Here is a 57,088-nt window from a genome sequence, read left to right as displayed (position 1 = left end):
CCTCGAGGAGCCCGGAACCTGCTGCACCATCGACTCCATCCGCGGCATCGGCTACCGCCTGGAGTGCAGCCCACCGGCAGCCGGCGACCCGGCCATCCCCCGCCGGACGACCCCCGGCCTCTGAGCCGCCGCCGGTCGCACGCTGCGGTGGCAGCGCGGTCAGACGAGTGCCGACTGCTCCAGCAACTCCCGCAGCAGACGGTCAACGCGTGCCCTCAGCGCGTCGCGCACCGATCGGGCACTGTCGATGTCCAGCCCGCCCAACTCCGGCAGGTCCCAGTCCAGGTACCGCCGCCCCGGCAGAACCGGGCACGCATCGCCGCAGCCGAGCGTCACCACCACGTCGGCGGCCGTGATCACGTCTGTGGTCAGGGGCTTGGGGAACTCGTCATCCGCCCGGAGCCCGAGTTCCGCCAGCAGACGACGTACCACGGGCGCGATCTCCGCGGCGGGCGCGGAGCCCGCGGTGAGCACGTGCACCGCGCCCGCCGCGCTGCTGCGCAGCAGCGCGGCCGCAAGCTGCGAACGGCCGGCGTTCTCCGTGCAGACGAACAGCACCTCCGGCACAGCCCGGGGGGACAGGCCCAACCCGCGTGCCAGCGCGCCCAGCCGCTGGTCCGCGAACCGCTCGACCAGCACCGGCAGATACGTCGCCACCCGCGCGCGGACCGCGAGGAGACAGGCGCACTCCCACACGTACCGGGCAACCGTGCCACGGGAGAACGCGGCCCGGTGCCGCGCGGCCAGCCTGTCCGTGATCCGCTCCAGCACTGCGCCCATGTCCCGCAGGGACGGTGTGGCAGGTCCCACGGGAGGCGGCTGCTCGTCCACCGTGACCTCCTCTGCCCGCCTGTTGACCGGGGCGGCTTACGACAGCCAAATAATAGATGCCCATCTATCTATTGGGCAATTCTCCGAGTAATCTTGCGCAAAGAATGAACGCTCGGTGAACAATCCGGGCGCTGGGGCCTGGATCACACCGGCCGCATCGATCAATATCTATGGTGATGGGATGGCCATCACGGAACTCGGCGCGGCGCCGGAGGCAGGCCCGCCTGCGGCGAAGACCTGTACACCGCGCTTGGCGTGCCTGCTCATGGACCGTGACGAGGCCGAGCGCACAGCCAAGATCCTCAAGGCGATCGCCGACCCCACCCGACTTCAGATCCTGCGCCTGATCGAGCGCGCCCCCGACGGCGAAGTCTGCGTGTGCGATCTGACCGAGTGCCTGGGTCTGCGGCAGCCGACCGTGAGCCATCACCTGAAGCTGATGACCGAGGCGGGGCTGCTGAGCCGTGAGCGCCGCAGCACGTGGAGCTGGTTCTCTCTCAACCAGGAGGGCCTGCAGAGGGTTCGCGAGATCCTCGCCCCGCCCTCCGAGGGCTGACTCCGCCGCTGCTCCCGGCACCGCACGGCGCCTTGGCCCGGCTCACCCTCCCTGCTTACGAAGCCGCCTCACGTGCCCTCCTGCGGGGTGATGTCGGCGATGAGGGCCTCGATGCGGGTGCGGATCTCGTCGCGGATGGGGCGTACGGCTGCGACGTCCTGTCCGGCCGGGTCGTCGAGATCCCAGTCGAGGTAGGTCTTGCCGGGGAAGACGGGGCAGGTGTCGCCGCAGCCCATGGTGATGACGACATCGGATGCCTGCACGGCGTCGACGGTGAGGACTTTGGGCTGCTCGTGGGCGATGTCGATGCCGACCTCCCGCATCGCCTCGACGGCCGCGGGGTTGACGGCGTCGGCAGGGACGGAGCCGGCGGAGCGGACCTCGACCCGGTCGCCGGCGAGGTGGGTCAGCCAGGCGGCGGCCATCTGGGAGCGGCCGGCGTTGTGGACGCAGACGAACAGGACAGAAGGCTTGTGGGGCATCGCGGTCTCGTCTCTCTTGTCTCGCTACGGCGGAGCGGGGTGGCATCAGCTCTGCCTGATGTGACACTATCAGCCCATGCTGACGTCAGTCGATACTGAAGTGATCCGGGCGCTGGCCGATCCCCTCCGGCTCCGGATCGTCGAACTCTTGGCCGTGGAGACGCTGTGCACCACGCACCTGGTGGAGGAGACGGGCGCGCGGCAGACGAATCTCTCCAACCACCTGCGGGTGCTGCGCGAGGCCGGGGTGGTGGAGACGGAGCCGTGCGGACGCTTCACGTACTACAGGCTGCGCCCGGAGGTCATCGAAGGCGTGGCCAGCGCGTTCACCCAGCTCGCCGCTACTGCGCGCACCACCGCTGACACCAATCGGAAGAGGGCCTGCCCGTGACCGCCGCCGGAACCGCCGACCCCGCCGCCGCGCCGTCCCAGGGGGACGGCGCGAGTGTCGTCGCCCGGCTGTCCACGCTGGACCGTTTCCTGGCTGTGTGGATCCTGCTGGCCATGGCCGCCGGCCTCGGCCTGGGCCGGGCGGTCCCCGGGCTGGACGACGCGCTGGCGAAGGTGGAGACCGGCGGCATCTCGCTGCCCATCGCCCTCGGCCTGCTGATCATGATGTACCCGGTGCTGGCCAAGGTCCGCTACGACCGCCTCGACGCCGTCACCGGCGACCGGAAACTCATGGCCTCCTCGCTGGTCATCAACTGGCTGATCGGTCCTGCGGTGATGTTCGCCCTGGCCTGGATCTTCCTGCCCGNCCTGCCCGAGTACCGCACCGGCCTGATCATCGTCGGGCTCGCCCGCTGCATCGCGATGGTCATCATCTGGAACGACCTGGCCTGCGGCGACCGCGAAGCCGCCGCCGTCCTGGTGGCGCTCAACTCCGTCTTCCAGGTCCTGGCCTTCGGCGTCCTCGGCTGGTTCTACCTCGACCTGCTCCCCGGCTGGCTCGGGCTCGGTGACGGCGAGAACCTCGACATCTCGATGTGGAAGATCGCGCTCAACGTCGTCATCTTCCTCGGCATCCCCCTGCTCGCGGGCTTCCTCACCCGCCGCATCGGCGAAAAGAAGCTGGGCCGCCAGCGCTACGAGGGCTCCTTTCTGCCGCGTATCGGCCCGTGGGCGCTGTACGGGCTGCTCTTCACGATCGTGCTCCTCTTCGCCCTCCAGGGCGAGACCATCACCTCGCAACCGCTGGATGTCGCGCGGATCGCCCTGCCACTGCTGGTGTACTTCGCACTGATGTGGTTCGGCACCTTCGCTCTCGGCAAGGCCATCGGCCTGGCCTACGACCGCACCACCACCCTCGCCTTCACCGCAGCCGGCAACAACTTCGAACTCGCCATCGCCGTCGCCATCGCCACCTTCGGCGTCACCTCCGGCCAGGCCCTCTCCGGCGTCGTGGGACCCCTCATCGAAGTCCCGGTGCTGGTCGCGCTCGTGTACGTCTCCCTGGCGTGGCGCCGCAAGTTCACTGCCGAGGCGACTTCTGCGGAGCCCGTGCCGCAGGGCAAGGTGTCGTGACCGGCGGGCACACGGCCGACGTGGTGGTGATCGGCGGCGGCCAGGCCGGTCTCGCTGCCGGCTACCACCTGCGCCGCCTCGGACTGGACTTCGTCATCCTCGACGCCCAGACCCGTCCCGGCGGCGCCTGGCGACACGCCTGGGACTCACTGCGGCTGTTCTCCCCCGCGGGTTACTCGTCGCTGCCCGGCCGTCTGATGCCCGTCCAGCCGGGCCGGACGTATCCGGATGCCGCGCACGTCGTCGCGTACCTCACCGACTACGAACAGCGCTACAACCTGCCCGTCGTCCGCCCCGCACGGGTACACGGCGTGCACCGCGAGGGCGCGTGGCTGCGCGTGGACAGCGACGCCGGTCAGTGGCGGGCGCGGGCGGTGGTCAGCGCAACCGGGACCTGGTGGCGCCCCTTCGTGCCCGCCGTGCCCGGACGGGAACACTTCGCCGGACGGCAGTTGCACACCGTCGACTACCGCAGCCCGGCGGACTTCGCAGGACAGCACGTGATCGTGGTCGGCGGCGGCAACTCCGGCGCCCAGACAGCGGCCGACCTGGCCGGCACCGTGCGGCTGACCTGGGTCACCCGGCGCCCGCCGCGTTTCCTCGCCGACGACATCGACGGCCGCGCCCTGTTCGACACCGCCACCGCGCGGCGCCGCGCCCTGGAGCGTGGTGAGCCTGACACCGGCGGGGTGGCCTCGCTCGGCGACATCGTCGCCGTGCCGCCGGTGCGCGAAGCCCGCGACCGCGGGCTCCTCAAAGCCGAGGCCATGTTCAGCCGCCTCACCGAAAGCGGCGTCGCCTGGCAGGACGGGACCACCGCACCGGCCGACGCGGTCATCTGGTGCACCGGCTTCCGGCCTGCTCTTGCCCACCTCGCCCCACTGGGCCTGCGCGATGCGGCCGGCCGCATCGCCGCCGTCGGCACCCAGGCTGCGGGCGAACCCCGTGTGCACCTGCTCGGCTACGGCGACTGGACCGGCCCGGCATCCGCGACCCTCATCGGCGCCGGCCGCCCAGCCCGCGACGCGGCCCGCCAACTCGCGACGCTGCTGCACCGCTGAACCCCGGCCCCCAGACCGCGGTGCTCATGGCCCGCTGATGCCGACGCGGGCGACCCGGTACGTATCAGGCAACGGAGTAGGCCACAGCGTCTGGCCTATGGCGGTGAGGACCGATGGCTCGACGCGGTAGAAGACCCACCTGCCGCGCCGCTCGGAGGTGAGCAGGCCGGCCTCCTTGAGCCTCTTCAGGTGGTGGCTCACGGTGGGCTGCGAGACGCCGACGTCCGAGATGTCGCACACGCACGCCTCGCCCCCGTCGTCCGAGGCGACCAGGGAGAACAGCCGCAGCCGCACCGGATCGGACAGCGCCTTGAACATGACGGCGGTCCTCACCGCCTCGTCGGCCGTCAAAGGCCGCTCGGTCAGCGGCGGACAGCAGCGGGCCACCGCCTCAGGAGGCTCGGGCTCCAGCACCGGAATCACCCTCTCCTTATTCGATGTGTGTCTATGTTTGCATGGATCGAATCAACTGAGCCCGACCGCGGCAGGGGCTCCGCCGGCGTAGGCGGCCAGCGGTCCTGTGACGTAGGCGGCGTCCCGGCCGACGCCGCGCAGGGTGTTGGAGGCGAAGGAGCGCTGGAACTCCAGCCCCAGGTACACCAGCCCCGGGTGGGTGAGGGACAGCCCGCCTGAGTGGAGCGGCAGACCCCGCTCATCCAGGGCACCCAGACCGGCGAGGAAGCCGACGTTCGGCTGATAGCCGGTCGCCAGCAGCACCGCGTCCACGGACTCGCGGCTGCCGTCCGACCAGACGACGTCCCCGCCGTCCAGCGCGGTGAACATCGGCCGGCGCACCAGTCGGCCGGCGTCCAGAGCCTGCCGGTAGTCGCCGGCGTCGTTGACCAGCCTGCCGGGCACGATCGCGGCCAGCCACTGCGGGGGGAGCAGGTCGAAGCCGCTGGTCACCGACCAGTGGTGGACGTCCCGGCCGCGGGAGCGCTGTGGCAGGAACGCCACCGGCGCGCGCGAGGCGAGGGTGACCGCGGAGGCGACGTCGGCCAGCTCGTAGCCGATCTGCACCGCGGAGTTCCCGGCGCCGACGACGACCACGCGCTTGTCCGCGTACGGCTTGGGGTTGCGGTAGTCCGCCACGTGCAGCAACTCGCCGGTGAAGCCGCCCGCGCCGGGCAGGTCGGGAAGCGTCGGGCGGGAGCCGCCGGCCACCACCACCCCGAGTGCGCCGTACTCCGCACCTTCCTCGGTGCGCACGACGAAGCCGGGCCCGTCGGACACCACGGCCGCCGCCCGGGCGCGGGTGCGGACGTCGGCGTCCAGGCCGGCGGCGTAGCGCTCAAGGTAGGCGACGACCTCGTCACGGTGCGGGTAGTGCTCCGGGTCCCCGGGGAAGTCCATCCCCGGCAGCGCGCTGTACCGGGCGGGGGAGAAGAGCGTGAGGCTGTCGTAGTAGCGGGGCCAGGAGCCGACCGGGCGGTCGGAGGCTTCCAGCACCACAGGCGCGAGGCCGTGCCGGCGCAGTTCGTAGGCGGCGGCCAGTCCCGACTGGCCCGCTCCGATCACCGCGACGTCGAACTTCTCCACGACGGATCCTCCCTATTCGATGAATGTCTATGTTGACGCTCATCGAATCAGATGCCATGCTGAGGACGCAAGCATCGACAAATATCGATCAAGGGGGTCTACGTGGTCGTACGCATCAAGGCGGCGCTCACCCGCGCCGCCTCCCGACGCCTCGCCGGCGTCCACTTCTGCGACGGCTGCGCACAGGTGTGCGACACCACCTGCCGGGTCGACGCACACCGCCGACGTCTGCACCAGTCACTCGCCACCCACGCACCCACCCGCTGAACCGTCACGTCGTACAGGAACTGAGGACGCACCCGTCATGAACAACACACCCGATCTGCCCGTCGCCGTCATCGGCGCCGGCCCCGTCGGACTGGCCGCCGCCTCCCACCTCCTCGACCGCGGCATCGAACCGCTCGTGCTGGAAGCCGGGCCGCACGCGGCCACCGCGGTACGTGCATGGGGGCACGTGCGACTCTTCTCCACCTGGGCCGAGCTGACCGATCCCGCCGCGGAGAAGCTCCTCGCCCCCACCGGCTGGACCAAGCCCGACGAGACCGCATACCCGACCGGCGGCGAATGGGCCCAGCAGTACCTCCAGCCCCTCGCTGACGCCCTCGGCGACCGCGTCCGCTACGGCACCACCGTCACCGGCGTCGCCCGCGCCGGCCGCGACCGCGTCGTCGACACCGACCGCGACGCCCAGCCGTTCACCACCCACGTCGCACGAGCCGACGGCACCGAGGAACGCATCCTCGTACGCGCCGTCATCGACGCCTCCGGTACCTGGTCAACTCCCAGCCCGCTGGGCGCCAACGGCCTTCCCGCGCTCGGCGAGCGCGCCGCCGCCGACCGCATCACCTACCGCATTCCCGAGCTGACCGACCCGGCCGTAAGCGCCCGCTACGCGGGCAGGACCACCGCCGTCGTCGGCTCCGGCGCCTCCGCCTTCACCGCCCTGGCCGCACTCGCCGACCTCGCCCGCGCCACCCCCGGCACCCACACCCGGTGGATCCTGCGCCGCGGCATCGGCACGAACACCTACGGCGGCGGCGAAGCCGACCAGCTCCCCGCCCGCGGCGCCCTCGGCCTCGCCGCCAAGGCCGCCGTCGACAACGGCCACGCCACCCCGGAGACCGGCTTCCGCACCGCAGCCGTCGAACGCGACGGCCACCGCCTCGTCCTCGTCGCCGAAGACGGCCGCCGCAGCGAACCCGTAGACGAGATCATCGCGCTGACCGGACTGCGCCCCGACCTGTCGTTCCTCGACGAGCTGCGCCTCGCACTCGACGAACGCCTCCAGGCCCCGGTCGCGCTTGCCCCGCTCATCGACCCCAACGTCCACTCCTGCGGCACCGTCTACCCCCACGGCGCCACCGAGTTGGCCCACCCCGAGAGCGGCGTCTACCTCGCCGGCATGAAGTCCTACGGCCGCGCCCCCACCTTCCTGGCGATGACCGGCTTCGAACAGGTCCGCTCCATCGCCGCCGCCCTCGCCGGCGACCACGAAGCCGCCGCCCGCGTCGAGCTGACCCTCCCCGAAACCGGCGTCTGCAGCGGCACCGGCCTCACCGCCGAAGAAGACTCCGCCGCGGCCGACACCGCACAAACCGACGGCTGCTGCGCCACGCCCGCCGCCGAACTCATCCAGATCGGCACCACCACCCGAGGCTGCTGACCTCCCTGCCATATCGACCGAGGAACTCGACGCGCAGGAACGCCGTCCCGCGATACGAGATGGCGGGTGGCCATTCGTGTACTGCCTGTGAGTGCCGCTCAAGTCCACGCGCTATTCGGGCATTTGTGGCACGCGAACGGCGCGCGGCTCTCAACTGGTCCAGACAACGAATAGTCCCCAGGTCTCCGACCTGGGGACTCGTTACGGAGCGGGCGACGGGAATCGAACCCGCGCTCTGAGCTTGGGAAGCTCATGTTCTACCATTAAACTACGCCCGCGCAGAACGCCCCTGCGGGCGCTTCGCTGCCACTCTACCGTATGTGCGCCCCCCGGCGAGGTCGTCGGGGGGCTGCTTGGTGCTGGCGGCCGGATGTGGGGGGTGGGGGCGGGAGTTGGGGTTACGGTGGGGTGGCGTTGGGGTGGGGGTGTTGTTGGGGTGGGGTGGTTGGTCCCCTAGTGTGGCTTTTGTTGCGTTACGGGGAAGGAGCCTGATGGAGACCACCGTCGTCCGATGTGCCGAAGGGCACGTCTTCAGCACCACCTCGCTCCCGATGCAGAACGTCGCCGCCGCCCGGCGGCTCGGGTCCGGCGGGCTCGTGCGGTGTCCGCGGTGTGCGCGGCTGCGGAACGTCGTGCCGGTGGGCAAGGGCGAGGCGCGGTAGCGCGGGGGGCAGCCGGTAGGGTCGGGGCGTGCTGCTCTCCGACAAGGACATCCGGACCGAAGTCGACGCCGGGCGGGTACGGATCGAGCCCTTCGACGACGGGATGATCCAGCCGTCCAGCGTCGACGTACGCCTCGACCGCTACTTCCGGGTCTTCGAGAACCATCGCTATCCCCACATTGACCCCGCCGTCGAGCAGAGCGACCTCACGCGGCTCGTGGAGCCCGAGGGCGACGAGTGCTTCATCCTGCACCCCGGGGAGTTCGTGCTGGCCTCCACGTACGAGGTCATCTCCCTGCCCGACGACATCGCCTCCCGGCTCGAGGGCAAGTCCAGCCTCGGCCGGCTCGGGCTGCTCACGCACTCCACCGCCGGGTTCATCGACCCCGGGTTCAGCGGGCATGTGACGCTGGAGCTCTCCAACGTCGCCACGCTGCCCATCAAGCTCTGGCCGGGCATGAAGATCGGGCAGCTCTGCATGTTCCGGCTCAGCTCGCCCGCCGAACACCCCTACGGCTCCGCCAAGTACGGCTCCCGCTACCAGGGGCAGCGCGGGCCCACGCCCTCCCGGTCGTACCAGAACTTCCACCGCACGGTCATCTGACGCCCGTACGGTACGGGCTCAGAGCGTGCCCAGCTTGAACATCGCCAGCAGCGCCAGCAACTGGATCGAGCACGCCCCCAGCGCCCGCGGCCACGGCAGATCGTGCGACTTGCTCACCATCGACGTCAGCAGCGCCCCCGCCGCCAGCCACGTCAGCAGGCCCACGCCCTGCGCGAACGGCTCCTCGCCGCCGACGAACATTGCCACCAGCAGCCGCGGCGCGTCCGTGACCGCCACGATCAGCATCGCCAGCCCCACCGTCGGCGCCAGCGCGCCCGCGCCGCCCATCTGGCGGGCGAGGGTGTGCGTCACCGTGCCCATCACCAGGCCGCTGAGCGTGACCGCGATGCCCGTGGCGACGATCCACGGGATGCTCGCGGAGATCGTGGAGTCGAGCACCTCGTCGCGGGCCTCCTCCAGGCCGAAGACCGCGAGCAGGCCGTAGAGGAAGGTGACCGTCAGCGCGGAGCCCCACATGGCGTGGTCCCGCATCTGCCAGAAAGTGCGGTTCGGATGGAAGACGAGTCCGCTGAGCAGGTCCCTCCAGTGCAGCCGCGGGCCCACGGGCGGGGCCGCCGACTGGCCGGCGCGGTAGACCTGGCCGTCGTCGTACCGGCGGTCGTCGTAGCGGCCGTCGTCGTACGGGCCGTAGGCGTCGGGCGCTCCGGCTATGCCGTACGGCTGGGTGCTGCCGGGGCGGTCCGCGGCGTACGGGTCGTGGCCGCCGGCGTAGTACTCGGGGCCCGGGCCCCGGCCGCCGTGGGGCTGCTGCCACTGGCCGCCGCCGTGCTGGGGCTGTCCCGGTCCGTGTCCGTACGGGGGCGGGGGACCGCCGTACTGCGGGCCACCCTGCTGCCGACCGCCGTGGGACTCGCGTCCCCGGCCCATTCTGAAACCTGCCACGCAATCGAACGTACCCGGTCCCGCCCGCCCAGGTCACCGGTGCCCGGGAATACGGGGGACCTTTGTGGCCAAGACAGCACGTTCCGTAGGGGTTCTCTAGGGGATTCGCCCTACGGGCCCGGGGCGGGCGGGGGCAGGCAGGGGGCGGAGGGTGCGGGCGCGTACGCGGGTGTGAGCGGGGGGCGTACGTGCCCCGGTGTGAGCCAGGGCCCGGCCGGGGGAGGTCCGGGCCCCGGCCGTCTCTGCGGCGCTACGGCGCCGTCCCCCGCGGCGCTCCTCCTCAGCCCGCGGACTCCGAGCCGTACCCCGGGTCCCCCGTCGTCGGCATCCCCACCGTCGACGGGTGGATCGCCACCGCCCCGTCCGCCATGAGGCATGCGGGGGCTCCCGGGCACGCGGTCGGAGTCCGCGATCAGAAGACCCCGTACCGCGGCCAAAGGTTGCAGGAATACGGCTAGTTGGTTCGTACAGTGAGAGAAGGTGTCATTCCCCCTGCGGGGACGGTGGTGGGGAGCTACTCCGCGATCGTCTCCGGGAACCTCGCGTTCGCCCCGTCCGCGCCCACCGACGCCCCGTCGAACGTCCACGACCCGTCCGCCGTCAGCCCGCCGCTACGGGCCTGCAGCACCCACGCGTACCCATGTCCCGCGTTCTCGCCCGGCGCGCCCGCGATCAGGCCCGACCTGCCGTCGCGGTTCGCGTCGTGCAGCCGGACGTCGGAGCCGAAGAGGTCGCCGGCCTCGGCGGCGCCCGGGACGCCGGCGGTGTCCTGGTTGAAGTGCTGCACCCCGCTCGTGGTCAGCCCGCCGGCCGACCCGCGCAGCAGCCAGACCGCGCCCGCGTCGTCGGCGGCGCCGATCGCCTCGCCCTCGGCGCCCACCGCCAGGTCGGGGTACCCGTCGCCGTTCACGTCGCCCAGCGAGACGTCGCCGCCGAAGCGGTCCTCCAGCTCGTACGCACCGGGGACGCCCCCGCTGCCCTGCTTCCACACCTCGGGCTGCCCCACGCCGGGCCCGCCGCCGGCCCCGTACCAGACCTCGACCTCGCCGCCCGACAGGTCCCACTCGCCGTGCTCCAGCACCGTGGGATCGCCGATCGCGAGGTCGTCGGCGCCGTCCTTGTCGATGTCGCCCGCGACGCCCACGGGCCCGCCCGCGAACTCCGTGCGCGTGTAGCCCTCCGGGCCGCCGCCCTTCAGATACAGGGAGTAGCCCTCCAGGTACTCCAGGGACCACTTCTTGCCGGTGACCACCAGGTCGTCGGCGCCGTCGCCCTCGAAGTCGCCGCCGACCAGGCCGGTGGGCGTGAACTCCTCCGGGAAGTCGGCGAAGGGGTGGCCCGACTGCGCGCGCGCAGGGCTGCGGGCCGCGCCCCAGCCCCCGTACAGCTCCAGGTGGTCCTTGGAGAGGATCGCCAGCGCCGTCGACCCGTCGTGGAACCAGTCGCCCGCGGCCAGGCCCGTCGCGTAGGCGTTGCCCTCGGTCAGCGAGGCGGGGCGCAGGTCCTGCGCGCCGCTGCCGGACAGGCCGCCGGAGGAGCCGTAGAGGATGACCGTGCGGCCGGTGTCCGCGACGCCGCCGAGGTCTTCGCCGGTGACGCCCACGGCGAGGTCGGCGTACCCGTCGCGGTCGAAGTCGGCGGCGGCGAGGGTGGCGCCGAAGGCGTCGCCGGCCTCGGAGGTGCCGGGGACGCCGGCGGTGGTCTGGCTGAGGACCTTGCGCTCGGCGGTGTCGAGGCCGCCCGCGGAGCCGTAGAGCACGGCGACGTACCCGGCGCGCCGCACGCCGCTCACGGTGCCGGAGGGGGCGGCGACGACGAGGTCGCGGTAGCCGTCGCCGTTGAAGTCGTCGTGGAACTTCGCGGGCGCGGCTGCGGGCGACGCCGCGGGTGCGGCGGCGGCCCCGGCGGGCGCCGCCGCGGCGGGCGCGGCGCCGCCCGTGAGGACGGCGCCGGCGACGACGGCCAGAGAGGCCGCCAAGGCGGTGGCGGTCGTGGGCGTACGGCGGCTGCGCGGCATGTCGGGCTCCTGAACGTAGATGCAACAGGGGTACGGCTACTCAGTGGGCCTCTCACCCTGTGAGACACCTGGCGTTCACCCGGGGTTGTACGAACAACCGCCCTTCGTGTGGCTCATCCGGCCTTCCATGAACTTGTTGGTTAATGAACATAGTTCGTGGGATTCAGTGGGTCACTCGGCACCCGTCAGGTAGTGACCCGCGTCCTCACCCGCGAAGCCCGCGCCGAACCGCGCCCCCGCGTCCGTACCGCCCGGGCCCTCGAAGTTGTCCGGGCTGAACGCCACGGACCCCGTCGCCGTCAGCCCGCCCGCGGCGCCGCGCAGCGACCAGATCGCGCCCGTCCCGTTCTCGTCCGGCGCGCCCACCGACAGCTCCGCCCGGCCGTCGCCCGTGACGTCCCCGAACGCCAGCGCCGCGCCGAACCGGTCCCCGGCCTCCGCCACGCCCTTCACGCCGGCCGTGTCCTGGTGGAACGCCTGCGCCCCCGCCGCCCGCAGACCACCGTCGCCGCCCGGCAGCAGCACCACGGAACCGGCCGCCCGCTTGCTGCCGACGGCCTCGTACGGCACGCCCACGGCGAGGTCGTCGTAGCCGTCGCCGTTCGCGTCGCCCGCCGCGAGCCGGGCGCCGAACTGGTCGCCGGCCTCGCCGGTGCCCGGCACGCCCGCGGTGTCCTGCGTGAAGGCCGAACTCCGGGTGGCGCTGGGGCCGTTCTCCGTGCCGTGGACGACCCTCACCTTGCCCTTTCCGTACGGGAGGTCCTCGACGCTCGCGCCGACCTTGCGGTACGCGAGGTCGGCGTAGCCGTCGCCGTCGAAGTCGCCGAGCGTCGGCGAGGCGCCGCTGGGCAGCGCGGCGTCGCTGCGCGTCAGCCCGTCGGGGCCGCCCGTCCAGAACCAGCCGCCCTCGGCGTTGCCCTGGTAGCTGAAGAACGCCACGAGGTCGTCCGCGCCGTCGCCGGTCACGTCGCCGACGGCGACGCCGTCGAGGCTGTCCTCGGGCTTCATCTCGACCAGCCCGCTCTCGCGCGCGGGGGCGCCGGCGCGGGTGAACGGGCCGTACAGGACGGTGTACGCCTCGCCGCTCTCGCCGCGGCTGCTGGGCACCAGCAGGTCGCCCTCGCCGTCGCCGTCGAAGTCGCCGGCATGCAGGTCGCGGGCGAGGCCGCCGCCGCTCGGCACCTGGGCGCGGGCGGCGCCGTCGCCGGTCAGGCCGCCCTCGCGGCCCCACAGGACGGTGACGGAGCCGGCCGCGTCGCCGTCGTCGGTGCGGGCGGTGACGGCGAGGTCGGTCAGGCCGTCGCCGTCGAGGTCGCGGGCGACGAGCCGGTCGCCGAAGCGGTCGTCGGCGGCGGGGTCGCCGGGGACGCCGGCGGTGCCCTGGGTGAGGACGACGGACGCGGGGGCGGCGACGCCGTCGGGTGAGCCGTAGCTGACGAGCACGTAGCCCGCCCCGGAGTGGCCGGCGACGGTGCCGCCGGGGGCGGCGGTGGCGAGGTCGGCGTGGCCGTCGCCGTCGAAGTCGGCCCGTACGGTACGGGCGTCAGCGGCGCCGGAGGCGGCGGGCGAGGAGGCGGGTGAGGAGGCGGGTGAGGCGGCGGCCGGCGCCGCGGGGTCCGGGTCCTCCGCGCCCGTCGCCTGGGCGGTGACGGCCGCCGTGCCGGCGGTGGCGAGGCAGGCGGTTAAGGCGGCGAGGGTGCGGAGGCGCATGGGGGGTTCCTTCCGGTGACGGTGTGACGGGAGGGTTGCGTTCACCCTCGCGTCATACGACACACCTCACCCGGCGATGGTTGTACCAACCAATGCGCCAACAACGGGGGGTTGACACCCCACGGCCGGCCCCGTGTGGCTTACGGGGCCGGCCGCCGTGGGGGGTTGCTCGTGGTACCCCCGCCTTGCGTCCTGTCCTACGCCGCCGGCTGCGGCTCCGGCTCGCTCTCCGCCGTCGCGGCGCCGTCGCCCGGCGGCTCCTCCGCCGGCGTCTTCACCGAGTCCAGCAGGAGCTGCGCCACGTCCACGACGGCCAGCGACTCCTTCGCCACCCCCGCGTTCTTCTTGCCGTTTACGGAGTCCGTAAGCATCACGAGGCAGAAAGGACACGCGGTGGACAGAATGTCCGGGTTCAGCGACAGCGCCTCGTCCACGCGCTCGTCGTTGATCCGCTTGCCGATGCGCTCCTCCATCCACATGCGCGCGCCGCCGGCGCCGCAGCAGAAGCCGCGCTCCTTGTGCCGGTGCATCTCCTCGTTCCGTACGCCCGGGACCTTGGCGATGATCTCGCGCGGCGGCGTGTAGACCTTGTTGTGCCGGCCCAGGTAGCAGGGGTCGTGGTACGTGATGATCCCCTCGACCGGCGTCACCGGGACCAGCCGGCCCTCGTCCACGAGGTGCTGGAGCAACTGCGTGTGGTGGATGACCTCGTAGTCGCCGCCGAGCTGCGGATACTCGTTGGCGATGGTGTTGAAGCAGTGCGGGCAGGTGGCGACGATCTTCTTCTTCGCCTTCTCGACCGTCACCCCCTCGTCCTCGTCCTCACCGAAGGCCATGTTGAGCATCGCGACGTTCTCCTCGCCCAACTGCTGGAAGAGGAACTCGTTGCCCAGCCGCCGCGGCGAGTCGCCGGTGCACTTCTCGTCGCCGCCCATGATCGCGAACTTCACGCCGGCGATGTGCAGCAGCTCCGCGAACGCCTTGGTGGTCTTCTTCGCCCGGTCCTCCAGCGCGCCCGCGCAGCCGACCCAGTACAGGTAGTCGACCTCGGAGAGGTCCTCGACGTCCTTGCCGACGACCGGGATCTCGATGCCCGTCTCCGCCGCCAGCTCCTTGGTCCACGCCAGCCGCTGCTTCTTGGCGAGCCCCCAGGGGTTGCCCTTCTTCTCCAGGTTCTTCAGCATCGTGCCCGCCTCGGACGGGAACGAGCTCTCGATCATCACCTGGTAGCGGCGCATGTCGACGATGTGGTCGACGTGCTCGATGTCCACGGGGCACTGCTCGACGCAGGCGCCGCAGGTGGTGCAGGACCACAGCACGTCGGGGTCGATGACGCCCTGCTCCGCCGCGGTGCCGATCAGCGCGCGCTCGGCCTCGGCCAGCGCGTCGGCGGGGACGTCCGCAAGCTGCTCCGCGGTGGCCTTCTCCTCGCCCTCGGCCGACTTGCCGCCGCCGGCGAGCAGGTACGGGGCCTTGGCGGCGGCGTGCTCGCGCAGCGACATGACGAGCAGCTTGGGCGACAGCGGCTTGCCGGTGTTCCAGGCCGGGCACTGCGACTGGCAGCGCCCGCACTCCGTACAGGTGGAGAAGTCGAGGATGCCCTTCCAGGAGAAGTGCTCGACCTGGCTGACGCCGAAGACGGTCTCCTCGCCGCCCTCGTCGTCGAAGACGGTCTCGAAGTCGATGGGCTTGCCGCCGGAGACCATCGGCTGGAGCGCGCCGAGGGCGACGGCGCCGTCGGCGTTGCGCTTGAACCAGATGTTGGGGAAGGCGAGGAAGCGGTGCCAGGCCACGCCCATCGTGTAGTTGAGGCCGAGGACGATCGCCCAGGTGAACGAGACCGAGATCTTGATCATCGCGACGAGGTAGACGAGGTTCTGCACGGTGCCCGTGCTCAGCGCGTCGACCGCGGCGGTGACCGGGTACGACACGAAGTACGCGGCCTCGTAGTTGTCGACGTGGTGCAGCGCGCCCTCCAGCCCGCGCAGCACCAGGATGCAGATGCCGATGACGAGGATGACGTACTCGACGAAGTACGCCTGCCACAGCGTCGAGCCCGCGAAGCGCGACTTGCGGCCGGCCTTCGACGGCAGGCTCAGCAGCCGGATCGTGATGAGCGTGAGGATGCCGACCGTGGTCATCAGCGCCAGGAACTCGACGTACAGCTCGTACACGATCCAGTCGCCGATCACCGGCAGCAGCCAGTCGGCGGCGAACAACTGCCCGAAGGCGTTGACGAGCGTCAGCACCAGGGTGAGGAAGCCGATGGCGACGAACCAGTGGGCGAAACCGATGACGCCCCACCGGTTCATCCGGGTGTGGCCGAGGAACTCTCTGGTCAGGGTGGTGCTGCGGGCGAGCGGGTCGTTCGTGCGGCTGCCCGCGGGGATGGGCTTGCCGAGCTTGACGAAGCTGATGATCTGCCCGATGGCGCGCGAGAAGAGCGCGGTGCCGACCGCGGTGATCACCAGCGATACGACGATGGCGGCGAGCTGCATGGAGGGCTCCTCGGCCAGTCTGCTCTGCGTGTCCTACTAAGCGGTAACTTACCGCTTCTCCGCCTGAGCGTACCCGCCTTTCCCCGGCCCTCTGAAGCCGCCCGGCCGGTGATGTGCGTCGCGCTCCCGGCGGCGCCGCGGCGCCCGGCCCCCGGTGCGGCCCCCAGTCCGGTCCGCAGCCTGAAAACCCGTCCTCACCTGCATTGACGCACAAAACTTGAGTCATGCTGACTCAGGTGAATTGCGCCGGGACTGGTCGGCATGGCACTCTTGAGCCTGACCAGCTCAAGGCAGAGCATCTGAGTCCGGAGGATAGACAACATGGCACGTGCGGTCGGCATCGACCTGGGCACGACGAACTCTGTCGTCAGTGTTCTCGAGGGCGGTGAACCCAGCGTCATCACCAACGCCGAGGGCGCCAGGACCACGCCGTCCGTCGTCGCCTTCGCCAAGAACGGCGAGGTGCTCGTCGGCGAGGTCGCCAAGCGCCAGGCGGTCACCAACGTCGAGCGGACCATCCGGTCGGTCAAGCGCCACATGGGCACCGACTGGAAGCAGCCGATCGACGAGAAGGAGTTCACCCCCCAGCAGATCTCCGCGTTCATCCTGCAGAAGCTGAAGCGGGACGCCGAGGCGTACCTGGGCGAGAAGGTGACCGACGCGGTCATCACCGTCCCCGCGTACTTCAACGACTCCGAGCGCCAGGCGACCAAGGAGGCCGGCGAGATCGCCGGCCTGAACGTCCTGCGCATCGTCAACGAGCCGACCGCCGCCGCCCTCGCCTACGGCATGGAGAAGGAAGACCAGACCATCCTGGTCTTCGACCTCGGCGGCGGCACCTTCGACGTCTCGCTGCTGGAGATCGGCGAGGGCGTCGTGGAGGTCCGGGCCACCAACGGCGACAACCACCTCGGTGGTGACGACTGGGACCAGCGCGTCGTCGACTACCTGGTCAAGCAGTTCCAGAACGGCCACGGCGTCGACCTGTCCAAGGACAAGATGGCGCTCCAGCGGCTCCGCGAGGCCGCCGAGAAGGCGAAGATCGAGCTGTCCTCGTCCTCCGAGACGACGATCAACCTGCCGTACATCACCGCGTCCGCCGAGGGCCCGCTGCACCTGGACGAGAAGCTGACCCGGGCGCAGTTCCAGCAGCTCACCCAGGACCTGCTGGAGCGCTGCAAGACGCCGTTCCACAACGTCATCAAGGACGCCCGCATCGAGCTGGGCGAGATCGACCACGTCGTCCTCGTCGGCGGCTCCACCCGCATGCCCGCGGTCGCCGAGCTGGTCAAGGAGCTGACCAGCGGCAAGGAGGCCAACAAGGGCGTCAACCCGGACGAGGTCGTCGCCGTCGGCGCCGCCCTCCAGGCCGGCGTGCTCAAGGGCGAGGTCAAGGACGTCCTGCTGCTCGACGTCACCCCGCTGTCCCTCGGCATCGAGACCAAGGGCGGCATCATGACCAAGCTCATCGAGCGCAACACCACGATCCCGACGAAGCGCTCCGAGACCTTCACCACCGCCGAGGACAACCAGCCGTCGGTGCAGATCCAGGTCTTCCAGGGCGAGCGCGAGATCGCCGCGTACAACAAGAAGCTCGGCATGTTCGAGCTGACCGGCCTGCCGCCGGCCCCGCGGAACGTGCCGCAGATCGAGGTCACCTTCGACATCGACGCCAACGGCATCATGCACGTCGCCGCGAAGGACCTCGGCACGGGCAAGGAGCAGAAGATGACCGTCACCGGCGGCTCCGCGCTGCCGAAGGACGACATCGAGCGCATGATGCGCGACGCCGAGCAGTACGCGGAGGAGGACCACAAGCGCCGCGAGGCGGCCGAGACCCGCAACCAGGGCGAGCAGGTCGTCTACACCACCGAGAAGTTCCTCCAGGACAACGAGGACAAGGTGCCCGGCGACGTGAAGTCCGAGGTCGAGGCCGCGGTCGCCGACCTCAAGGAGGCGCTGAAGGGCGAGGACGCCGCGGCGATCCGCGAGGCGACCGAGAAGGCCGCCGCCACCAGCCAGAAGCTCGGCCAGGCGCTCTACGCCGACGCCCAGCCGTCCGGCGGCGCGGCACCCGGCGGCGAAGGCGCGCAGCAGGCGCAGCAGGGCGCGCCCGCCGGCGCCGACGACGACGTCGTCGACGCCGAGATCGTGGACGACGACAAGCCCAAGGACGGTGCGGCGTGACGGAGGAGACCCCGGGCTTCGAGGAGAAGCCCGACGTCCCCACCGACGCGAAGACAGCGGAGGCACAGCAGGGCGGCCCGGACGGACCCGCCGGCGCACGGCGCGCCGGGGGAGCCGGGCCGGGTGCCCCCGCCGGGAGTGGGGACGCGAGCCCCCTTTCGGGCCGTCTGGACGAGGCCCGCAGGGCGCTCGACGAGCGGACGAAGGACCTGCAGCGGCTGCAGGCGGAGTACCAGAACTACCGCCGGCGGGTGGAGCGGGACCGGGTCACGGTCAAGGAGATCGCGAACGCGAACCTGCTCACCGAGCTGCTGCCGGTGCTCGACGACATCGGCCGGGCCCGGGACCACGACGAGCTGGTCGGCGGCTTCAAGTCGGTCGCCGAGTCGCTGGAGAACGTCGTGGCCAAGATGGGCCTGATGCAGTTCGGCAAGGAGGGCGAGCCCTTCGACCCGCTGATCCACGAGGCGCTGATGCACAGCTACTCGCCGGATGTGACCGAGACGACGTGCGTGCAGATTCTCCAGCCTGGGTATCGGATCGGCGAGCGTACGATCCGCCCCGCGCGGGTCGCCGTGGCGGAACCGCAGCCGGGAGCCTCGGCGTCGCAGGGCGCGGAGGGCGAGAAGGCGGACGGCAAGCAGGCCGATGCGGAGGACGGCGGACCGGAGTCCGCCGGTGCCGCGGACGCCGCGGGGCCGGACGCTGCCGGACCCGCCCAGGGCGAGTCCGGCAGGGGGGAGACGGACAGCGGTGGCCCGGACGAGGGGTGACGCCGTAGCAGCCGCCGAGGGACGAGAGGAGGGACGCCGGGAATGAGCACCAAGGACTTCATCGAGAAGGACTACTACAAGGTTCTCGGCGTCCCGAAGGACGCCACCGAGGCCGAGATCAAGAAGGCGTACCGCAAGCTGGCCCGGCAGTACCACCCGGATGCCAACAAGGGCGACGCCGCGGCCGAGGAGCGCTTCAAGGAGGTCTCCGAGGCCAACGACGTGCTCGGCGACCCCCAGCGGCGCAAGGAGTACGACGAGGCGCGCACCCTCTTCGGCAACGGCGGCTTCCGCCCGGGCCCCGGCGCGGGCGGCGGCGGCTCGTTCAACTTCGACCTCGGCGACCTCTTCGGGGGCTCGGGCCCGGGCGGCGCCGGCGGCGGCGGCGGGCAGACCACCACCTCCGGCGGCTTCGGCGGCGGCCTCGGCGACGTCTTCGGCGGGCTGTTCAACCGCGGCGGCGGGCGTACGCAGCCGCGCCGCGGCCAGGACATCGAGTCGGAGGTCACGCTCAGCTTCACGGAGGCCATCGAGGGCGCCACGGTCCCGCTGCGGATGTCCTCGTCGGCCCCCTGCAAGACGTGCGCCGGCACGGGCGACAAGAACGGCTCCCCGCGGGTCTGCCCGACCTGCGTGGGCACCGGCCAGGTCTCCCGCGGCGGCGGTGGCGGCTTCTCGCTGACCGACCCGTGCGTGGACTGCAAGGGCCGCGGGCTCATCGCCCAGGACCCCTGCGACGTCTGCAAGGGCAGCGGCCGGGCCAAGTCGTCCCGCACGATGCAGGTCCGCATCCCCGCGGGGGTGCAGGACGGGCAGCGGATACGGTTGCGCGGCAAGGGCGGCCCGGGCGAACGCGGCGGCCCCGGCGGCGACCTGTACGTCGTCGTGCACGTGGACGGCCACCCCGTCTTCGGCCGCAAGGGCGACAACCTGCTGGTGACCGTCCCCGTCTCGTTCCCGGAGGCGGCCCTCGGCGCGGACATCACGGTGCCCACGCTCGGCGGCCCGCCGGTCACCCTGAAGCTGCCCCCGGGCACGCCCAACGGACGTACGATGCGCGCCCGCGGCAAGGGCGCCGTCCGCAAGGACGGCACGCGCGGGGACCTGCTCGTCACCGTCGAGGTGGCGGTGCCGAAGGAGACGGACGGCACCGCGCGCGAGTCGCTGGAGTCGTACCGGGAGGCGACCGCGGGCGAGAACCCGCGCGCGGAGCTGTTCAAGGCCGCGAAGGGAGCTTGACGACGATGAACGGCACAAACGGCGGACGCGGCGCCCGCGGGCGCAATCCGTACGAGCTGACCGAGGAGACGCCGGTCTACGTCATCTCCGTAGCCGCCGAACTCTCGGGCCTGCACCCGCAGACCCTCCGCCAGTACGACCGCCTCGGCCTGGTCTCCCCGGACCGCGCGGCCGGGCGCGGCCGGCGGTACTCGGCGCGGGACATCGCGCTGCTGCGGCAGGTGCAGGCGCTGAGCCAGGACGAGGGCATCAACCTGGCCGGTATCAAGCGGATCATCGAGCTGGAGACGCAGGTCGCGGCGCTGCAGGCGAAGGTGGCGGAGCTGACGGACGCGGTGGACGGCGCGGCGTCGGCGATGGCGCAGCGGGAGGCGCAGGTGCATGCGTCGTACCGGCGGGATCTGGTGCCGTATCAGCAGGTGCAGCAGACGAGTGCGCTGGTGGTGTGGAAGCCGAAGAAGAAGCGGGGCTGAGGGGCTGGGCTGGGCCTGCGGCTCAGTCGGCGAGGTACGTGACCTCCACGTGGGGCGGGAGCCCGGCGTGGAGGTTTCGCATGTTCGGCCGCAGGGAGACCTGCTCCAGTAGGTCGAGTCCGGCGAGCGGGGAGAGGTCGAGCGGGCTGTCCGAGGGCAGGTCGAGTACGAGGCGGTCGAGCCGGGGGAAGAGCTGCGGGAGCCGGGCCAGGTCGTATTCGCCGGCCGGCCGGTCGTCGATCAGGCCGAGGAACCCGACGCCCGGCAGCGCGGCGTCGGCGGGCGCGACGGCCAGCAGGTCGGGCCGGGACCGCAGCGCGTCGAGCCTGGGCAGCGCGGCCAGCGCCGGCCAGTCGTCCGCGGCGGCGTCGTGCCGCCAACCGAGATAGAGGTTGGCTAGCTGGGGGTGCCTGGCCAGGGGGCGCAGCCCGGAGGTGCGGGCGGTCAGCAGGTTGAGAACCTCCAGCTCCAGCAGCGGGGGCAGCGCGTCGAGATCGAGCAGGCGGGTCCGGTCCGGCGACAGGGAAAGGACTTCCAGCCGCGGCAGTGCGTGGAGAAGCCCGGGGGCGCCGTCCGCGAGCCCCGGTACCCCGTCCAGGATGAGAGTGCGTAGCGGCAGGCCGGCGAGGGCCGAGGCGTACTGCAGGCCGAGGCACTCGGTGAGCCGCAGGTCACGCAGCTCATGCTGGTCGCGCAGGAAGTCCAGGTCTCCCAGGGCGTGCTGGTTGCGGATAATCAGCTTGGTGAGCCGGAACGTGGCGAGCACTTCGCGCAGCTCGAAGGGGTCGAGTGGGCCGCCGCGTACGTCGACCATCGGGCGGCCTCCGAGTCTGCGCAGGGCCTCTAGCTCGGCGTCGGAGGTGACGGTGAAGTACAGCCCCTCCGGATCGAGCCGGGCGATGACCTCGTCGGCGTACTCCTCGGTGTCGAAACGCTGCCAGGCCCAGGCGAGTTGCCGGCGCACTGAGAGCGAAGGGTGGGTGGCGTAGCGGGCGAGGAACGCGGTGGCACGGTCCGAGTCCACATGGCTCGCGGCGACGGCGACGAGATCCGGTACGTCTGTCTCCTCGGGGCCGGGCAGCAGGTCCAGCACCAGCGGCCCCGCCGCGCCCAGCGCCCGCGCCTCCATGGACGTCCTCGGTGGTATCAGCGCCCGCGTCTCCCGCTCCACCGCCTCCCGTACCGCCGGCGCCAACTCCGCCGCGTGTTCCAGGCACGCCGCGGCCAGCAGGCGGATGCGTACCCCCTCCACCCCCTCCCGCGTCTGGGCCGCCGTCAGCAGCTCCCGCAGGATCTCCTCGCGCTCCCGCGGGCGGGCCTGCGCCACCGCCATGCGGATGACGTCCTCCCACTGGTCGTCCGCCGCGTGTGTAGCCAGCACGCCGATGTCGCCCTCCTCCACCGCCGCGCGGGCGCCCAGGTAGTCCTGGAACGTGCGGTGGACGAAGTCGACGGCGCCCGGGCCCGGTTCGCGGAGCAGGCCGCTGCGGTCGCGGAAGTGCTCCAGTACGGCCGCCGCGTCGCCGAGGGCGGCTACCTCCGGGACTGCGGGCAGGGCGGCGGCGACGATGCTTTCGGCGCGGGTGCGGTCCAGCTCCGTGCGGCCGTTGCGGATCAGCCAGTACGCGAGCCGTTGCAGCACCTGGAGCTGGGGCTCCTCACGCAGGTCGGGGACGGCCATGTCGCGTTCGCGGTCGCGGCGGGTGAGCAGCATCGACAGGGCGGCCTCGTACAGCTCCTTGCGCCCGCGCGGGAGGTAGCCGCGGCGGGCGCGGTTCAGGGCGCACATCAGGCCGCACATGAGCGGGTTGGTGGCCAGCCGGCTGAGGTCTGAGGTGTGCCGTACGGCGGCGGTGAGCTGCTCTTCGTACGCCGTGAGCTGCGCCTCGTCCGCCGCGGGGGCGCCGGTGCGTACGGCGGCGTGCCAGCGGGCGATGAAGCGGGCGAGGTCGGCGGGGCGCATGGGGGCCAGCGCCAGCTCGGTGAAGCCCTCGGCGGCGAGCCAGTCCGCGCCGACGGCGGAGGGGCGGGAGGTGACGAGCCAGCGGTTGCCGGGGAAGGCGTCGATGAGGTCGGCGAGCCAGCGGCGGGCGCGGTCGCGCTCGTCGCGGGGGACCTCGTCGATGCCGTCGACGAGGAGCAGGCCGCGGCCGGCGGTGAGCACGCGGTGCTCCCAGCCGTTGGGCTGGGCGCCGGCGAGGGGGCTGCCGGTGGCGGAGAGGAAGTCGCGGGGGGCGGGGAGGCGTTGGCCGTGCCGGGTGAGGGTGCGCAGCGGCAGGACGAAGGGGACGCGGCCGGCGAGGTAGTCCATGGTGTGCTCAGCGCCGGTGTCGGCTCGGGTGGCGGAGAGAGCGAGCCACTGCACGAGGGTGGTCTTGCCGGAGCCGGCGGCGCCGCGCAGCAGGACGCGCTCGTGGGTGGCGAGGGCCTGGTCGGCGGGGATGGCGGGGTCGGGGAGGGGGCCGCCCTCGGTGACGACACCGAAGTCGCCTCCGATGTCGGCGTAGGGGAGCGGCTCGTACGACGACCCGGACGCTTCCAGACGCAGATAGGCGACGTCCAGCGGCCACTTCGCGGGCGAGTCGGCGAGGTCCATGCCGTAGATGGTGAGCCTGCCGTGCTTCTTGGCGACGTACGCGAAGTACACGCGCTCGAAGGCCGCGTCCCGGGCCTCGGGGAGGGGCGTGCGGGCGATGAGGGCGTCGAGGCGGGCGATCTGGTCGGCCTGGCGGCGGGACTGCTCGACGAGGGTGCGGGCGACAAAGGTGGAGCGCTGGCTGAAGAAGTGCAGGATGTGCAGGCAGGCGGTGCCGAGGAGGGCGTCGTGGAAGTAGGCGGCGTCGGCGGACAGTTCGCGTACGGGATCGCCGCCCCCGCTGCGGGCCGCGGCGTGCCGCAGTCGGCGGGCGAGGGCTTCGGGGCCGAGCTGGACGGCCTGTACGTCGTCGAGGTCGAGGTCGCCGAGTGCGGCGAGGCTGCGGGCGAGGGCGCCGGCGACGGCGGGTGCCTCGTCGGCGGGGACGGGCGGTTCACCGGCTGCACGTCCGCCGCCGGGAAGGGCGCGCCGTACGAGGGCGTCGGCGAGCTTGCGCAGGCCCGCCTCGTCCAACTCCCGCTGCTCGCCGCGGAACGACACCAGCGCCGCCATCCGCACCGGCCGGCCCGCCAGCCCGGCGCCGGGGCCCTCGCTGCGGAACAGCCGCCGGACGAGGGGCGCGACGACGGCGGACGCGAGCCTGATGCCGACGGCTGCGGGTTCCATGCGGCTGACGATATAGCGGGTGGCGGTACGTCACCCGCGGTGTTCGCCGAAGGCCCGGTTGATGCCGGTATGCGCACCCTCATCATGAGGAATTTCCGGAAGATGAGGCTGAGTTCGGGTGGAGTCGGTACGGACGGTAGGCCAATGTTCTCTTACGGACGGGGGAGAGGTCGCCGCACGTAGTCACGTACGGCCCAGGTGGTCCGGGAGTTCGTAGAGTGAGGTCTCACGGTTCGGGCAACACGGCGCGGCAGGCTCACTCTGCGGGTCTCGCGCTGCTCTCCGATCGGGAACGCCAGGTGCTCCTGCTGCTCGCCGACGGTCCGTCCAACCGGCAACTGGCGTCGCAGCTAGGGGTGGCGGAACGTACGGTCCGCGCCCATCTGACGAGCATCAGCCGCAAGCTGGGCGTGGAGTCGCGCGTCCAGGCCGCCCTGGTCGGCGACCGCAACCGGCGGGCGCTGCGGCCGGCTGCGGCGGGCACGGACCGGGATGCCGCAAGAGGCAATAGCCGGGGTCACCACGTTCGTGAATGATGTGAGGGCCAGTTCCCTCCGGGGTGTCGTGGCTGCGATCTGCCGCCGTCGTACGCGGGCGGCGCGGACGGCACCCCCCCGGGACGGAGCGCTGGTGCGTTCGCTTCCCGGCCTCATACGCACCAGCGTCTCCGTCCCCCTCGGGCCCCGCTCGTGGCCGCGCCGCCGCCCGTCAGCCCTCGTCGAGCATGCCGGACCGCGCGAGCAGGTAGCCGAGCTGGGTGCGGCTGTCGCTGCCGAGGGCTGTGGAGAGTTTGGCGACGTGGGCGCGGCAGGTGCGGACGTTCATGCCGAGGCGGCGGGCGATGGCCTCGTCGAGGTGGCCTTCGACGAGAAGCCGGGCGATCTTCAGCTGGACACCCGTGATCCCCTCCGCCGTTCGCTGGCACTCGATGTCCTCGCCCCAGGGGGTGGCGATGCGCCATAAGTGGTCGAAGGTGGCGGCGAGATACCAGGCCACGCCGCGGTGACGGACTTCGATGGCCACCGTGCGGTCGGCCTGCGCGGGTATGAAGGCGACTTCCCGGTCGATGATGATCGCCCTCTCGACGTTCTCTTCGAGAGTGCGTATTTCCAGGCCCGTGTGCTGCACCTGTGCCAGGTATTGCACCGCTTCCGGGGTGTGCCGGGCGGTGTGGCTGTACAGGCTGCGGATGCGGACTCTCCGTTCAGCCAGCGGAAGCACGCGTTCGACAGCCGCTTTGTAGACCCACGCCGCGCGGCGCCCCATGGGCTGGGCGGTGAGCAACTCGTCGGTGCACTCCTCCAGGGCGCGTACCAACTCGGCGTCGATCCGCTCCTTTCCCTCCCAGATCGTGATCGCGGGTTCCGCCGCCGCACCCGCGCGGGACGGCGCGGGCCGGCCGAGGGTGCCGGCGATGCTGAGGGCGAGGTCGCGGTAGCCGCTCACTTCCGACTCCACGAGGGCGAAGAGGTGCTCCATGGCCTCCGTCGGCGGCACCGGAACCAGCCAGTCACCGTCGTCGCCGTGGCGGAGGAGGCCGGATTCAACAAGGCAGGGTGCCGCCTCACTCACCGATGCCGCGAGGCGACCGGAGTGCAGGGCCTTGGCGTAGAGCTTCCGGCCCGTCTCACAGATGTGCGAGGCGGAATGGGTGAGGTGACCCACGGTTCACACCCCCTCAAGCATGCCGGAGCGGGCGATGAGGTAGCCGAGTTGGGTGCGGCTGTCGCTGCCGAGGGCTGTGGAGAGTTTGGCGACGTGGGCGCGGCAGGTGCGGACGTTCATGCCGAGGCGGCGGGCGATGGCCTCGTCGAGGTGGCCTTCGACGAGAAGCTGCGCGATCTTCTGCTGGACCCCCGTGATGCCCGTCGGGGTGTCCCGGTGCGGGATTTGGCTTTCCCAGGGAACAGCGAGCTGCCAGAACTGCTCGAAGACGCTGACCAGATACCAGACCATGCCGGGGTGCCGGATCTCCAGCGCCGTCTCGCGGTCGGGCTGCGTGGGTACGAACGCGACTGCGCGGTCGACGATGAGGAGTCTCTCCGCGGTCTCCTCCATGGTGCGCACTTCGAGGCCGGTGTCCTTGAGGACGTCGAGGTACGCGAGCGTGGCGGGATGGTGCCGATAGGTGTGCTGGTACAGCGTCCGCTGGGCGATGCCGCGTTCGTGCAGCTCCCGGACCCGCTGGGCGGTCGCGCGGATCTTCTCCGGGGTCCTGTTGGTCCGGCCGCTGGCGGGCTGGATCGCGAGGAACTCCTCGGTGCCGTCGTCGAGAGCGCGCAGCAACGCGGCTTCGATCTGCTCCTTGCCCTCCCAGAGGGTGAACAGGGACGGAGCCGTCTCTTCCGGGGTGAGCGTGGTGAGCTGCTCGACGGTGCCCGCGAGAGCAGCGGCGAACCGCCGGTACTCGGACAGCTCCCGCTCCAGCGGGCGGACGAGGCCGGCGACGGCCTCGGACGGCGGTGCGGGCACGAGCCAGCGCGAGTTGCCCGCGTCGCGACGCAGGAGGCCGGTGTCGATCAGGCACGGTGCGGCGCCGGTGGCCTCGCGGGAGAGCATGCCGGTGCGTAACGCGGCGGTGTAGAGCTTTCTGCCCACGTCACAGAGGGCGGTTTCCGGGTGGGGGTGCTCCATGGTGCCGGGTCTCCTTGAGTGACTGGAGCGGTTGCCGGGGCTATGAGTTCTTGGAACCAGGACACCGATTCGGCGGCACTTGTGCCGCTCCCAGGCTCCGTATGAGGCGCGCGCCATCCCGTCACGACTCTTCAAGGAGGCCCGAGCGGGCAATGTGGTAGCCCAGTTGGGCGCGGCTGTTACTGCCGAGCAGGGCGGCCAGTCGGGCGGTGTGTGCGCGGCAGGTACGGACACTGATGCCGAGGCGGCGGGCGATGGCCTCGTCGAGATGGCCCTCGACGAGGAGCCGGGCGATGCTTCGCTGCACACCGCTGATGCCTTCCGGGGGCGGCGCGGCGTAGGCCGCTTGCTCGATGGGGGTAGCGAGCTGCCAGAACTGGTCGAAAGTATCGGCAAGGTAGCCGACCAACCCGGGATGCCGTACCTCCAGGGCGACTTGCCGGTCCGGACGGGCGGGGATGTAGGCGATCTTCCGGTCGATGATGATCAACCGTTCGATGATCTCTTCGAGGGTCCGAACCCTCACCCGGTGTGGCCCGACGAACCGCAGGTACGCCTGCGTGAGCGGAGCCTCCCTGGCCGTGTGCTGGTAGAGCGTGCGCATGATGACGCCCCGGTCGATGAGAGGGCGCACGCGGCGCAGCGCCTCGCCCAGGGCGCGTGAGCCGCGAGCAGCTTCCGGCTGTACCGTCAGCAGTTCTTCGGCGCAGTCGGTCACCGCCCGGTCCAGTGCCACGTTGATCGTGCCGATGCCCTCCAGCACGGTGACCGGGGCGTCATGGGACGGCTCGGCGCTGATGTCGGTGAACCGGGTGAAGGCCCGTGCGAGGTGCACCGCCTGGCGCTGTCGGTCGCGGATTTCCTGTTCGAGTTTCTGGAGCAGGGCGGCCAGGGCGTGCTGCGCGGGTACGGGGAGCAGCCGCTCGTCGTCGTCGTGATCGGGTATCAGCAGAGCCAGGTCGATCAGACACGGGGCGTCGGCCACGGCCGCTCGGGAGATGCCGCCGTCTCGTACCGCCGTGGCGTACAGATCCCGGCTGGCGGGGCACGGCTCGGCTGGCCCGTGCGGGTGTCCGTTGTTGGCCATGGAGGGTCAGTCCCGGTCGAGGATGTCCGAGCGGGCGATGAGGTAGCCGAGTTGGGCGCGGCCGTTGCTGCCGAGGATGGTGGCGAGCTTGGCGATGTGGGCGCGGCACGTGCGGACGTTCATGCCGAGCCGGTCGGCGATGACCTCGTCTACGTGCCCCTCGACGAGGAGCTTGGCGATGCTTCGCTGCACGCCGGTGATTCCGTCCTGCTCCGGCGGAGTGTAGTGCACCTCCTCGTCGAGTGGGGTGGCGCTCTGCCAGAGGTGGTCGAAGACGCCCGCGAGATACTCGACCAGGCCGGGGATGCGGATCTCCAGAGCAACGTGCCGGTTGTACATCACGGGGCGCTCCCGCTGCGCGGGAATGAACGCCACCTTCCGGTCGATGATGATCAGCCGGTCGACGAGTTCTTCGAGGGTGCGCAACTCCATGTGTTCCTCGCCGATGCGTTCCTGGTACGCGAGGAGGCCATAGCTGTGCCGAGCCGTGTGCTGGTACAGGCTGCGCACCCGTACCCCGCGCTCCACCAGCGGACGGACCCGGGCTATCGCGGTGCTCAGCACCTCCGGAGTGCGACCGCCTCCGGGCTGTACCGTGAGCAGCTCCTTCTCGCAGCCGGCCGTCGCCTGGACGATGGTGGCGTCGATGTTGCTCACCCCGTGCAGTTCGGTCATCGCACCGGTGGTTGAGGGGCGTTGCTCGCTTATCGCAAGGAACGGGGCGAACGCGTCCGAAAGGGCCAGGGTCTGCTCCCGGCGCTCGAGGATCTCCCGCTCCAGGGGGTGTTCGAGCTGCGCCAGCACGGTGGAGGGGGGGACGGGGCGCAGCCACCGGGGGTCGTCCAGGTCAGGGTGGAGAAGCGTCAAGTCGATCAGGCACGGTGCGCCGTCAGCCTCTTCCCGGGAGACGCGCCCAGTACGCAGGGCTCGGGAGTACAGCTCCGCGCCTGCTTCGCACAGGTCTGCGTATCCGTGCGAATGCCCGGGTTGGTCACTCTTTCTCACCATTTTTCCGTCCCACAGGAAGATGTGATTCAGGAACATGATGCAGTGCGGAGGTGGTGTCTGACCTGTTGGTAGGGCACCTTCTTCAGAGGGAAGCAGAGAAGAGGCCGGGACTCCCCATGGGAAAGAAGCTCGTTACATGGGCTGTTGCCCTGGTCGCAGCGGTTGCGATCGGTGGTGCGGCCGGATTGCAGCAGGGCGTCGAAGACAACGACCCCCATTGGGACGGTGTATCTGCTGAGGCGGCAACAGTCCTTGTTCAGCAGGACCCTGTTTGGACGTAGATGACTTAGACACAAGGTGAAGGGATGACTTCAGACGACCGCCGAAAGATGGAGAACCAGTGGCTCTCCATCGATCTCGCTACGGCGGTTCCCCACCCCGGGGACAGGATGACGGTAGCCCTGCTGGGTGAGCCGATCACCATCCTCCGTGACCGGGGTGGGAGCGTCCGGGCCTTCCGCCGGAGGTCAGGGTGCTATGTACGCTGCGTGGTGCGCTGCGGCGTGATCTTCGTCAATCTTGGCGAGGAGGATCACGTTCCCGTGGCAGCCGACGGTGTACCAAATAGCGAGAGCATCACCCCCCACTGTGCCTGATCGGGCGGTATCCCCCGTGTCCAGATCGCCCGAGGGCACACCAGCGGTGCCATCGCGGACGCAACCCCGCGATGGCACCGCTTTTGCGTGTGCGGACGCGCATGCTGAGGGGTGACGGCCGCGTCGCGGTCGTCGGTGGTCGGTGCTGAGTTGAGGTTGAGTGGAGTAGACTCAACTTAGCTTACGGAGCCTCAGGCACGCCGAGTGCGGGCCGGGGCTCGCCCCACGACCGGCACCCCGGCAAGGAGGAGCACACAGCAGTGGACGCGGAGCTGACCAACAAGAGCCAGGAAGCGATCGCCGGTGCCAACGGCCGTGCGGTGTCCGGCGGGAACCCGGACATCACCCCCGTGCACCTGCTGCTCGCCCTGCTCGAAGTGGAGGACAACGAGAACCTCCAGGACCTGCTGGTTGCCGTCGACGCCGACCAGGCCGCCGTACGGTCCGGGGCCGAGGCGCTGCTCGGCGGGTTGCCCAGCGTGCAGGGGGCCACCGTGTCGCCGCCGCAGGCCGACCGGGACCTGCTGGCCGTCCTGCGTGACGCCGCCGGGCGGGCGAAGAAGCTCGGCGATCAGTACGTGTCGACCGAGCATCTGCTCATCGGGGTCGCCGCCGAGGGCGGGCCGGCCAAGGAGCTGCTGAAGAAGCAGGGCGCCAACGCCAGGGCGCTTGTGCAGGCGTTCGAGAAGATCCGCGGCGACCGGCGCGTGACCACCAAGAACCCCGAGAGCACGTACCAGGCCCTCGGCAAGTTCGGCACCGATCTCACCGCCGCCGCCCGCGACGGCAAGCTCGACCCCGTCATCGGGCGCGACCAGGAGATCCGCCGCGTCGTGCAGGTGCTCTCCCGGCGGACGAAGAACAACCCCGTCCTCATCGGCGAGCCCGGCGTCGGCAAGACCGCCGTCGTCGAGGGGCTCGCGCAGCGGATCGTGAAGGGTGACGTACCGGAGAGCCTGAAGAACAAGCGGCTCGTCGCGCTCGATCTCGGTGCCATGGTCGCCGGGGCTAAGTACCGGGGCGAGTTCGAGGAGCGGCTGAAGACCGTGCTCGCCGAGATCCGGGAGAGCGAGGGCCAGGTCATCACGTTCATCGACGAGCTGCACACCGTCGTCGGCGCCGGCGCGGGCGGCGAGTCCGCCATGGACGCCGGCAACATGCTCAAGCCCATGCTCGCCCGCGGCGAGCTGCGCATGGTCGGCGCGACGACCCTCGACGAGTACCGCGAGCGGATCGAGAAGGACGCCGCCCTGGAGCGCCGGTTCCAGCAGGTACTTGTCGCCGAGCCCACCGTCGAGGACACCATCGCCATCCTCCGCGGCCTCAAGGGGCGCTACGAGGCACACCACAAGGTCGCCATCGCCGACTCCGCGCTCGTCGGCGCCGCCACCCTCTCCGACCGGTACATCACCTCCCGCTTCCTCCCCGACAAGGCCATCGACCTCGTCGACGAGGCCGCCTCCCGGCTCCGCATGGAGATCGACTCCTCGCCCACCGAGATCGACGAACTCCAGCGCGCCGTCGACCGGCTCCGCATGGAGGAGCTGGCGCTGAAGAACGAGTCCGACGTCGCCTCCCGCGAGCGCCTGGAGCGGCTGCAGCGCGACCTCGCCGACAAGGAGGAGGAGCTGCGCGGCCTCACCGCCCGCTGGGCGAAGGAGAAGCAGGGCCTCAACCGGGTCGGCGAGCTGAAGGAGCGGCTGGACGAACTGCGCGGCGCCTTCGAGCGCGCCCGGCTGGACAACGACCTCGCCACGGCCTCCAAGCTCCGCCACGGCGAACTGCCCGCCCTCGAACGCGAGCTGGAGGAGGCGTCCGCCGCCGAGGAGGAGGTCAAGCGGGACACGATGGTCAAGGAGGAGGTCGGCTCCGACGACATCGCCGACGTCATCTCCTCCTGGACCGGCATCCCCGCGGGCCGGCTGCTGGAGGGCGAGACGCAGAAGCTGCTGCGCATGGAGGAGGAGCTGGGCAGGCGCCTCATCGGCCAGGACGAGGCGGTACGGGCCGTCTCCGACGCCGTGCGCCGCAGCCGTGCCGGCATCGCCGACCCCAACCGGCCGACGGGTTCCTTCCTCTTCCTCGGCCCCACCGGCGTCGGCAAGACCGAGCTGGCCAAGGCGCTGGCCGACTTCCTCTTCGACGACGAGCGGGCCATGGTCCGCATCGACATGAGCGAGTACGGCGAGAAGCACTCCGTCTCCCGCCTCGTCGGCGCGCCCCCGGGGTACGTCGGGTACGAGGAGGGCGGTCAGCTCACGGAGGCCGTACGGCGGCGCCCGTACTCGGTGATCCTGCTGGACGAGATGGAGAAGGCGCACAACGAGGTCTTCGACATCCTGCTGCAGGTGCTGGACGACGGGCGGCTGACGGACGGCCAGGGCCGTACCGTCGACTTCCGCAACACCATCCTCATCCTCACCTCCAACCTCGGCTCCACCTTCCTCGTCGACCCGATGATCAAGGACGAGCAGAAGCGGGAAGGGGTGCTGGAGACGGTGCGGAAGGTCTTCCGGCCCGAGTTCCTCAACCGGCTCGACGACCTCGTCGTCTTCAACGCCCTCGGCGGCGACCAGCTCAGGCGCATCGCCGCCCTCCAGATCGCCCATCTGCAGGAACGGCTCACCGAACGGCGGCTCACCCTGGAGGTCAGCGACGCGGCCCTGGACTGGCTCGCGCGCCTCGGCATCCCGGAGGACGAGCCGGAGCCCGACCTCAGCTACGGGGCGCGGCCACTGCGGCGGCTGGTGCAGACGGCGATCGGCGACCAGCTCGCGAAGGAGATCCTGGCGGGCGAGGTGCGCGACGGGGACACGGTGCGGGTGGACGTGTTCGGGAACCAGTTGCTGGTCGGCGCGGCGCAGTAGGGCGGCCGGCGGGGCCGGCGCCTGCGGCCGGCCCGCGGGCGCCGCCGTGCCTGTGCCCGGGTCCGTGCTGGTGCCCGCGCCGGGCGGAGACGTTCGGCCGTAGCGGGTTATCCACAGGGTGTCGTCGCCGGGTTGCGGGCACGGGCCCCCGGTGGGGGAGGATGGGCGGGAACCGTTCGAAGGGAACCCCACGTGAGCATCGACCCGTCCTCGATTCCGAACTTCGGGGGCCAGCAGCCCGAATCCCGCGGCAGCGGCGGCCCGCAGGGGCCCATCGTGCCTGACCAGGATCTGGTCAAACAGCTTCTGGAGCAGATGGAGCTGAAGTACGTCGTCGACGAGGAGGGGGACCTCGCGGCGCCGTGGGAGCACTTCCGTACGTACTTCATGTTCCGCGGCGAGGGAGAGCAGCAGCTCTACTCCGTGCGGACCTTCTACGACCGGCAGCACTCGCTGGACGACAAGCCGGAGCTGCTGGAGGCCATCGACGACTGGAACCGCCGCACCCTGTGGCCGAAGGTCTACACGCACACGCATGACGACGGCTCCGTCCGGCTGATCGGCGAGGCGCAGATGCTGATCGGCACGGGCGTGGCGCTGGAGCACTTCGTGTCGAGCACCGTGAGCTGGGTGCGGGCGTCGATCGAGTTCGACAAGTGGCTCGTGGAGACGCTGGGGCTTCAGCAGGAGCTGGACAGCGACGGCCCGGATGAGGGCGGGGACGCGGGCGGGCCGGAGGACCTGGACGGGCCGGACGGCGCGGGGCCGAAGGAGAGCTGAGCGCAGGGCCGGACGGCTGTCCGGGGGCTGGCGGTCCGAGGGCCTGCGGTTCCGGGGGCCGGTGGTTCCGGGGGCCGGTGGTTCAGGGCCGGTGGTTCAGGGCCGGTGGTCCGGGGCGGCGTTCCGGGGCGGCGTTCCGGGGCGGCGGTCCGGGGCGGCGGCCCCGGGTGGCCGTGCCGTGCCCCGCCGTGCGCTGCCGGGCTCTGCCGTGCGGCCGGTCAGGTGTCCGTCAGTGCGGCGCGCAGCGCCTCGTACGCCCGGGTGCCCGGGGTGACGGGCGCGTAGTGGCCGGTGCCGGGCAGCTCCCGTAGCTGCGCCCCCACGGCGTGGGCGTAGCGGCGGGACAGCTCCACCGGTACGTCGGCGTCGGCCTCGCCGTGGAGCAGTACGACCGGGGCCGCCGGTGCCGGCATCCGCATCGGGTCCGTCTCGTCGAGCCGCTCCGCCACGCGCCCGGCGCCGCCGAGGAGTTCGGCGACGGCGCCGTCGCTGAGGCCCAGGTCGTGGGCGCGGGCCAGGTCCGCGACGGCGGCGACGCCGACGACGCGGGAGACGGCCGTGGGGCACCGCGAGGCGGCCCAGAGCGCGAGGTGGCCGCCCGCGGAGTGCCCGACGAGTACCACGGGCCCGGCGCCGGGCAGCGCGGCGAGCGCCGGCGGCAGGTCGTCGAACGTCGCGGGGAAGCCACCGCCGCCGTCCGCGCCCGCGGTTGCCCCGCTGACAGCGGCGCCCGCGGTTGCCCCGCCGGCCGTGGCGCCCGTGGCTGGGCCGCCATCCCCGGCGCCCGCGGTTGTGCGGCCGTCCGCGGCGCCCGCGGTTGCCCCGCCGTCCGCGGCACCCGCCGGCTCCCCCTGCGCGCCCGGCCCGGCACCGCCGGGGGCCCGTGAGCCCACCCGGCGGTACTCGACCAGCGCCACGCACCGGTCCAGGTCCGCCGCCAGCGCCGCCGCCAGCGGGGACAGGTAGGTGCGGTCGTAGCGTTCCCGCCAGAAGCCGCCGTGGAGCAGGGCCACGACCGGGCGGGCCGACTCGTCCCCGTACAGGTCGACGATCTGCGACGGGTGGTCCCCGTACGCCAGCGTGCGCGTCGGCGCGACGTGCTTCAGGGCGAACAGCGTGCGGGCCTCGTCGTCCCGTTCGTCAACGGCGGTCATCCAGCACCTCTCCCAGCACTCCGGCAGCGCGGTATATGTCCGAGAACGAGGTATACAGCGGTGTCACGCCGAAACGGAGCACATCCGGCGGCCGGAAGTCGCCGACCACGCCGCGTGCGATCAGCTCGCCCATCACCTCCTCCGCCCCGGCGCAGCGCAGCGAGACCTGGCTGCCGCGCTCGGCGTGCGGCAGCGGGGTCAGCGGGGTGAGCGACGGCCCGGCAGGGAGGGCCGCGACGCACTCCAGGAAGAAGTCCGACAGCGCCAGGCTCTTCTCCCGCACCGCCTCGATCGCCACGCCGTCCCAGACCCCGAGCGCCGCCTCCAGCGCCAGCATCGACAGGATGTCCGGCGTCCCGACGCGCCCGCGCACGGCGCCGTCCGCCGGGTGGTAGCCGGCGGCCATGGCGAAGGGGTCGGCGTGCGAGTTCCAGCCGGGCAGCGGGGAGTCGAAGCGGGGCTGGAGCCCGCGGCGTACGTAGAGGTACGCGGGCGCGCCCGGGCCGCCGTTGAGGAACTTGTACGTGCACCCCACCGCCAGATCCACCCCGTGCACGTCGAGCCCGACCGGCAGGGCGCCGGCGCTGTGGCACAGGTCCCACACGGCGAGCGCGCCCACGGCGTGCAGGGCGGCGGTGGTGCCGGGCAGGTCGTGGAGCCGGCCGGTGCGGTAGTCGACGTGGTTGACCAGCGCGAGCGCGGTCCGCGGGCCGGCGGTGGCGGCGATCTCGTGCGGCTCCACGGCCCGTAGCGCACAGCCGGTCAGCCGGGCGGCGGACTCGGCGACGTAGCCGTCGGTGGGGAACGTCGTCGCGTCGACCAGCACCTCGTCGCGGGCCGCCCCCGCGCCGGACTGCGCGATGCGCACCCCGGCGACGACGGCCTTGAGGACGTTGACGCTGGTGGAGTCGCCGACGACCACCTGCCCCGGGGCGGCGCCCAGCAGCGGCGCGATCCGGTCGCCGATCCGCTCGGGCGCGGTCCACCAGCCGGACTCCGTCCACGACCGGATCCGCAGTTGCCCCCACTCCCGGACCACCACGTCGCCGACCCGGGCCGGGACGGCGGCGGGCAGGGCGCCGAGGGAGTTGCCGTCGAGGTAGACGACCGGCGGGGTGTCGGAGGTGGCGGTGGACGGGCCGTTGGACGTGGCGGTGGACGGGGCAGCGGACGAGGCAGCGGACGGGGCGCCGGGTGGCGTCGGCCCTCGGCGGGCCGCGTCGTCCAGGACGAACTCCGTCCGCTTCGCCCGCAGGGGGTCCGCCAGGTCCAGCTCCGCCGCCCGCTTCGCCAGCGCCGCGCTCCAGTTCAGACCGGCCGCCTCGCCGTCGGCCCGTGCCACCCGGCCGTCGACCCGTGCTGCCTCGCCGTCGGCCCGTGCCGCTGAGCCGCCGGCCCGCGCCGCCCCGGCCGGCCCCGGCTCGCCGGGGCCGTGCGCCTCAGACATGGCTCCGCGCCGTCCACAGCTCGGGGAAAACCTGCTTGGTCGCGCGCTTCTCCAGCCACGCCACCCCCGCCGAGCCGCCCGTGCCGACCTTGCCGCCCATCGCGCGGCGGGTGGCCACCAAGTGGTCGTTGCGCCAGCGCCACACCAGCTCGGCGATGTCCGTCAGCACCTCGCCGAGCCCGATCAGCTCGGAGTCCCGCGGCCCGGCGTAGACGGCCGCCCACGCGGCCTCCACCTCTGGGTGCGGCTCGTACCGCCGCGCCGGGTCACGGTCCAGGACGGCGGCCGACAGCGGGTACCCCTTGGCGTCCAGGTAGCGCAGCACCTCGTCGTAGAGGCTGGGCTCGCCGAGTTGCTTCTCCAGCTCGTCGTGGACCCGCGGGGCACCGCGGTGCGGTACGAGCATCGACGCGGACTTCTCGCCGAGCAGGAACTCCATCCGCCGGTACATCGCCGACTGGAAGCCGGAGCCCTCGCCGAGCGCGTTGCGGAAGGCGTTGAACTGCTGGGGCGTGAGCCGCGCCAGCGGCTCCCAGGAGGCGTTCAGCGAGCGCAGCTCGTACGTGCTGCGCCGCAGCGCCGCCAGCGCCACCGGCAGGTCGTCGCGGCGCAGCGCCTCGGCCGCGGTCTCCCACTCGTGCACGACGACGGTGAACCACAGCTCCATGACCTGCGTGGTCACCAGGAAGGCCAGCTCGCCGGGGTCTTCCGAGAGCGGGTGCTGCAGATGGGTGAGGACGTCCGCCTGGACGTAGTCCTCGTAGGGAGTGGTGCCCCGGAAGTCGAGGTTCGGGGGCTGGTCCCCGTCCGGCTGAGGGCCGCCGGGGTGGTGCCCGCCGGGCTGGTGGGCCGGGGGCTGGTGCCCCTCGGTGTCCGCGGGCAGGGGGTCGTGAGCACGGCTGTCCATGAGCTGTCTCCCACACAAGAGCCACCGGGTAGCGGTCCGCCCCTTCCTGCCGGCAACAGGGCCCCGGTCCCCTCGGGTGCGGCGGCATCCGGTGCGCCGTACCCACTTCGCATCATCCGCGGCACGGCGGCGGGAGGCAAGACAGCCGGTCCGGCCGGGCCGGGCCCGCGTCCTGTCCCGCGGCGGCCCTCGCCGACCCCGGTCGGATGTCCGCCGGCCCGGCGCGGACGGCCTTACCGCAGCACCGGCTCGATGTCCGCCGGATCGAAGATCGGCCCATTGGACGCAGGCTTGACGATGACCGCGCGGAACACCTTGAGCACAGCCGCCCGCTGTTGCTCGATCGTCAACTTCTCCCAGTGTTTCCGTATGTCGATGGGGCCGGCGTCGAAGGTCGTGATCTCTGCGCGATGCAGGACACGCTCCCGGTGCAGCTCCGTGATCTGCTTCTCCAGCTCCTCGGTGAGTGCGATGTAGCGTGCGGCTGACAGCCGCTTCTCCTGCCAAGCCTGCGTGAACTCGGCCATGTCCCTCTCCAGGGAGGCAAGTTGCTCCTCCTTCGCCCATTCCGGAGCACGCTCGCGCACGTTCGCTATGGCCTTGTCCGAGCTGCGGAACACAGCATTCCTGATGAGGTGGTCGACCGGTTCGCCCGTCCTGGCCACTCCCCCGCACCCTCCGTCGTTCTTACCGGGGCACGCATACCTGAACTGCGAAGATGTCCTCGACTTCCGGTATGACGGGAAGGCCCGCATCTTCGTCCCGCATCTTCCGCACCGGGCGATGCCCGACAACAGGTACTTGGTGGCGTTGTCCCGTACCGCACGCCCCTCCGCCTCCCGCCGGATCTTCTCGGTGAGCAGGTACCACTCGTCGGGGGTGACGATGGGTTCCCACTCGCCGACGACGGGATCGCCGCTCTCGTCCAGAAACAGCTCGCCCTGGTGCATCCGGTAGCCACAGATCCGCGGATTCACCAGCATCCGCTTGATCTTGGAGTCGTCGAAGATGCCACCGGTGTGCGACCTGATGCCCTTGTCCCGCCACTCGCGCGCGATCGAGGCCCACCGGATGCCGTCCAGGAAGTCCTTCACAGCCTTCCGGAGATGCTCGGCCTCTTCCGGCACCAGTGTCCGGCGGTCCTCGCGATTCCAGCCGTACGGCGCCCGGCCACCGGGGAGCCTGCCCTGTGCGGCGAGTTCCGCATGCTTGCGCTTCGTGCGTCTTGAGGTGTCCGCCGACGCCTTGTTGGCGATGGTGACCTTGATGCGCGCGATGAAGCGGCCGTTCTCCGTGGCGAGGTCGATGTCCGACGCAGACACGGAGTCGAAGACGAGGTGGCGCCTGCGGCGCTCGGCGTTCTCGTACTCGTCGATCCAGGCTTCGAGCTCCCGCGGCTGGCGCGTGAAGCGATCGATGTCCCAGGCGACGACTCCGTCGATCCGAGCAGCCTTGAGGTCCTCCAGCATGTGCCGGAACTCTGGGCGTACCGTCCTGCGCTTGTACGCGGAGAGGTCGTTGTCCTCGTAGACCTTGGCGACCTCCCACCCTCTGGCAGCGCAGTGCAGTCGGCAGTCCTGCTCCTGCCGTGCGACGCCCAGACCCTCAGCCTCGTCGTCCTTGCTGATCCGGGTGTAGATGCCCACCTGTATAGCTCCGGAGGATCCCCGTGGTGTTGCCATGTGCCGGATCGTCGCATAGGGCAGTCGATTACATCAACCGCCATTCTCACACCCGTCCGGACCGCGGCCGAATCCCGGCAAGGCCATCCCGAACGCCTGATCGCAAGTGGCAGACTGGCGGCATGACGACGCACAAGAACCTGCTCGGCGGCCCCGAGCCGACTCACCTGCCGGAGAACGAGGAGGCGTACCGCCTCCTCGGCGAGGAGTCCCTGCCGCCGGCCGAGGTCGCGGCCCAGCACCCCACGTTCTCGCTCGCTTGGGCGATGCTCGCCGATGACGCCTTCGAGGGTGGGCGCGTGGTGGAGTCCTACGCGTACGCCCGTACCGGCTACCACCGGGGACTTGACGCTCTGCGCCGGGCCGGGTGGAGGGGACATGGCCATATCCCTTGGAGCCACCGGGCCAATCGCGGATTCCTGCGCTGCCTCGCCGCGCTCGCGCGTGCCGCCGGCGCGATCAACGAGAAGGAAGAGACGGAGCGCTGCTGGCAGTTCCTCAAGGACAGCAGCGCAGAGGCGTACGCCGAGCTGAAGCGGTAAGGACACACTCGTCATCTCACGGACACGCCCCGGCCGAGGCTCCCGCGGCCGGGCCCCGGCCGGGACCGCGGCCCGCCCGGGGCGGTGTCCGCGCGGCGTTACTTCAGCTTCGTGCCCGTCGAGCGCAGGTGCGCGCACGCGGTCCGTACCCGCTCGGCCATCGACGCCTCGGCGAGCTTGCCCCAGGAGCGCGGGTCGTACGCCTTCTTGTTGCCCACCTCGCCGTCGACCTTGAGCACGCCGTCGTAGTTCTGGAACATGTGCGCCGCGATGGGGCGGGTGAAGGCGTACTGCGTGTCCGTGTCGATGTTCATCTTGACCACGCCGTTCTCCAGCGCGGTGGCGATCTCCTCCTCGGAGGAGCCGGAGCCGCCGTGGAAGACGAAGTCGAACGGGCTCTGCTTGCCGTACTTCGCGCCGACGCCCTCCTGGAGGTCCTTCAGCAGCTCGGGCCGGAGCACGACGTTCCCCGGCTTGTAGACCCCGTGCACGTTGCCGAAGGAGGCCGCCAGCAGGTAGCGCCCCTGCTCGCCGAGGCCCAGGGCCTCGGCCGTGCGCAGCGCGTCGTCCACGGTCGTGTACAGCTCGTCGTTGATCTCGTGGGTGACGCCGTCCTCCTCGCCGCCGGTCGGGGTGATCTCGACCTCCAGGATGATCTTCGCGGCGGCGGCGCGGGGCAGCAGCTCCTGCGCGATGGCCAGGTTGTCCGCGAGGGTCTCGGCGGAGCCGTCCCACATATGCGACTGGAACAGCGGGTTCTCCCCGCGGGCGACGCGCTCCTCGGAGGCGGCGAGCAGCGGGCGCACGTACCCGTCGAGCTTGTCCTTGGGGCAGTGGTCGGTGTGCAGGGCGACATTGACCGGGTACTTCCTGGCGACGATCGCCGCGTACTCGGCGAGGGCGACCGCGCCCGTGACCATGTCCTTGCTGTGCTGCCCGCCCAGGAACTCGGCGCCGCCCGTGGAGATCTGGACGATCCCGTCGCTCTCGGCCTCGGCGAAGCCGCGCAGCGCGGCGTGCAGGGTCTGCGACGAGGTGACGTTGATGGCCGGGTAGGCGAACTTGCCTGCCTTCGCCCGGTCCAGCATCTCGTTGTAGACCTCGGGGGTTGCGATGGGCATCTGTCCGCTCCTTGGAGACGTGCGGGTGTCTGCGTTGTCCTGCATACAGGGTTGTCCCGCATACGGGGTTGTCCTGCATGCGTGTACGAGTGCGGCCGGCTCCGTTGCCGTGGCGCCCCTGGAGTGCCCCCATCCTCCCAGATGTGCGTCCGCGCTTCCCGACCCTGTGGATAACCCCGTGCCGCCCACCCGGGTGACTGGCAGGACCTTGCCGTACGGCTCAGCCGAGGCCCAGGTCGGCGAGCCCGTAGGCGTACAGATACGGCACGCCCGCCGTGTCGCGCACCCGCTCCGCCGCACCCGTGTCGCGGTCCACGATGGTGGCGACGGCGACCACCTCCGCGCCGGCCTCACGCGCCGCCTCCACGGCCGTCAGCGCCGAACCCCCCGTCGTCGAGGTGTCCTCGACGATCAGCACCCGGCGGCCCGCGATGTCCGGGCCCTCGATGCGGCGCTGCATGCCGTGCGTCTTGCTCGCCTTGCGGACGACGAAGGCGTCGAGCGGGCGCGCGCGATCGCCCGCGGCGGCGGAGACGTGCAGCATCGCGTCCGCGATGGGGTCGGCGCCGAGGGTGAGGCCGCCGACGGCGTCGTAGCCGAGGTCCTTGGCGAGGTCGAGCATGACGCGGCCGACGAGCGGCGCGGCGGCGCCGTCGAGGGTGATCCGGCGCAGGTCGAGGTAGTAGTCGGCCTCGATGCCGGAAGAGAGGGTCACCTTGCCGTGCACGACGGCCTTGTCCTTGATCTGACCCAGCAGGTCGGCGTGTGCGTCGCTCATGGCGGTGAGCCTAACCGAGCGTGCGCCACGCCCAGGTCGTCGAGACCTCCAGCGGCTCGATGGGGGTGACGAGGCGGGGATGGGTGTTCAGCCCGTTGGGCGGGCCGGACTGCGGCTCCACGCAGACGGCTTCGGGCTGCTCGTCGTAGACGACGACCCACTCCGCGCGGCTGGTGACGGTCAGCTCCAGCCGGCCGGGCCAGGTGAGCGTCACGCCGACGCCGTCGGGCATGCCGAAGCAGTCGTCCCACGGGCCGCGCTGCGGCTCGATGCGCTTGCCGGTGGGGAGGTGGTCCTCGCCGCGCTGTTCCTGCCAGGCGGCGGTGAAGTCGATGCGTACGCCGGTGTCCTCGCCCTGGTCCCCGGCCAGATGCCGGACGAACCAGGGGTGCCAGCCGGCCTGCGCGGGGAAGGAGTCGCCGACGGTCTCCACGGCGAGCGTGAGCGTCACCTTGTCCGGCTCCAGCTCGACCACCTGGGTCACGCGCCCCGGGTACGGCCAGGGGTCGGCGAGGTCGTACGAGAACGCGGCGGCGGCGTCGGCGGCGCGCACGGTCCGCCAGGCGGTGTTGCGGCCGGTGCCGTGGATGGCGTGCGGCGGGGCGTCGGCGGGGAGGCGGTGCTTGACGCCGCCGTTGCGGAACTCGCCGAGCGCCAGCCGGCCGCAGAAGGGGACCATGGGGAAGCAGCCGTAGCGGTCGCCGCCCCGCAGCAGCTCGGCACCGGCCACGCGGAGGCTCGCGACCCGGCAGCCGTTGCGGGGATCCATCGTCAACTCGGCGTCACCGGCGGTGAGACGTGTGGGCACGGGTCGAGCCTAGACGAGGGGTGCGGTGCGCCTGGCGGCGGGCGGCGGGGTGTACGGGGCCGCCTGGCGGCGGGGCGGGCCTTGGGGGCGCGGGCGCCGGCGGCGGTGGGCGCGGGCGTCGGTGCGTGGGCAGCGGGGGTGGGGGGAGCGGGTGGCCGCCGACGTGCGGGGCGGTGGAAAGGGCTCGTCGGAGGGGGACGGTTGCAGGCGCGTGGGGAGTCGGAGGCGGTCCGTGCGGGAAGCGGGCAGCCGCGCCGCTTGGCGAGCGTCCGCACGGCGGCGGCCGACGGGCACCGCGTCCGGCGCGCTGTGGTGATGCGCGTGTGAGTGGGCCTCGGGGCGAGCCCGGCGGTGATCCGCGGGCACGCATGTACGGGCAGGAACGCGCTGGCTCTTCGGGGCGGGAGATCCGGGGTCCTGCCCCGGGGACCGCTGGTCCGGGGCGGAGACCGGGAAGGTACCGGTGCTCGGACCCGGGCTCCCGGGCTCAGGGGGCCGTTGTCCGCCGGCCCCGGCGGAGCCGTCCGGCGGCGTGGGGCGGGCGGGCCCGCATGCGTGGCAACACGCCCGTGCTCGGGGGCCCGGGGCCTTGTCCGCGGCCCCGGTGGAGCCGGACGGCGGCAACGGTGTGGGGCGGGCGCCTGTGTGCCGGGACGTGCCCGCGTCCGGGGGCTGGCCCGGGGCCTCGGGCCCGTTGCCCCCTGGCCCCCGGCGGAGCCGGTCAGTGGCAACGGTGCGGGGCGGGCGCCTGCATGTGCCGGGACGTGCCTGCCTCCGGGGGCTGGCCCCGGGGCCCGGGGGCCGTTGTCCTCCGGCCCCCGGCGGAGCCGGTCAGTGGCGGCGGCGCAGGGCGCGGCCGAGGATGACCGCCGTGGCCACCGCCAGGGCCGCGGCCGGTGCCAGCCAGCGCAGGCCCGCCGTGGATACGGGCGCGTCGGCGGCCGGTGCCGGGGCGTACCGGCCGCGCGGCGGGGCGTGGTCGACCTCCTCCGCGCTGCGGCCGATCATCGTGCGCCGGGCGTGCGCGGCCTCCGGCTCCTCCAGCAGGTCGTCGGGCGGCTCGTCCGCGTCCTCCTCCTCGTCGGCGAGGGCGTCGAGTGCGTCGTCGGAGAGCGGGTCGAGCGACGGCGGCGGCACTTCGGCGTCGAAGACCTTGCCGGTGCCGGGCGGCGGCGTCTCGTCGCCCTGCTCGGGCGCCGGGATGCCGGGGATGGCGCGTTCGTTGTCGTCGCCGAGCCCGACATCGGGGCTGTCGGCCGGCTGCACCGCGTCGTCCGGAGGACCGGGCGGCTCAGCGGCCTCAGCCGCGTCCGCCCCCTCGGCCTCCGCCGCGTCCTCGGCTCCCGCCGCCAGCGGGTGCGCCTCCAGGCCCGCCGCCAGGTTCTCCGCGAAGCGCTCCAGCAGCCGTACGCCCACCGCCTCCGCCTGCGCCGACTCGACGGCCGCCAGCCGCCCCGTACTCGACACCGTGCCCCTGCACACCAGCTCCGTCGTCGCCTCGTCCGCCTCCAGCGGCGTGAGGGTCAGCGACGCCGTCACCGCCCCGCTGCCGCGCGACTCCTCGCCCTCGGCCTCGACGGAGACGGCGCCGTCCCCCGGCGTCAGCCGCAGCGTGCCGCGGTACGTGATGCTGGAGCCGGCGACGCGCAACCGCAGCCGGCCGCGCAGCGTGCCCGTGTCCTGCTCCTCCGCCCCGCCGGCGTCGAGCGTCAGCCCGGGGACGCTGCGGGCGACCCGCTCGGCGTCGGACAGGGCGCGGCGAACGGTTTCAGCGGGCTGCGATACGTACACCTCTCGCTCCATGGAGCGGAGCCTACCCACGGGGAACCTGCCCAGCACAGGGTTCTGCGGCGGGTGGGGGAACGGGTCACTCCACCGCCCCCGCGACCCGCCGTACCCACCCCGACCAGCGGAAAGTCCCCGCGGGGCGGGGCGGTGAGCCCCGCGCGGGACCGCGGGCCGCCCCGTGCTCACCTCGGATATCCCGGGTGCAGCAGCGTTGACGGCGCGAGGTCCGCCGCCCCCGGCGGCGGCGTCAGAGGGCCGGCACCGGGGGGCAGCGCCGGGGCGAAGGGGCGGTGGGCGGCGAGCACGAAGCCCCAGCGGCGGTCGCGGTGACCCGACGCGTACGCCGACGGGGCCAGCCCCGCGGCCCGCACGGTCGCCGCCACCGTCCACAGGCTGTGCGCCTCCTCCCCGGACCCGGGCCCCGGCTGCTCCGCCGGCTCCGCTCCCGACTCCGGCCCCGCTCCCGACGGCCCCGCTCCCGACGGCCCCGCTCCCGACGGCCCCGCTCCCGACTCCGCCCCCGATCCCGGTTTGGCCTCCGGCCCCCGCCCCGCCCACGACGCCGCGTGCACCACCAACCGCCCCCCGTCCGCCAGCGCCCGCCCCGCCAACCCGTAGAACTCCTGCGAATACAGCTTCGTGCTCCCCGTGTTCCGCGGCCCCGGCAGATCCGACACGATCACGTCATACCGCCCCCGCGGCGCCGACCACCGCAGCCAGTCAAACGCCTCCGCGTGCACCACCCGCAGCCGCGGGTCCCCGTACGCGTGCTCGTTGAGCCGGGTCAGCCGCGGGTCCTCGGCCGCCAGCCGGCTCAGCGCCGAGTCCACCTCGACGACCGTCACCTCCGCGACGTCCGCGTGCCGCAGCGCCTCGCGGGCCGCCAGCCCGTCGCCGCCGCCGAGGACGAGGACCCGGCGCCGCGAGTCCGGCGCGGCCAGCGCGGGCCGCATCAGTGCCTCGTGGTAGCGGCGCTCGTTCCGGGAGTCGACGCGCAACTGCCCGTCGAGGTACAGCGCCACGGGGCCGCCCTCGCCTCCGGTCAGCACGATCTCCTGAACGTCGGTCTGCTGTGCGACGCGCACCTCCGAGCCGTAGACCGCGTTTCTGGCCGCGCGTTCGAAGGGGGCGGACAGGAGTGCGGCCAGCGCGAGCAGCGCGAGGACGGTGGCGTTCCCCGCGAACAGCGCCCAGCGCGTGCGCCGGCTCAGGTCGCGCCGGAAGAGATACAGCACGAGCGCACACCCGGCCGTGGCGTTGACCGCCCCCGTGATGAGCGCGCTGGAGAGCTGCCCGAGCCAGGGCAGCAGGACGAACGGGAAGGCCAGCCCGCCGGCCAGCGCCCCCACGTAGTCCGCGGCGAACAGGTCGGCCACCGCGCCGCCCGGGTCCTGCCGCCGGACGCGCTGGATCAGCGTCATCAGCAGCGGCACCTCGGCGCCGATCAGCACGCCGATCGCCAGCGCGTACGCCACCAGCATGGACCGCGGCTCCCCGAACCACGCGAAGCACGCGTGGAGCGCCATCGCCGAGAGCCCGCCGAGCAGCGCGAGCACCGCCTCCACCGTGCAGAACGCGCCGGCCGCGCGGATCCGCAGCCGCTTGGCCAGCAGCGACCCGATGCCCATCGCGAAGACCATGACGGACAGCACGACGGACGCCTGCGTGACGGAGTCGCCGATCAGGTACGAGCCGAGGGCGACCAGCTCCAGCTCGTACACCAACCCGCAGGCGGCGCAGACGAAGACCGTGGCGAGCACGAGGAAACGCCCGGTGGCCGGGGGCACCGGGAGGGCGGGTGGCGGCGCGCCCGGCAGCGCGGGGGCGCGGCCGGGAGCGCGCGTCATCTGCTCGTACGGTTCAATCACGGAGGAACGATACTTTTGTGCCGGTGCCGCCCTTTGTCACCCACACGTGTGCAATATGCCCTGGAGGCAGGCGAATTGACCTGCGCACGGCACCGGCGGCGCCCGACGTCCGTCCTAGACCGGCTCCGTGACCCGCGCAGCCATCGTCGTCCGGGTCGCCACCAGGCGTCCTTCCTGTGGATACGAGTGCCAGGTGCGCCATCCGACGACGTCACCCTGGCGGTGCACCAGCAGCGCGGTGAACGCGTGCGGGCTGCCGGGGAACGTGCCCGCGAGCCCGCGCGGGTGGTCGGTGACCAGCGCCAGCAGCTCCTGGGCGCGGGACTCGAAGGCGCCCCGGGGCAGCGTCTCGACCCGGGCGGCGAACTCGTACTCCCAGCCGGCGACCTGCTTGGCCACGCCGAGAGGGAGCGGTGTGCTGGTGCCGGGCAGGCAGGCGACGGTCTCAGAACAGGCCGAGTCGCCCTCCCTGAGCAGCACTTGGTGCGAGGCCCCGAGCAATCTGAGCTGCACGTCGGCGGAGCCGAGGCGCAGATCGAGCACCGCGAGGGCGGGCATGGGGTCCATCCCGAGCCGCCATGCCAGGTCTTGGGCCCGGGTATCCGTGTACGAGGTCTTGAGAGTGGTGAGCATGGGTCGGCTCCGCAGGCAGGGTGAAAAGACATCGGGCCGCCCGCCTGGTGGCGGGATCACGGGTGCGGGCGCGGCCAGGAAGCTCGCGCCGGCAGAAAGGAAAACGCGCCCGGGAAATACGGAATCACGAAGTGCGGCCCGCCGACAGCGTTTTTACCCTTCTTCACCGGGTTTCCGTCGCGCGGGCGCGCGACTGGTCAGTTGTTCACTTCCTGACAACTAACACCCGCCGCCGCCTCCGTCACCTCCGCCACTCCCGCCTGAGTCCCCGCCCCACCCGGAGTCGCTGCCGCCCGAGCCGAAGGTGCCGCCATACCCCGTATCAGGGCCCCCGGAGTTCACTCCGGTCACAATGCCGCGCTGCCTGCCGGGCGTTAAGGCCACGATGAACAGGGCCGCGATCGCTGCGATCGCGGCAACACCGAGAATGACGAATCCCATCGGACCCTCCTAATCTCCCCCGCCCCCGCGGAGGTCCGCTGTACCTCCGGATGTGCCCGGCACAAGGCCGTCTCAACCCTCCGTCGTGCAAGCATGTCCCCATGGGACGCCCACCGCTCAGCAGCCGCCTGACCCCCTTCGTGACCACGATCTTCGCCGAGATGTCCGCCCTCGCCGTGCGCACGGGGTCGATCAACCTCGGCCAGGGCTTTCCCGACACCGACGGCCCCGAGGGGGTCCGGGAGGCCGCCGTACGGGCCCTGCGGGAGGGCCGCGGCAACCAGTACCCGCCAGGACCCGGGATCCCCGAGCTGCGCCGGGCCGTCGCCGAGCACCAGCGGCGGTGGTACGGGCTGGAGTGGGACCCCGAGTCGGAGGTGCTGGTGACCGCCGGGGCCACCGAGGCGATCGCGGCGGCGCTGCTGGCGCTGCTGGAGCCGGGCGACGAGGTGATCGCCCTGGAGCCGTACTACGACTCGTACGCCGCCGGCATCGCCATGGCCGGCGCCCGCCGCGTCCCGGTCACCCTGCGCCCCGACACGGGCAGCCCAGGCACCGGCGGCCCTGACACCCCCGGCGCCGGCCCCGCGTACCGGCTGGACCTCGACGAGCTGCGCGCCGCCGTCACCCCCGCCACCCGCCTCATCCTCCTCAACTCCCCCCACAACCCCACCGGCACCGTCCTCGACCGCACCGAACTGGAGGCCGTCGCCGCCCTCGCCGTCGAGCACGACCTCCTCGTCGTCACGGACGAGGTCTACGAACACCTCGTCTTCGACGGCGAGCACATCCCCCTCGCCACCCTCCCCGGCATGCGCGAGCGCACGGTGTCGATCTCGTCGGCCGGCAAGAGCTACTCCTTCACCGGCTGGAAGGTCGGCTGGGTCACCGCCCCCGCGCCGCTGGTCGCCGCCGTACGCACCGCCAAGCAGTACCTGACCTACGTCAGCTCCGGCCCCTTCCAGTACGCCGTCGCCGAGGCCCTGGCGCTCCCCGACTCCTACGTCACCGGCCTCCGCGCCGGCCTGCTGCGCAAACGCGACCTCCTCGCCGCCGGGCTGACGGAGGCCGGCCTGCGCGTCTTCCGCCCCTCCGGCACGTACTTCATCACCGCCGACATCACCCCGCTCGGCGAGACGGACGGCGTCGCGTACTGCATGTCGCTGCCCGAGCGCTGCGGGGTCGTCGCGGTGCCGACCCAGGTGTTCTACGACGATCCGGACGCCGGGCGCAGCATCGTGCGGTTCGCGTTCTGCAAGAAGGACGAGGTGCTGGCGGAGGCCGTACGGCGGCTGAAGGAGGGCCGTTCGGCGTAAGCCGGGAGGCCGCGGGGTACGCGACTGCCCGGCGGGCCGTACGGGCGGGAACTTCCTGCTCCCGCCCGCGTGATCACACCTTCTCGTACACCGACACGTGCGAGCGGCTCGCCGCGTCGAACGGCCGCCGGTCCCACCCGGCGTAGCGCTCCCGCAGCCGCATCCCCGCGAGCCGCGCCATCAGGTCCAGCTCGCTCGGCCAGCAGTAGCGCAGCCGCAGCGGGTTCAGCGTGGTCCCGTGCGCGTCGAATGCCACGCGCTGGTACGTGACCGCCTGCGCGACCGGGTCGTGGAGCAGGAACTCCATCTTCACCGCGTCCTTGGTCAGGGCGCGGGTGGCGACCCGCTGGTCGCGGTCGAACTCCTTGAGGTCCTGGATGAAGCACTCGACGACGAACAGCCCGCCGGGCTGGAGGACCGCGGCGACGTTGCGGAAGCAGTCGACCTGCCGGTCCTGGTCGGGCAGGTTGAACAGGGTGTTGAAGACCAGGTACGCGAGGTGGAACGGTCCGTCCACCGGCACGTCGGCCATGTCGCCGATGGTCACCGGGATGTCGGCGCCGCCGGGCTTCGCGCGCATCTGCTCGACCATGGCCGTCGAGCCGTCCACACCCTCGACGGCGTAGCCGCGCGCGGCCAGCGGCAGCGCCACGCGGCCGGTGCCGACGGCGAGTTCCAGCGTGCGTGCGCCCACGGGGACGAGGCCGGCGAGGAAGTCGACGCTGGGGGTGGGGTCGTAGGGGTCGCCGTGGTCGTACTCGTGGGCGTAACGGTCAAAGAACGCGGGATCGTTGAGTCCGGTCACGGTGGGGGATTCAAGCAGCGGGGGCGGGGCGGCGCGAGCGAATAACCGCGGGGGCGCGGACCGTACGGGCACGGGCTTCGCGCGCGGTACGGCCCCAAGCCCCCTGCGCCGTACGGCCCCAAGCCCCCTGCGCCGTACGGCCACGGGGCCCCCGCGCCCGTACCGCGCACGCGTCAGGGGCGGGTGTCCCGCCTGCCGGCGGGGCACCCGCCCCTGCTCGCGGACGGCTACTTCGTCTCCAGATCCCGCCGACGGAAGCCCACGAGGCCCAGCCAGACCAGCCCCACCGCGATCGCCGTCAGCACCAGCAGCGGCGGCCACGAGACGTCCTTGGCCGGGAGCTGCGGCACGTGGCCGAAGGGGGACAGGTCGGTCAGGACGTCCGGGAACTTGAGGATCTCGCCGAGGTAGTTGACGACGAAGCCGTAGACCGGGACCACCCAGGCGAACGTCACGGCCCGCGGCACCCAGCCGAAGAGGGCGACCGCCACGCCCATGGCGACCCACAGGGCGGGGGAGTAGGCCAGGGCCGAGCCGACGATCTTGAGGAACAGCTCCCCGTCGCCGGTGGACGCGGCGCCCGAGGCGCCGAAGCCGATGCCGGCGAACAGCAGCAGCACCGTGCCGCCGGCCGCGCCGATGATCACGTGGCTGAGCACCCAGCGGCTGCGGGACAGCCCGGTGGCGAGCAGCGGCTCGGCGCGGCCCGCGGACTCCTCGGAGCGCGGGCGCAGGGCGGCCATCACGACGTAGATCGAGCAGACGACGGCGACGACGACCATCACCACGGAGGCGAAGGACTCCGCCATGCTGCTGCCGCCGATCTTGGCCAACTGCTCTTCCAGCTCGGTGACGCCCTCGATCATCTCCTCGACGTCGCCGAGGATCGACCCGTACATCACGCCGAGCACCAGCGCGCCCGCGCCGAAGCCGAGCAGCAGCCCGCGGTGCAGCCGCAGCGCGAAGCCCAGCGGGGTGGTCAGGGCTTCGGAGCCGGTGGGGCTGCCCAGGCGGGCGGCCTTCAGGCCCGCGCCGACGTCGCGGCGGGTGCTGAGGACGAAGCCGACCGCCGCGCACGCCACCGCCGCGACGAGCACGAGCAGCAGCGGCCACCAGCGGTCGTCGACGAAGACGTACGTGCGCTGGACCCAGCCGATCGGGGAGAGCCACGACAGGAAGTCGTTGCCGACGTCGCCGGCGGCGCGCAGCGCGTACGCCGCGCCGATGACGGCCATCGCCATGCCGGACGCGCCGCGGGCGTACGCGGTGATCTGCACGGTGATCGCGGCGACGGCGGCGAACAGCAGGCCGATGGCCGTGTGCGCGAGGCCGTAGAGCAGCGCGCCCTGGCCGTCGACGCCGTCGACGCCCATGCCGGACATGCCGGCGGCGATCAGCAGCCCGAGCACCAGGTTGGCGATGGCGGCGACGGTGAGCGCGGCGGCGAGGTAGGAGTGCCGGCCGACGACGCCGGAGCGGACGAGTTCGGCGCGGTTGGTCTCCTCTTCGGCCCTGGTGTGCCGGGAGATGATGAGCACGCTCATGATGCCGACGAGCACGGCCATGAAGCCGAGCATCTGGTGGCCCGTCATCGAGCCGATGTTGTAGTCGTCGAGGTAGTGCTCCGGGCCGGTCATGGCGAGGCCGGCGGGGCTGTCCATGGTCTCGGCGACGTCGGCCCGCTTCTTGGGCGTGTTGTACGACGTGTCGAAGCTGCTGACGCTGGAGACGGTCCCGAGGAGCAGCGCGAGCACCCACACGGGCAGCCGCACGCGGTCCCGGCGCAGCGCGAAGCGGATCAGCGTCCCGGTGCCGGCCAGCGCGCTGGTGCTCTCGGAGGGGCGCGTGATTGCGGGGGGTCGGGACTTCGTCGCACTGGCGGCGCCGGTGGCGCCCGTGCCGTCCGTGTCGTTCGTGGCGGAGGGGGTGGCAGACATCAGACTGCTCCCGCCTCCGCGTGGTGGCCGTTGTTCTCCAGCTCGTCGCCGTAGTGGCGGAGCATCAGTTCCTCGAGTGTGGGGGGATGGCTCACCAGGCTGCGGATGCCGAACTCGCCGAGGCGGCGCACGGCGCCGTCCAGGTGCTCGCCGTCGACGGCGAAGTGCACCCGGCCGTCGTCGGTACGGAGCTGGTGGACGCCCGGCAGGTCGTCCAGGCCGGTGGCGGGCCGCTCAGTCTCGGCCTCGATGGTCGTACGGGTCAGATGGCGCATCTCGCTGAGCGTGCCGGACTGCACGATCTTCCCCAGCCGGATGATGCTCACCCGGTCCGCCAGCTTCTCCACCTGCGCGAGGATGTGGCTGGACAGCAGGACGGTCTTGCCCTCGGCCTTCGCCCGGATGATGACGTCCTGGAAGATGACCTCCATGAGCGGGTCGAGGCCCGCGGTGGGCTCGTCCAGCAGGAGCAGCTCGGCGTCGGAGGCGAGGGCGGCGACGATGGCCACCTTCTGCCGGTTCCCCTTGGAGTAGCTCCGGCCCTTCTTGGTCGGGTCGAGGTCGAAGCGCTCGATGAGGTCGTCACGACGCTGCTTGTCGATGCCGCCGCGGAGCCGGGCGAGCAGGTCGATGGCCTCACCGCCGGTGAGGTTGGGCCACAGCTCGACGTCCCCCGGCACGTAGGCCAGCCGGCGGTGGAGGGTGACTGCGTCGGCCCACGGGTCGCCGCCGAGCACCTGGGCGGTGCCCGTATCGGCGCGCAGCAGGCCGAGCAGCACGCGGATGGTGGTGGACTTGCCGGCGCCGTTGGGGCCGAGGAAGCCGTGCACCTCGCCCGTCTCCACGTCGAGGTCGAGCCCGTCGAGCGCCCGGGTCCGGCCGAATGTCTTGGTCAGGCCGGTGACGGTGATTGCCTTGGTCATAGCATGTAAGCTACACGAACCTTCACAAATTTGTGAAGTTAAGGAAGCGTTAGGGTCGAACCTGACGGGGCTGGACGGGGAGAACGTAGAAACGTGGCAGATCAGCAGCGCGATGAGCGCGGTGGGCGCGAAGAGCGCGGCGAGGGCGCGCAGGGCATAGAGCGCGCGCCCCGCGACGAAGAGGCCGTGTCGAGATTCGTGGAGCGGGTCGCCGCCGAACTTACGGAGATGGGCATGCAGCGCATGTCGTCCCGGGTCTTCGCATGCATCCTGGCGGACGACGCGGGCGCCCTGACCGCCGCGGGGGTGGGCGAGCGCCTCCACGTGAGCCCGGCCGCGGTCTCGGGCGCGGTGCGCTACCTCGCGTCGGTCGGCCTCATCACCCGCGAACGCGAACCGGGCTCGCGGCGCGAGCGCTACCGCATCGAAAGCGACCGCTGGTACCAGATCTTCGCCCAGCGGGAACACGCGATCAGCCGCTTCGCGCAGACCCTGGACTCGGGCATCAGCCTCCTGGGTGCGGGCACCCCGGCGGGCCGGCGGGTCGAGGAAACGGCGGAGTTCTTCACGTTCCTACGGGAGGAGAACGGCCGCCTGGAACAACGCTGGTGGGACTTCGTCAAACGCCGCGACGACGCGAGAGCGACGGGGGAGTAGCCCCCGCCCACCCCCGCCCAGCCCCGACCACCGCCCACCCCCGACCACCGCCCAGCCCTGGCCCGGCCCCGGCCCCGCCCCCACCCGGAACGGCCGCGCCCCCACCCCGTACAGCCAATCCCGCGAAGGCGGCACCGCCCTCGAACGCCTCCGAACCGTCCCTCGCCCGCCCGGGCCGACTTTCGCCCCGCCGCGCGCACCCGCCAGCCCGCCGAGACCGGGCTGGCGACCGCTCGACGGCCCCAGGTGCACGCCACGAGGGCGAACTCTGGGTAACCCGTGAATCAAAAGCGCATAAATCGCCCACGCGGCCCGAGTTTTGCTCAACGACACGCACCCAACGGCCCCGAGAGGGCCACCGGCATCAGTCGACGCGCGGGGCAGCTTGCCGACGGGCGGCCTCCGCTGCGAACTGCTGCAAGTCGCGCGGTGTGCACCCGAACTCCTGGCGCAGGGCCCGGGCCAGGTGCTTGGTGTCGGTCCACCCCCAGAGCTCGGCGACGGCGGTGACCGTGCGGTTCCGCATGGCGGGATTGCTGAGGTCTCGCTGGATCCGGAACAGCCGCTCGCGGCGCACCCAGTCTCTGAAGGTCAGCCCTCGTCCCTGGAACAACTGCTGCACGCGGCGCTCAGTGATGCGGTGCTGGTATGCGACGCCCTGAATGCTGAGGTGTGGGTCGCGGAGGTTCGCGCTCGTGTAGGCCATGATCCGGTCGAGGAAGTCGTTGGCGGGCTGGTCGATCTCCTCGTTCGGTACGTCGAGCAGCGTCCCGAGCAGAAGGGTCGTCAGCGTGTCGGTCATGGAGCCCGCGGAGTACGGGGAGCCGAGTGCTTCCAGTACGTTGCCGACCTCCGACAGGGCGGCGTGGCACACGGCGCCGATTCCCGAGTTCGTCGGCACGCTTATGCCGCTGCGGCGGGACAGCGTCCGTGCGTTCGCGCCGAGGAGCCCGTGGGGCAGGCCGATGACGACGACGTCGCACTTGTTCGGCAGGACCAGCGTGTACGGCCGGGTGGTGTCCAGGACCAGCACCTCTCCCGCGCGCACCTTCCGCTCGGGTTCCTCGTCCTGGATCACCCGAGCCGTGCCGCCGCGGTGCAGGGTGACCTTGAACAGGTCCGGGTCGGTCGAGCAGCCCCGCTTTCGCTGTACGACGTGTGGGGTGCAGCGCACCCGTCCGGCGCGCACCTGCCCGCCGTCTGCTGATTCAACGGCGGCCCGGAAGGGGCTGTCTCCGTAAGCCGTCACGTGCAAGGGCAGGAGGAGCCCGGAAACGGTGCGCTGGAGGGCGTCTGCGTGTTCGATACGTGGGAGGTGCTGCTTGTCCACCTGCTCGCCTCCACAGTCGGCGAAGTTCAGTGAAGCACCCATCGGTGCGGCCCGGTTTCGCATTGCGGAGAAAGGCCGTTGCGCGCGGTGGAGAATCGGCCAGCCGTCCCGTGCATACCTTCGGTGCAGGCCGCGCGTCCGGAGCGAGCGCACCTCCGCCCGGCAAACCCAGGGGGATCACAATGAACGGCGACCAGACGCCGAAGATGACATACCGCGACGACCAGTCCGTGATCGGCGTGCAGGGCGTGAGAACCGGGCCGGTCACGGCCCGGAGCGGGCCCCCGGAACTCGGCGGCCGAGAGCCTGCCCCTGGCGCAACTCCTCGTCGCGGACAGAGAGGAACTGCGCAACCCTCGACGAGAAACGCAACTACCCGATTCGACAGTGTGGCCGAGGGGGCGTGAGTGACTACACCCGACGGGTCGGGACAGCGGCCGTGGGAAACACCACGCGGCACCCCGATGCCGGGCAGCGAACCACACGCCCTGCCACAACGGCCCCACGGCCCGCCCAAGTCGGCCCCCGGCCTGCACGCCGGCGCGACGCCGTCCGCGTCCGGCCAGGCCACCAACGGGGTCAATCTACGTGTCAGTAACCGAATCTTGTGGGTCGGTGAGGCGTACTACCCTCTCCAGAACCTCGCCCGGATCTACACGCTCACCATCTATCCGAACCGCATGAAGGCCGTTACGCGCTTTCTCAAGCGGATGTTGATCATCGGTGGGGCAACGATGTTGCTCTGGGTGCTCGACAAGGTGGCAACGGAGTCGGACACACCGTACAGCGAGGGCTCGGACGGTGTTCCCGGCGCGCTGATCACTCTGCTGTTCGTCGTCGCGGCCGTCTCAGCAGTCTATGCGCTCATGGACATGCTTCAGGTGGTGGGATCCGCCCCGCAGTTTGTCCTCGCCGCAGAGACCAACGGTCCCTCAACCGCCGTGGTGACCAGCAAAGACCGGGAACAGCTACGGCAACTGGCGTACCAGATCGCCGCCTCGATCGAGAACCCGCATGCGGAGTTCGAGGTACGGGTCGAGACCATCTCGATCAGCCCAAAGCACTACCACTTCGGCGACAACGTCAACATGTACGGCGGCACCGGCAATGTAGGAAAGGCCAGTTAATGAGCGGCGGAGCGCAGAACCACTACGGCGACAACGTCAACGTGTACGGCGGTAGCAATAACATCGGGAAGCAGACAAACGTAGCCCCGCAGGGACAACTCCCCCCGGAGTTGCGCCAGCAACTCGATACCCTCCTCACACTGGCCCAAGAGCTGCGCGCTCAACTCCCACCGGCCACCGCCCAGGCGCTCGACGGGAACCTCCTGGCGCTACGCCCTGACGGGGCGGTAGAACCGCAGGAGCGCCAGAACGCTCTCCTCACCGTCGCAGGCATCGCCGCCACTGCTGGCACACTCGGTGTCCCGGTGATCGAGGCGGTCAACAGCATCCTGGGATTGCTCGGCATGGGTTAGCCCGAGGCCGAGCGCTGGTTCGCGCTCGGCATGGGTTAGCCCGAGGCCGAGCGCTGGTTCGCCGACCTGACCCGCCGCAAACTCCGCCGGACGCCATACTCGAAACCCTCGCCGCATACTTCACGCGAATTGACGCCTCAGAAGACTAGATGTTGCGGGCCATGATGTTGTTGACGCCTGCGGTCATCGGATTTCGTTGTCGGGATGCTGCGCATCGTAAGCCTGGCGGGCATGGGCGATGGTGTCTCGGTGCTCGAGTGACCAGTCGGCCAGTGCTTTGACGAGGTGGGTCAGGCTTGCGCCGGTGTCGGTGAGTCGGTAGTGGACCTGGGCGGGCACGGTTGGGTAGACGGTCCGAAGTACGAGGCCGTCGCGTTCCAGCCGGCGCACGGTCAACGTCAGCATCCGCTGGGAGATTCTATCGATGGCACGCTGAAGCTGCCGGAAGCGCCGCGCCCCGTTCGCAAGCTCGACGATCACAAGGACCGACCACTTGTCGCCCACGCGGTCGAGAACATCGCGGATACCGCAGTCGGGATGGTCCGGCTGTCCGCACGGTTCCAGCTCCGCGGGCCCAGCGGTTACATCGGTGTGCGTCACTGACATGAGACTGCCTCCTTGTGGGCCGATTGCGGCCGGTTCAGGATCGCCGTAGTTACTGAAGAGAACCACGGTAGGAGATCGAACCGAAATGATCATGGTGACCGGTGCGAACGGACAGCTCGCCTCCCTCACGCTCCAGGTTCTGGCCGACCGGAAGGTGCCTGCCCTGGGTGGAAGCCGAACCCCCGTCGACGGGCAGCGTCACCTGGACTTCGACGACCCCACCAGCCTGGACCTCACTGGTGTCTCGACGCTGGTCCTGGTCTCGGCCGGCTATGCCGAGGACGACCGGGTCATCGCTCGGCACCGGGCCCTGCTCGACGCTGCGGTCCGCGACAGCGTCGCGCACGTGATCTACACCAGTCTGACCGGCACCGGGAATCACCTCGGGTTCGCGCTCGCCCACCGTGCCACTGAGGACCTGGTCAAGGGCAGCGGGCTCGGGTGGACGCTCTTGCGCAACGGGCTCTACGCCGAGCTCTTCGGGGCGTTGCTGACGTGGACCCCCGATGGCCTGGAATCGGCCTTCGGCGACGGCGCTCTGTCTGCGGTGGCTCGGGCGGACCTGGCCGCAGCCGCAGCCATCGTTGCCAGCCACCCGACCGCGCACATCGACAAGACCTACGACTTGGTCGGCGACCCGATCACCGCCGGCGACGTCGCCGAACGTCTCGACGTCGCCCACCGAGCAATCGGGCTGAGCGAGTACCGCGCCCGGCTCCTCGCGGACGACGCGCTGCTGCCGTTCCAGCCGCCGATGCTCGCCTCGATCGCCACCAGCGTTCGCCATGGGTTCCTCGGCAACTCCAGCCCAGACCTCGTGGGACTGCTCGACCGACCGCTGACCGACGCGCTAACCGTTGCGGCGGACACCGCGGCCACGATGCGTCCCGGCGCACGCTGACGCGGAATGCTCATCGCAACGCGCCGCTGTCCCTCGAAGGTCGTCGGCACCTGGTCGAACCCTGCCGCCCCCGTCCCATCGCCCACGTGGCCGCTGAGATGGGTATCTCTCGAGCGTGCGCATCGAAGCGGGTCAACCGCTACCGCCAGGGTGGCCTTCGTCGAGAAAGACTCATTGTGTGTAGACCTCGATGGTCGATTTTCCGGCAATCAGTGCTACAACACACGCGAGTTCCCGCACCTGTTGGGCATCGAGAGACTGGCCGACGACGAGCAAGCTTCGGCCACCACCGGGCGGCACTGCAAGCGCTACTGCCAACCCAAGTGTCACTTCGGGAGTTCCCGCATCATCGGTTGTGACCGCGGTTTCCGGGAATAAGGAAACGCTGCCGTCCCTGAAGACCTGGGGTGTACTGATAAGCCCAAGGCCAGTGCCGATCGCGGTCGGGAAGCTCTCAAGATACGCCCCGCTATCGGAGAGGTGTTCACCTAAGAAGGAGGCGAAGGCGGAGCCTATATCGAAGTCAGTGTCGATCGATCCAATTTCGACAACCCCGCTGCAGATTTGCCAGAGTACCGGACCGTCCTCGGTCTCAGGCAATGCCACCAACCCGCATGAGAGCATGCCGTCATCGAGGAAGGTTCGCCGAGTGTGCATCAATGCCTCGACGATCGAATCCTGAGTATCCTGCGAGCGGCTGGAAAAGGAGAGTCGAGTTAGTTCCGCGAACCGTTCATGTGCAAGACCTTCATCAGTCAGGTTTTCTCAGCGAGTTTCGCTCCATGTGTTGTTGAGGATGAGGGCGGCTTGGGCGATGACGCCGATGCGGCTGGGGCTGAGCGTGATGTGCTGGAGTGCGCGCCAGCGCTGCTTGAGGGTGGCGGCGGCACGTTCGCCCACGGCTCGTAGACCGCGTAGCAGTCGGTCGTGGCTGCGGTTGTCCGCACATAGCGGCTTGGGCCGGTCGGGATGGGTGGAGGTGGGGGTGTGGATGCCGATGCCGGCACC

Annotated in this window: 52 protein-coding genes, 1 tRNA gene and 1 pseudogene (1 of these 54 cut by a window edge); 23 read left to right on the top strand and 31 right to left on the bottom strand. The window is 71.5% G+C overall.

Annotated elements, in window-relative coordinates:
- Positions 1–124 carry the final stretch of a response regulator transcription factor gene (locus tag B124_RS26680; protein ID WP_496505509.1) on the top strand. It extends 665 nt beyond the left edge of the window, so only the last 124 of its 789 coding nucleotides appear in the window; the start codon falls outside the window, past its left edge; it ends in the stop codon at positions 122–124.
- Between the two features lie 35 nt (positions 125–159).
- Here the strand turns inward: B124_RS26680 and B124_RS26675 are convergent, their stop codons facing one another.
- Entirely contained in the window at positions 160–831 is a 672-nt protein-coding gene (locus B124_RS26675; protein WP_496505508.1) for an arsenate reductase/protein-tyrosine-phosphatase family protein, read from the bottom strand.
- A 181-nt stretch (positions 832–1,012) separates the two neighbouring features.
- Here B124_RS26675 and B124_RS26670 point away from each other — a divergent pair, with 181 nt between their 5' ends.
- The gene (locus B124_RS26670) at positions 1,013–1,387 is read left to right on the top strand and encodes an ArsR/SmtB family transcription factor (RefSeq protein ID WP_496505507.1); all 375 of its coding nucleotides are present in this window, start codon (positions 1,013–1,015) and stop codon (positions 1,385–1,387) included.
- A gap of 68 nt (positions 1,388–1,455) precedes the next feature.
- Here the strand turns inward: B124_RS26670 and B124_RS26665 are convergent, their stop codons facing one another.
- Entirely contained in the window at positions 1,456–1,869 is a 414-nt protein-coding gene (locus B124_RS26665; protein ID WP_496505506.1) for an arsenate reductase ArsC, read from the bottom strand.
- Between the two features lie 76 nt (positions 1,870–1,945).
- Here B124_RS26665 and B124_RS26660 point away from each other — a divergent pair, with 76 nt between their 5' ends.
- The 3 genes from B124_RS26660 to B124_RS26650 all read left to right on the top strand — a co-directional run bounded on the left by B124_RS26660 (position 1,946) and on the right by B124_RS26650 (position 4,454).
- Positions 1,946–2,260: an ArsR/SmtB family transcription factor gene (locus B124_RS26660; protein ID WP_496505505.1), complete on the top strand. Its 315-nt coding sequence runs from the start codon at positions 1,946–1,948 to the stop codon at positions 2,258–2,260.
- The gene (gene arsB, locus B124_RS26655; RefSeq protein ID WP_496505504.1) at positions 2,257–3,393 is read left to right on the top strand and encodes an ACR3 family arsenite efflux transporter; all 1,137 of its coding nucleotides are present in this window, start codon (positions 2,257–2,259) and stop codon (positions 3,391–3,393) included. The genes B124_RS26660 and arsB overlap by 4 nt, the downstream gene beginning before the upstream one ends.
- Positions 3,390–4,454, top strand: coding sequence for an ArsO family NAD(P)H-dependent flavin-containing monooxygenase (locus B124_RS26650; protein ID WP_496505503.1), 1,065 nt, complete (start codon positions 3,390–3,392; stop codon positions 4,452–4,454). Before arsB ends, B124_RS26650 begins: the two co-directional genes overlap by 4 nt.
- A gap of 24 nt (positions 4,455–4,478) precedes the next feature.
- Here the strand turns inward: B124_RS26650 and B124_RS26645 are convergent, their stop codons facing one another.
- Positions 4,479–4,877, bottom strand: coding sequence for an ArsR/SmtB family transcription factor (locus tag B124_RS26645; protein ID WP_496505502.1), 399 nt, complete (start codon positions 4,875–4,877; stop codon positions 4,479–4,481).
- Between the two features lie 42 nt (positions 4,878–4,919).
- Positions 4,920–5,993 (bottom strand): flavin-containing monooxygenase, encoded by a 1,074-nt coding sequence (locus tag B124_RS26640; RefSeq protein ID WP_496505501.1) that lies wholly within the window; start codon positions 5,991–5,993, stop codon positions 4,920–4,922.
- 102 nt (positions 5,994–6,095) lie between these two features.
- On the opposite strand from B124_RS26640, the gene B124_RS26635 reads away from it, so the two are divergent.
- Complete coding sequence (locus B124_RS26635) at positions 6,096–6,260, top strand: hypothetical protein (RefSeq protein ID WP_496505500.1); 165 nt, start codon at positions 6,096–6,098, stop codon at positions 6,258–6,260.
- A 37-nt stretch (positions 6,261–6,297) separates the two neighbouring features.
- A complete protein-coding gene (locus tag B124_RS26630; RefSeq protein WP_496505499.1) occupies positions 6,298–7,656 on the top strand; it encodes an NAD(P)-binding domain-containing protein in 1,359 nt (452 codons plus the stop codon).
- A gap of 207 nt (positions 7,657–7,863) precedes the next feature.
- On the opposite strand, the gene B124_RS26625 is transcribed toward B124_RS26630, so the two are convergent.
- Positions 7,864–7,934 (bottom strand) — tRNA-Gly (locus B124_RS26625).
- Between the two features lie 213 nt (positions 7,935–8,147).
- On the opposite strand from B124_RS26625, the gene B124_RS26620 reads away from it, so the two are divergent.
- Complete coding sequence (locus tag B124_RS26620; protein WP_496505498.1) at positions 8,148–8,318, top strand: hypothetical protein; 171 nt, start codon at positions 8,148–8,150, stop codon at positions 8,316–8,318.
- Between the two features lie 28 nt (positions 8,319–8,346).
- Positions 8,347–8,922 (top strand): dCTP deaminase, encoded by a 576-nt coding sequence (gene dcd / locus B124_RS26615; RefSeq protein WP_347582992.1) that lies wholly within the window; start codon positions 8,347–8,349, stop codon positions 8,920–8,922.
- An 18-nt stretch (positions 8,923–8,940) separates the two neighbouring features.
- Here dcd and B124_RS26610 read toward each other — a convergent pair whose 3' ends face one another.
- From B124_RS26610 to B124_RS26595, 4 genes are all read right to left on the bottom strand, one after another.
- The gene (locus tag B124_RS26610) at positions 8,941–9,810 is read right to left on the bottom strand and encodes a Yip1 family protein (protein WP_496505528.1); all 870 of its coding nucleotides are present in this window, start codon (positions 9,808–9,810) and stop codon (positions 8,941–8,943) included.
- 529 nt (positions 9,811–10,339) lie between these two features.
- Positions 10,340–11,842 (bottom strand): FG-GAP-like repeat-containing protein, encoded by a 1,503-nt coding sequence (locus B124_RS26605; protein WP_496505497.1) that lies wholly within the window; start codon positions 11,840–11,842, stop codon positions 10,340–10,342.
- A gap of 171 nt (positions 11,843–12,013) precedes the next feature.
- Entirely contained in the window at positions 12,014–13,552 is a 1,539-nt protein-coding gene (locus tag B124_RS26600; RefSeq protein WP_496505496.1) for an FG-GAP-like repeat-containing protein, read from the bottom strand.
- A 197-nt stretch (positions 13,553–13,749) separates the two neighbouring features.
- Positions 13,750–16,050 carry a heterodisulfide reductase-related iron-sulfur binding cluster gene (locus B124_RS26595; RefSeq protein ID WP_496505495.1) on the bottom strand — a complete coding sequence of 767 codons (2,301 nt, stop codon included), beginning with the start codon at positions 16,048–16,050 and terminating at the stop codon, positions 13,750–13,752.
- 321 nt (positions 16,051–16,371) lie between these two features.
- Here B124_RS26595 and dnaK point away from each other — a divergent pair, with 321 nt between their 5' ends.
- From dnaK to B124_RS26575, 4 genes are read left to right on the top strand one after another with little or no spacing between them, the layout of a single operon-like run.
- On the top strand, positions 16,372–18,237 hold the full coding sequence (gene dnaK / locus B124_RS26590; protein ID WP_496505494.1) for a molecular chaperone DnaK: 1,866 nt from the start codon (positions 16,372–16,374) through the stop codon (positions 18,235–18,237).
- On the top strand, positions 18,234–19,010 hold the full coding sequence (gene grpE, locus B124_RS26585) for a nucleotide exchange factor GrpE (RefSeq protein WP_496505493.1): 777 nt from the start codon (positions 18,234–18,236) through the stop codon (positions 19,008–19,010). Before dnaK ends, grpE begins: the two co-directional genes overlap by 4 nt.
- A 42-nt stretch (positions 19,011–19,052) precedes the next feature.
- Positions 19,053–20,249 carry a molecular chaperone DnaJ gene (dnaJ, locus tag B124_RS26580; RefSeq protein WP_496505492.1) on the top strand — a complete coding sequence of 399 codons (1,197 nt, stop codon included), beginning with the start codon at positions 19,053–19,055 and terminating at the stop codon, positions 20,247–20,249.
- A gap of 5 nt (positions 20,250–20,254) precedes the next feature.
- Positions 20,255–20,722, top strand: coding sequence for a heat shock protein transcriptional repressor HspR (locus B124_RS26575; protein ID WP_496505491.1), 468 nt, complete (start codon positions 20,255–20,257; stop codon positions 20,720–20,722).
- A gap of 22 nt (positions 20,723–20,744) precedes the next feature.
- On the opposite strand, the gene B124_RS26570 is transcribed toward B124_RS26575, so the two are convergent.
- Entirely contained in the window at positions 20,745–23,984 is a 3,240-nt protein-coding gene (locus B124_RS26570; RefSeq protein WP_496505490.1) for an NACHT domain-containing protein, read from the bottom strand.
- 218 nt (positions 23,985–24,202) lie between these two features.
- Here B124_RS26570 and B124_RS26565 point away from each other — a divergent pair, with 218 nt between their 5' ends.
- Positions 24,203–24,520, top strand: coding sequence for a helix-turn-helix domain-containing protein (locus B124_RS26565; RefSeq protein ID WP_496505489.1), 318 nt, complete (start codon positions 24,203–24,205; stop codon positions 24,518–24,520).
- Positions 24,521–24,692: 172 nt separating this feature from the next.
- Here B124_RS26565 and B124_RS26560 read toward each other — a convergent pair whose 3' ends face one another.
- The 4 genes from B124_RS26560 to B124_RS26545 all read right to left on the bottom strand — a co-directional run bounded on the left by B124_RS26560 (position 24,693) and on the right by B124_RS26545 (position 28,713).
- Positions 24,693–25,649 carry a helix-turn-helix transcriptional regulator gene (locus tag B124_RS26560; protein WP_496505488.1) on the bottom strand — a complete coding sequence of 319 codons (957 nt, stop codon included), beginning with the start codon at positions 25,647–25,649 and terminating at the stop codon, positions 24,693–24,695.
- Between the two features lie 3 nt (positions 25,650–25,652).
- Positions 25,653–26,618, bottom strand: coding sequence for a helix-turn-helix transcriptional regulator (locus B124_RS26555; protein ID WP_496505487.1), 966 nt, complete (start codon positions 26,616–26,618; stop codon positions 25,653–25,655).
- A gap of 121 nt (positions 26,619–26,739) precedes the next feature.
- Positions 26,740–27,705, bottom strand: coding sequence for a helix-turn-helix transcriptional regulator (locus B124_RS26550; RefSeq protein WP_496505486.1), 966 nt, complete (start codon positions 27,703–27,705; stop codon positions 26,740–26,742).
- 6 nt (positions 27,706–27,711) lie between these two features.
- A complete protein-coding gene (locus B124_RS26545) occupies positions 27,712–28,713 on the bottom strand; it encodes a hypothetical protein (protein ID WP_496505485.1) in 1,002 nt (333 codons plus the stop codon).
- Positions 28,714–29,569: 856 nt separating this feature from the next.
- On the opposite strand from B124_RS26545, the gene clpB reads away from it, so the two are divergent.
- The gene (gene clpB / locus B124_RS26540; RefSeq protein ID WP_496505484.1) at positions 29,570–32,176 is read left to right on the top strand and encodes an ATP-dependent chaperone ClpB; all 2,607 of its coding nucleotides are present in this window, start codon (positions 29,570–29,572) and stop codon (positions 32,174–32,176) included.
- Positions 32,177–32,368: 192 nt separating this feature from the next.
- On the top strand, positions 32,369–32,956 hold the full coding sequence (locus B124_RS26535; protein WP_496505483.1) for a type III secretion system chaperone family protein: 588 nt from the start codon (positions 32,369–32,371) through the stop codon (positions 32,954–32,956).
- A 218-nt stretch (positions 32,957–33,174) separates the two neighbouring features.
- On the opposite strand, the gene B124_RS26530 is transcribed toward B124_RS26535, so the two are convergent.
- The 4 genes from B124_RS26530 to B124_RS26515 form a co-directional block, all read right to left on the bottom strand.
- Positions 33,175–34,110 carry an alpha/beta fold hydrolase gene (locus B124_RS26530; protein WP_496505482.1) on the bottom strand — a complete coding sequence of 312 codons (936 nt, stop codon included), beginning with the start codon at positions 34,108–34,110 and terminating at the stop codon, positions 33,175–33,177.
- Positions 34,097–35,557, bottom strand: coding sequence for a kynureninase (kynU, locus tag B124_RS26525; protein ID WP_496505481.1), 1,461 nt, complete (start codon positions 35,555–35,557; stop codon positions 34,097–34,099). Before kynU ends, B124_RS26530 begins: the two co-directional genes overlap by 14 nt.
- Positions 35,550–36,464 (bottom strand): tryptophan 2,3-dioxygenase family protein, encoded by a 915-nt coding sequence (locus tag B124_RS26520; RefSeq protein WP_496505480.1) that lies wholly within the window; start codon positions 36,462–36,464, stop codon positions 35,550–35,552. The genes kynU and B124_RS26520 overlap by 8 nt, the downstream gene beginning before the upstream one ends.
- Before the next feature lie 233 nt (positions 36,465–36,697).
- Positions 36,698–38,110: a recombinase family protein gene (locus tag B124_RS26515; RefSeq protein WP_496505479.1), complete on the bottom strand. Its 1,413-nt coding sequence runs from the start codon at positions 38,108–38,110 to the stop codon at positions 36,698–36,700.
- A 158-nt stretch (positions 38,111–38,268) separates the two neighbouring features.
- On the opposite strand from B124_RS26515, the gene B124_RS26510 reads away from it, so the two are divergent.
- A complete protein-coding gene (locus tag B124_RS26510) occupies positions 38,269–38,688 on the top strand; it encodes a DUF3151 domain-containing protein (RefSeq protein WP_496505478.1) in 420 nt (139 codons plus the stop codon).
- A 98-nt stretch (positions 38,689–38,786) separates the two neighbouring features.
- Here the strand turns inward: B124_RS26510 and fbaA are convergent, their stop codons facing one another.
- The 6 genes from fbaA to B124_RS26480 form a co-directional block, all read right to left on the bottom strand.
- The gene (gene fbaA / locus B124_RS26505) at positions 38,787–39,809 is read right to left on the bottom strand and encodes a class II fructose-bisphosphate aldolase (protein WP_496505477.1); all 1,023 of its coding nucleotides are present in this window, start codon (positions 39,807–39,809) and stop codon (positions 38,787–38,789) included.
- Between the two features lie 220 nt (positions 39,810–40,029).
- Complete coding sequence (pyrE, locus tag B124_RS26500; RefSeq protein ID WP_496505476.1) at positions 40,030–40,587, bottom strand: orotate phosphoribosyltransferase; 558 nt, start codon at positions 40,585–40,587, stop codon at positions 40,030–40,032.
- Positions 40,588–40,597: 10 nt separating this feature from the next.
- Positions 40,598–41,356 carry an aldose epimerase family protein gene (locus tag B124_RS26495; protein WP_496505527.1) on the bottom strand — a complete coding sequence of 253 codons (759 nt, stop codon included), beginning with the start codon at positions 41,354–41,356 and terminating at the stop codon, positions 40,598–40,600.
- An 870-nt stretch (positions 41,357–42,226) separates the two neighbouring features.
- Positions 42,227–43,186 (bottom strand): SRPBCC family protein, encoded by a 960-nt coding sequence (locus B124_RS26490; RefSeq protein WP_496505526.1) that lies wholly within the window; start codon positions 43,184–43,186, stop codon positions 42,227–42,229.
- 179 nt (positions 43,187–43,365) lie between these two features.
- Complete coding sequence (locus B124_RS26485) at positions 43,366–45,051, bottom strand: polyamine aminopropyltransferase (RefSeq protein WP_496505475.1); 1,686 nt, start codon at positions 45,049–45,051, stop codon at positions 43,366–43,368.
- 114 nt (positions 45,052–45,165) lie between these two features.
- Entirely contained in the window at positions 45,166–45,684 is a 519-nt protein-coding gene (locus tag B124_RS26480; protein ID WP_496505474.1) for a DUF2617 family protein, read from the bottom strand.
- A gap of 542 nt (positions 45,685–46,226) precedes the next feature.
- On the opposite strand from B124_RS26480, the gene B124_RS26475 reads away from it, so the two are divergent.
- Positions 46,227–47,441 (top strand): pyridoxal phosphate-dependent aminotransferase, encoded by a 1,215-nt coding sequence (locus tag B124_RS26475; RefSeq protein ID WP_496505473.1) that lies wholly within the window; start codon positions 46,227–46,229, stop codon positions 47,439–47,441.
- 73 nt (positions 47,442–47,514) lie between these two features.
- On the opposite strand, the gene B124_RS26470 is transcribed toward B124_RS26475, so the two are convergent.
- From B124_RS26470 to B124_RS26460, 3 genes are all read right to left on the bottom strand, one after another.
- On the bottom strand, positions 47,515–48,246 hold the full coding sequence (locus tag B124_RS26470; protein WP_496505472.1) for a class I SAM-dependent methyltransferase: 732 nt from the start codon (positions 48,244–48,246) through the stop codon (positions 47,515–47,517).
- Positions 48,247–48,473: 227 nt separating this feature from the next.
- On the bottom strand, positions 48,474–50,183 hold the full coding sequence (locus B124_RS26465; RefSeq protein WP_496505471.1) for an ABC transporter permease: 1,710 nt from the start codon (positions 50,181–50,183) through the stop codon (positions 48,474–48,476).
- Entirely contained in the window at positions 50,183–51,106 is a 924-nt protein-coding gene (locus B124_RS26460) for an ABC transporter ATP-binding protein (protein ID WP_496505470.1), read from the bottom strand. The genes B124_RS26465 and B124_RS26460 overlap by 1 nt, the downstream gene beginning before the upstream one ends.
- Positions 51,107–51,199: 93 nt before the next feature.
- On the opposite strand from B124_RS26460, the gene B124_RS26455 reads away from it, so the two are divergent.
- The gene (locus B124_RS26455) at positions 51,200–51,763 is read left to right on the top strand and encodes a GbsR/MarR family transcriptional regulator (protein ID WP_496505469.1); all 564 of its coding nucleotides are present in this window, start codon (positions 51,200–51,202) and stop codon (positions 51,761–51,763) included.
- Between the two features lie 364 nt (positions 51,764–52,127).
- On the opposite strand, the gene B124_RS26450 is transcribed toward B124_RS26455, so the two are convergent.
- Entirely contained in the window at positions 52,128–53,135 is a 1,008-nt protein-coding gene (locus tag B124_RS26450) for an AraC family transcriptional regulator (protein ID WP_496505468.1), read from the bottom strand.
- 365 nt (positions 53,136–53,500) lie between these two features.
- Between B124_RS26450 and B124_RS26445 the strand changes: the two genes are divergently transcribed.
- Positions 53,501–54,220 (top strand): DUF6232 family protein, encoded by a 720-nt coding sequence (locus tag B124_RS26445; protein ID WP_496505467.1) that lies wholly within the window; start codon positions 53,501–53,503, stop codon positions 54,218–54,220.
- On the top strand, positions 54,220–54,573 hold the full coding sequence (locus B124_RS26440; RefSeq protein ID WP_496505466.1) for a hypothetical protein: 354 nt from the start codon (positions 54,220–54,222) through the stop codon (positions 54,571–54,573). Before B124_RS26445 ends, B124_RS26440 begins: the two co-directional genes overlap by 1 nt.
- A gap of 183 nt (positions 54,574–54,756) precedes the next feature.
- Here B124_RS26440 and B124_RS26435 read toward each other — a convergent pair whose 3' ends face one another.
- Positions 54,757–55,179, bottom strand: a complete 423-nt coding sequence (locus B124_RS26435) for a winged helix-turn-helix transcriptional regulator (RefSeq protein WP_496505465.1) — start codon at positions 55,177–55,179, stop codon at positions 54,757–54,759.
- A gap of 85 nt (positions 55,180–55,264) precedes the next feature.
- Between B124_RS26435 and B124_RS26430 the strand changes: the two genes are divergently transcribed.
- Both B124_RS26430 and B124_RS26425 read left to right on the top strand, forming a co-directional pair.
- Positions 55,265–56,080, top strand: coding sequence for a Rossmann-fold NAD(P)-binding domain-containing protein (locus tag B124_RS26430; RefSeq protein WP_496505464.1), 816 nt, complete (start codon positions 55,265–55,267; stop codon positions 56,078–56,080).
- Positions 56,077–56,235 (top strand): annotated as a pseudogene (locus B124_RS26425) (IS481 family transposase); the annotation flags it as partial. The gene B124_RS26430 and the pseudogene B124_RS26425, both read left to right, overlap by 4 nt.
- Positions 56,236–56,251: 16 nt before the next feature.
- Here B124_RS26425 and B124_RS26420 read toward each other — a convergent pair.
- Together B124_RS26420 and B124_RS26415 are read right to left on the bottom strand one after the other, a co-directional pair.
- Positions 56,252–56,686, bottom strand: coding sequence for a hypothetical protein (locus tag B124_RS26420; RefSeq protein ID WP_496505463.1), 435 nt, complete (start codon positions 56,684–56,686; stop codon positions 56,252–56,254).
- A gap of 159 nt (positions 56,687–56,845) precedes the next feature.
- The coding region (locus tag B124_RS26415; RefSeq protein ID WP_496505462.1) for a transposase family protein at positions 56,846–57,088 on the bottom strand (243 nt) is incomplete at its 5' end.

It is taken from the genome of Streptomyces sp. CNP082, from assembly GCF_059570535.1.
This window is presented reverse-complemented; position numbering and strand designations above follow the sequence as displayed.

Coding starts and splice junctions, on each gene's coding strand:
- B124_RS26520 (WP_496505480.1), bottom strand. CDS start 36,464: ATGGACAGCCGTGCTCACGACCCCCTGCCCGCGGACACCGAGGGGCAC.
- B124_RS26570 (WP_496505490.1), bottom strand. CDS start 23,984: ATGGAACCCGCAGCCGTCGGCATCAGGCTCGCGTCCGCCGTCGTCGCG.
- B124_RS26620 (WP_496505498.1), top strand. CDS start 8,148: ATGGAGACCACCGTCGTCCGATGTGCCGAAGGGCACGTCTTCAGCACC.
- B124_RS26610 (WP_496505528.1), bottom strand. CDS start 9,810: ATGGGCCGGGGACGCGAGTCCCACGGCGGTCGGCAGCAGGGTGGCCCG.
- B124_RS26510 (WP_496505478.1), top strand. CDS start 38,269: ATGACGACGCACAAGAACCTGCTCGGCGGCCCCGAGCCGACTCACCTG.
- B124_RS26450 (WP_496505468.1), bottom strand. CDS start 53,135: ATGGGTGCTTCACTGAACTTCGCCGACTGTGGAGGCGAGCAGGTGGAC.
- B124_RS26480 (WP_496505474.1), bottom strand. CDS start 45,684: ATGCTCACCACTCTCAAGACCTCGTACACGGATACCCGGGCCCAAGAC.
- fbaA (WP_496505477.1), bottom strand. CDS start 39,809: ATGCCCATCGCAACCCCCGAGGTCTACAACGAGATGCTGGACCGGGCG.
- pyrE (WP_496505476.1), bottom strand. CDS start 40,587: ATGAGCGACGCACACGCCGACCTGCTGGGTCAGATCAAGGACAAGGCC.
- dnaJ (WP_496505492.1), top strand. CDS start 19,053: ATGAGCACCAAGGACTTCATCGAGAAGGACTACTACAAGGTTCTCGGC.
- B124_RS26530 (WP_496505482.1), bottom strand. CDS start 34,110: ATGACCGCCGTTGACGAACGGGACGACGAGGCCCGCACGCTGTTCGCC.
- B124_RS26575 (WP_496505491.1), top strand. CDS start 20,255: ATGAACGGCACAAACGGCGGACGCGGCGCCCGCGGGCGCAATCCGTAC.
- B124_RS26630 (WP_496505499.1), top strand. CDS start 6,298: ATGAACAACACACCCGATCTGCCCGTCGCCGTCATCGGCGCCGGCCCC.
- B124_RS26550 (WP_496505486.1), bottom strand. CDS start 27,705: ATGGCCAACAACGGACACCCGCACGGGCCAGCCGAGCCGTGCCCCGCC.
- B124_RS26435 (WP_496505465.1), bottom strand. CDS start 55,179: ATGTCAGTGACGCACACCGATGTAACCGCTGGGCCCGCGGAGCTGGAA.
- B124_RS26600 (WP_496505496.1), bottom strand. CDS start 13,552: ATGCGCCTCCGCACCCTCGCCGCCTTAACCGCCTGCCTCGCCACCGCC.
- B124_RS26495 (WP_496505527.1), bottom strand. CDS start 41,356: ATGGATCCCCGCAACGGCTGCCGGGTCGCGAGCCTCCGCGTGGCCGGT.
- B124_RS26555 (WP_496505487.1), bottom strand. CDS start 26,618: ATGGAGCACCCCCACCCGGAAACCGCCCTCTGTGACGTGGGCAGAAAG.
- B124_RS26670 (WP_496505507.1), top strand. CDS start 1,013: ATGGCCATCACGGAACTCGGCGCGGCGCCGGAGGCAGGCCCGCCTGCG.
- B124_RS26660 (WP_496505505.1), top strand. CDS start 1,946: ATGCTGACGTCAGTCGATACTGAAGTGATCCGGGCGCTGGCCGATCCC.
- B124_RS26545 (WP_496505485.1), bottom strand. CDS start 28,713: ATGGTGAGAAAGAGTGACCAACCCGGGCATTCGCACGGATACGCAGAC.
- kynU (WP_496505481.1), bottom strand. CDS start 35,557: ATGTCTGAGGCGCACGGCCCCGGCGAGCCGGGGCCGGCCGGGGCGGCG.
- B124_RS26430 (WP_496505464.1), top strand. CDS start 55,265: ATGATCATGGTGACCGGTGCGAACGGACAGCTCGCCTCCCTCACGCTC.
- B124_RS26605 (WP_496505497.1), bottom strand. CDS start 11,842: ATGCCGCGCAGCCGCCGTACGCCCACGACCGCCACCGCCTTGGCGGCC.
- dnaK (WP_496505494.1), top strand. CDS start 16,372: ATGGCACGTGCGGTCGGCATCGACCTGGGCACGACGAACTCTGTCGTC.
- B124_RS26465 (WP_496505471.1), bottom strand. CDS start 50,183: ATGTCTGCCACCCCCTCCGCCACGAACGACACGGACGGCACGGGCGCC.
- B124_RS26595 (WP_496505495.1), bottom strand. CDS start 16,050: ATGCAGCTCGCCGCCATCGTCGTATCGCTGGTGATCACCGCGGTCGGC.
- B124_RS26460 (WP_496505470.1), bottom strand. CDS start 51,106: ATGACCAAGGCAATCACCGTCACCGGCCTGACCAAGACATTCGGCCGG.
- B124_RS26665 (WP_496505506.1), bottom strand. CDS start 1,869: ATGCCCCACAAGCCTTCTGTCCTGTTCGTCTGCGTCCACAACGCCGGC.
- B124_RS26440 (WP_496505466.1), top strand. CDS start 54,220: ATGAGCGGCGGAGCGCAGAACCACTACGGCGACAACGTCAACGTGTAC.
- B124_RS26475 (WP_496505473.1), top strand. CDS start 46,227: ATGGGACGCCCACCGCTCAGCAGCCGCCTGACCCCCTTCGTGACCACG.